The following is a 57247-nucleotide window of genomic DNA, read 5'->3' as shown; positions in this document are numbered from 1 at the left end:
CGCAAGCAGTCGATCCAGTTCGATCAGCTGGTCGTCAATTGCGTTCATCTCAGCGACGATAGTGGTAGATTGGCTGCTGTTGGAGGACCAAGTTCCGCCTCGAACGGCGACGTCGCGTTGCTCCTTCAAGGTTCGCCATCGCGCAACGAGATCTTGTCTTGTTCGGAAGTTATTGGATGATGCGGTCCCGCCCATCGCGCTCGCGCGCGCGACCATTTGCCGGATGGACTGGCTCGCGCGCGAATCTAGAACCCATTGTGCCTTCTCGAATGCTTTGGAAGCCAAAAGGAGCCGCGACGAAGGCTGCTGGTTGCTCAATCGGAAAGCGGCTTCGACATAGCCGTAAAACGCATCGACATTGCCGATCATGCTGACGGATTCTGAGGCAGCGGGCAATTGAGACTGGTATCGTTTGGTTTCTTGTTGGATTGCGACGCTGTCGTTGATCACGGCCTCCCAGAGGTCGGCCGCTGCCGCCCAGTTCTTTCGCATGAAATGAATGCTGGCGAGGCCCTTTCGGGATCGATTGCCGTAGTCGCGGTCGGACGCCTCGATCGCGAGCGCGTCTTTGAAGGCCACCTCGGCCTCGTCCAACCGGCCCTCGCTGAGCATAATCTCGGCATTGTCGAGTCTCATCGGCAGGAATGCGGGGATGCGGCCGCCGCGTAGATCTCCTGCGATTGCTTCGTTGTTCAGCTGCTCAGCCTCGCCAAGTCGACCTTGCGACTTGTAAAATGACGCCAGACTGCCGAGGAGCAACGGCAGATCCCTATGGTGCGGTCCGTAGTTGTTCTTCACCAGTTCGATGGCTCGGCGGTGGAGTGACTCGGCCTCCTTCAGATTACCGATGAGTTGGGCTATTCCGGCTCTGCCCCGCAGTGCGTGTGCTTGCTCCAGAATGGCCGCTTCTCGCTCCGAGTCCGCCAAGCTATCGCCTCGGGCGCTCACGCTCGACAGGCCAATGATCGCGAGCAGCGCCAGCATCTGGGCGGCGCGACCGATCGTTGTTGTGCTAACGGCCAACATCGGCTTGCTGCAACAACTGTTGGGCCTCCTGGAAGCGTTGGTCCATCAGCAAGGCAGTTGCCAAATCCTTCATCGCATCCTTGGTTCGCGAATCGGTCCCGCCGAAGGCTTGTTTGGCGATGTCCAGGCTCCGGCGGAAGGTCTGTTCGGCCATTTGCACATTTTGCCGGACCAGATAGATGGTGCCGAGATCGTGCAGAATGGGAAGCAGGTCGGGGTGCGATGAGCCCCGCGCGGCTTCAGCTTCGGCGAGCTGGGATTTGGCGAGCAACAGAGCCTGACCGAAATCGCCGGCTGCAATCAGGTCGGTGACCTTGCTGCGGCCGCCGAGCCCCGCCCATTCCGGCTGTGCATGGCCTGCAACGGGTAGACAGATCGCAAACGCGACGATCGATAAGCTGAGCTTAGATGATAGTTTTTTGAATCGCTTCATAAGCAGTGCCCCAATTCTGAATGGCCTCACACCAAAGCGGCGCGTATCAATCTGGTTCTCTGGTCCCTCCGGGCGTGCCAGGCCCCGAGCCGTCGGGCCGCCCCTTGCATCGATCGATCGGTCCGCGATAAGGGCCGAAGCAGGACTTCTGCACTTTGCTGGTCAGAACGATGTAACGCAGCTCGTCGTCCTCGTTCAGAACGACCGGCTGGTCGGCGGCGATCCGGTCGCCGGCCTTCAACAATGGATTTGAGCAGAAGATCACCACGATGGTGGTCTCTGCTGCCCTGGACGGTGAGGCGAACAGCGCGATCAGCGCGACTGCCCCCATCAGGATGACGTTCACGACGGCGCTCCTCGTTCGGGAAGATTGTTGGCTTCGGCTGACGGTCGCCGCAGCTGCAGCCAAAGCGAAAGGCGTCGCCCCACGGAAGCGATCGTGACTGCTGCGGCCGCAATGAAGATCAACCCCCCCGTTGGAAACTCGACGTTGGAGGCCGTGTAGGCGATCAAGCCGATGAGGCCGAGGGCTATGGCCGCAGTCTTCGGTACCTTGTGAATGCCCGGCCGGAGACAGACGAATGCGGACAGGAAGAATATTGCCAAGACGAGCCAGTCCGGCAAACTCCTGACGTCGCGATCACCGTCGATCCGTTGAGCAATTGCCTGGGCATGGATCATCAGCCCGGGCATCAGCAAACCGCCGGCCGGGTTCAGCGGCGTTTTGTGACGATCCCGATCGTCCAGGGTTGCGCCCACCAGCACGATCCGCCCTTTGAGCAAGCTCGCCTCTACCTCGGATAAGAGAGGTGATTTGCTGTCCAGGTCGGAAGGAGAATGCCGCCTGACCTGGAGCTCCGCGAACAGTGGCGTCGCTGTGTCGGGCGGGGAGCGCAGCCAGGCGATCCTGGTTGTGCTTGGCTCGTGTGGATGTCCCGCCATTCGCGCGGTCACGGCTGCAAAGCTGTCGCGTGCCGGACTTCCAACCTGGGACTCGCCCACATAGCGGATCGTTGCGCTGTCCTGGACCATCAAGCCGGTCCGGTGCTCCAGCCAGACGTGCCCGGCCTTGCAACCGGCTTGGGCGATGAAATTCTCTTGAGCTTGGATCACCTCCCGCAGCATCCGCGGGCGGGTCGAGCTTGCGACGTAGCGATCGTCGATTGTCCCCCAGACCATCGGTACCGCGGTCGCTCTGGTAGCCGCGACTAGCAGCGCGTCCTCGGGTGACGGCCGATCGACCAGGATGTCGAGGCCGATGACTTTCGGAGAGGCCCGCGCAATCTCCTCGATCAATTTGGCCAGCAGTCGCCGCGGTATCGGCGAAACGTAAGGATAGTCCCTCAGCGTATCCTCGGTGATCGTCACCAGCGCAATATCCGGCCGCTGCCGGGGCGCCCGCGGCGAAAAGGAAGCGATGCGATAGTCGCCCAGGAAGTTTTCGACAGGGTCTTGATTGGCGAAGTCGAGGTCGCCCAACAGCTGGCCGGCAACAGAGAGAATGGCCGCTATGAGTATAGCGCCCGATACTGAAATAGAATTTCGCTTTGCCGGAAATCCGTACATCGAAAATGGAATTGTAACAGTCGGAGCAAAAAGCCTATCAAAGCATAGTGGTGGATTCCGGTCCTGCCAACCGGCTCTTTCCGGCATGACCTGTAACGAAGCTCAGCACTTCGGCTATCGACCGCTCATAGCGCGGCCTACTTGATCGCAGCGTCAAGAAGCAGGCGAACACGCGCCTGAACCGCCGATCGCACCGATGCGACGACTTGCTCTGGAAAATCGGTTGGTAGCGTCGCTAGAACAGCATCGGTTGTTGCGACCGCACGTCCGGCGAGGTCCTCGAATAGACTGCGCATCAGTTGGACGCCAACGCTGGCGAGGCCCGCGGTCTGTATGAAATGACGCGGCACGATCTCCTTGACTAGATAGTGTCGGTTATTTCCGACAGACATTGCGAGCTTGAAGGCCTTTTGCTGGATCTGGCCAGTGTCGAGGCTGGGTTGGGCGGTCAGCACGTCATAGAGTGGGGTGAGACGGAAGCGTCCACCGGGGCTGATGGCGATGCTGAAATTCTTGGCGTGGCCGTCGGTGGCGCCCAGCATCCAGAACAGGATGCAGGCACGCATGAAGGTGGCGATATCCTCGTCCGGTTTATCGCTGCCCTTCAGCAATTCGATGATGTCACGCATGCCGGGACCGCCGTCGGACTGATACTTACGCGTGGGCGGCACGGAGAGTGCCTGGCACATATCCTCCTGCGGCAGCCGCAACATGCGTCCGTCCTTCGTCCAGCGCCGGTCGAACCGCTCGACGACCAGCGTCCGCCGTCCCCCAAAATCAGCGATCTCCGCGTTGGCTGTCGGGACGCCGAGGGCGGCGAGCAGCTTGAGGCAGAGGTATTCGTTCTCGACGCTGTTCGAGAGATCGACGCCATTCGGCAGTTGCCCGATCTGGGGCTTGAGGATGTGCGTGGTGGCGGCAGTGCCGGACGGTTTGAGCCACCGGCCATCGACGCGCAGCAGAGCGGTTTTCTCTTGGGCGCCTGCGATGGAGATGCGAAAATCCTCATCCTCGCCCATGCCCAGCGGTGCGCTGGCCAGATTGTTGATGATCGCCGCGACTTGGTCGTCGCTGACGGGCGTGCCGTCGATGGCGCCGGGCGAGCCTGGGTCGACGCCGTCAGGCAGGAATTGCAGCGCGCCCACACAATCATGGCCTAGCGCGGCAAGCAGGCTGTAGGCATCGATCCCGTCGGCGCCGACGCGCTCGGCGACGCGTTTGCGGATCGCATCGCTGTCAGGAAGTAGATTGTCGAACACATTGATGACCGGCGCACCGATATAGCGGTCTTCACGCAACGGAAGCGACAGCGACACCGGGAACGTGTTTTCCCAATCCAGCCATCCGCGCGCGTATTGGAAGTCGATAGCGCCAGTCGGTTCGCGGCGTAGGACGCCGACGAGCCGACCGTTCAGGAAGACGTTGAGCGGCACATGGGTGCGCTTGCGCGCCATCTCAGAACAAGTCCTCGATGTCTGCGGGCGCTGCCTTGCTCCGGGGCCGGACGACGAGTTCGAGATCGAGTGCCGACAGCGCGGCCATCAGGGTCCGCAGCTGGATCGCGGGTTCTCCGGCTTCGAGGCGGGACACCGTGGCTTGGCGCAAATGGATATGATCGCCGAGCGAGCCTTGGGTCAGGCCGGCCTGCTTTCTGGCACGGCGCAAGATGGCGCCGAGTTGCTTCTCGTTGCGGGCGATCTGGTCGGTCATGAGAGCCTCCCAGATCATAATACGCGCTCGCGTATAATTTGTCAATATACGCGCTGCCGTATATGTTTGCATAATACGCAAACGCGTATATCAGCACAATATACGGCTATGCGTATGCCCAATTGCGCGTTGAAACCGTACCTGAGCTCCTCTCCCCGCAATCGGCCGGACGCTGCCAAGCAGCCGGCCTTATATGGTTAACCGGCCATTAAGCATCGCCACGCGAAAACCACCTCCTGTGGGGCCCCAGTACGGCTCGGACTGGAGAACGCAATGACCAGCTTCAAGCTCGGCGACGAGGTTTGCAGAGACAACGGACGACGCGGCGTCATCCGCGCGATCTTTCTGAACCGGGAAGCGGCGCGAATGTGCGCCGTCGAGACCAACGGCGCGCTGGATTTCATCGAAGCGTCGAGACTGTCGGTGCCGTCACGCGCCGAACTTGCTGCTTGATCACCAATGTCGGCCCCGCCGGCATTGCAGACCACAGGGCGTTCCGGAGCCCCTGCCCCAATCAATACCCTGGATGGCGGCGCCACCGGATCGTCCCGCGGAGACTGTCCAGCTGGTCGTGGCCAGTGCCCTGACCAGCCACTCTCACGGATTGACGCACCGCGATTGTCACATCCCGGGCGTGATCCGTCGGGCCGGGTCGCCCGCCGGCCATCAAGTCGGGACATCCCTAACGGCTGGACGAGTCGACAAGCTAGCAAGTGATCAAGCTGCATCTTAAGCAAGCTGACCTGCTAGCAAGCTCGCAAGATTGCAAGCTCCAGAGCAAGCATGCTTGCGCGCAAGCACGTCCCCAGATCATGCAAGGGTGCGGGCTGGTCCGACCATCAGGCTCCCCACCACAGGCTTTGGAACAGGCGCGCCAGCAAGCAAGTCTGCTCGCGATCAAGCTAGCCTGCATGCTTGCTGGCCTGCGAATTTGCTAGCTTGCTGACCTGCTAGCTTGCAAATTTGTGAGCGACGCATCGGGCTAACCAGCCATCAAGCTAGCAATTCAGCAAGCGAGCATCGCGCGGGCGGTTGCCGCTACCGCGCACGGCGCCTGGACGCTCGGTGAGGCGACGGCGCTACCAGGGAGGACGGCGCCAGATCTCCCGGTATGGACTTCGGGGGGGTGGTTGCCTGGTGGGATGGCGCCTGGCAGGAAGTCGATGAAAAGGTCCTTGCCTTTCGCCACTGTACCCCTAAATGTACCAAGGTTCGTACCAGCGGCGTCGCGCGAAGCGAGAAACGCCCGGAAATTGGGTCGAAGTTAGAAATTGGCGTCGAGTCCCTCCCTCTCCGCCATTAGCCTGACGACAAGTCCCATCTTCCACTACCAGGATGCATAGCTGCATCGGCCGGCTTGGCCGTGCGGGCGGTACCCTTCGTGCATCGCAAGCTCCAAGCGCCGGCTTGCCTGCTCGTCGGCGTTTGCGTCTTTTTAAGGTTAACGAGGCGTTAACCTTTTCCGCGCCAGGAAGGAGATCGGGCTGGATGCGTAACACCGGCTCTTTTCGGAGAGTGTGTGAATGAACCAATTCAAGCTTGGCGACGAAGTCTGCAAGGACAACGGACGGCGCGGCGTCGTCCGCGCGATCTTCGTGAATCGGGATGCCGCCCGGATGTGTGCGGTCGAGATCAATGGCGCGCTGGATTTCGTCGAGGAATCCAAATTGTTGCCGCAGCTGCGGGCCGACCTCGCGGCTTGACGCTCCCACTTGGCCCGCCTCGGTGATGCGTCAGCGAGGCGGCTATTCTGAGCTCCCCCAAGATCGACGTCTGCGAAGTTCGAGCTCGCCCAGCGTGAGTGAGTGATCGTCGGATCACGCGACGAACGCGCTCGGCCAGTTCTGCTGCCGTTGTCACTTCATTGACGGCCCAAACCGTTTCGCTCGATCGTTGGCGCCTGCGCATCCACGCGCGAGGAGCGAGCGCTTTCCCTTTATCGGAGCAAGGCCGTCACGTTCCCGGCTGCGCCGGGCGTCGTGATGGCGACCCCGCCGCGTGGCGATTTGCCGCCGGCTTCCGTTGGCATCCCTGCTCGCACCTGTACGTTGCCTCCAGCGAATCCGCTGAGCGGCGCCCGCCATCGATCGCGCTGGCCGTTTCTGTCGGCGCCGCTCGCAAGACAGTGCTCGCGATCCTGGGGAAGACGCGATGATCGAGCCGTATTGCGGATTGGCGCCGCTGCCTGCGGAGCTGATCGCCCGATGGAATCTTGATCCGGCGCTGATCGCTGCCCTGGTGGTCGGAAGCTCGGCTCATCTCGGGATGGTGACTCGATCGTCGCAGGCTACCGGTCGTAAGGCGTACGTGGCGCCCCTGCTTGGCTGGGCGCTCCTGGCCGTGCTTTTTGTCTCGCCACTATGCGCGCTGACATCGGCGCTGTTTTCGGCGCGCGTCACTCATCACGTTGTCCTGGTCGCCGTGGCGGCCCCGCTGCTCGCGCTGCCGTGGAGGCGGAGCAAGTTGGCGCACCTGCTGGCGCGGGCTTCGGCTGCTGCCTTCATTCTCCATACGGTGTTGCTGTGGCTGTGGCACGCGCCGGCACCCTACGCGGCCGCGTTGGCTGATCCCGTGGTGTTCTGGGTGATGGAGCTGAGCCTGCTCGGCAGCGCTGTGGCGCTATGGCTGGTGATTCTGTCGCCGGTCGCGCCGATCGGACGAACACTCGGGCTGCTGTTGGGATCGGTCGTGCAGATGGGGATGCTGGGCGCGGTCATCACGTTCGCGCGGACGCCGCTGTACGACGCGCATCTCGGCGTCACCACGGCGTGGGGGCTGTCGGCGCTGCAGGATCAGCAGCTCGCCGGTCTGATCATGTGGGTGCCGGCGTCGCTGCCCTATCTTGCGGTCGCGCTGGTTCTACTGGCGCGGCGGCTCGACCGCCCGATCATCGCCCATGAACCGGCCCGATGATCGCGTGGCTGAAAGTCGTTCATGTCCTGGCGCTGATGGTGTGGTGCGCCGGGCTGCTGGCGCTCCCCGGTCTGTTCGTGCACCGCAGCCGGCTTTCGGAGATCGCGGCGGCCGAACTGCACCGGCTGACCCGAACGCTGTTCATCAAGATCACATCGCCGGCGGCATTCGTGGCCGTGGTGGCGGGCACTTGGCTCCTGTTCCTCCGCGAGGCGTTCACGGCCTGGATGATGCTGAAGCTGGTCGTGGTCGGGCTGCTGGTGGTGATCCACATTCGCAGCGGCTACCTGATCCTCAATCTATTCGGCGCACATGGGCACTACGCGGCCTGGCGGCGCTGGATCATGACGACCGCGACGCTGGCTACGATCACCGGCATCCTGACGCTGGTCCTCGCCAAGCCCGAGTTGTCGCCGAACGGCCTGCCAACCTGGCTCACGCAGCCCGGCGGACTTCAGTCGTTGGTCGAGACCATCAGGCCGACGCCGTGATCGAAAACCAACTTGCCGCCGTGCCATCCGGCGAGGCCGACGAACACGGTGCCGAGCGCCGAGATCATCAACCCGACCGGCAGCACCGGGTCCTCGTTCACCAACCGCCATCCCCAATTCGCGCCGGCGATCGACACCAGCGTGACGCCTGCGACTGCATGGGTCCAGCTCGTGGTTCGCTGGCGGATGCCCTTGACCAGCAACAGCTCGGCGGTGCCGGCGATGCTGGCCGCGACGCCGAGCCAGAAAGCGAAGCCGCTCGCCCACAGTCCGGCTCGGGCCCAGAACGGATCGGCGCTCCACCAATAGAAGACGTCGCAGCCCAAGGTGGAGATCACCAGCGCGATCGGAAATGCCACCAGCATCGCGTGGACCGGATGGCCGGCGAACGCCACCACCGAACTGGTGTCGTATTCGCTGATCTCCTCGACAACGGATTTGGGCATCGCTCACCTCTTCGCTCGGTAATGCGGCGAGGACGCGCCGGTTGCATCGTTGCCGCTGCCACGATGCCGCTGGCCGGATGCGGCGGTCCACTGTCGACGCTGGACCCCGCCGGTCCATCGGCGGCGGCGATCGCGCAGTTGTGGTGGCTGATGCTCGCCGGCGCGGTGGTGCTGTTCGGTTTGGTGATGGTGCTGCTGCTGTGGGCGTTTGTTCGGCGCAGCGCTGCGCCGGACAGGCCGAAGCTGTGGCTGGCGGGTGGCGGCCTGGTGCTGCCGGTCATGGTGTTGATGCCGTTGCTCGGCTTCGGATTGTTGACCGGCGAACGGCTGCTGGCGCATCCGCGTGCCGCCGAGGTGACGCGGATCGAGGTCGAAGCGCGGCAGTGGCAGTGGACCTTCCGCTATCCGGCGACAGCCGGCGGAACGCGCGTGTCCGTGAACGAACTGCATCTGCCGGTCGGGCGTCCGGTCGACCTGCATGTTACCAGCCCCGACGTGATCCACGGCTTCTGGATCCCGCGGCTTGGCGGCAAGATCGACGCGATCCCCGGCCACATCAATGTCATCCGGCTGAGCGCCGATCGGCCCGGCAGCTATCACGGTGTCTGCGCCGAGTTCTGTGGCGGCGGCCACACGGCGATGGATTTCCGCGTCACGGCGCATGCCGACGACAGTTACCAAGGCCGCTTGGCCGAACTGCCGCGGGATCGCCGATGACGGACGGCATCGATCATCGGCCCCGGCCTCCGATCGCTGCGATCCGGCTGCACAAGCAGCTCGAAGCGGTGTGGGGTACGCCACCCGGCTGGGCTCGCCTGTCGGCGGTGAACCACAACATCGTCGGCCGGCGATTCATCCTGACGGCCTTCGTGTTCTTCGGCATCGGCGGCGTGCTGGCGATGCTGATCCGGGCGCAGCTGGCGACGCCGCGCAGCGCGTTTCTCGGTCCGGAGGTCTACAATCAAATCTTCACCATGCACGGCACGGTGATGATGTTTCTATTCGCGATCCCGATGTTCGAAGGGTTTGCGATCTACCTGCTGCCGAAGCTGCTCGGTGCCCGCGACATGGCGTTTCCCCGGCTCGGCGCCTACGGCTATTGGTGCTACCTGTTCGGCGGATCGATCCTGGTGATCGCGCTCGCGATCGGGCTGGCGCCGGATGGCGGCTGGTTCATGTACACGCCGCTGACATCGAAGACCTACAGCCCGGGCATCAACGCCGACATCTGGCTGATCGGTGTCACCTTCGTGGAAATCTCGGCAATCTCGGCGGCGATCGAGATCATCGCCACGATACTGAAGCTGCGCGCGCCCGGCATGTCGATCGACAAGATGCCGCTGCTTGCCTGGTATCTGCTGGTCACCGCCTTCATGATGCTGGTCGGGTTTCCGCCGTTGATCCTGGGCTCCGTGCTACTGGAGCTGGAGCGCGCATTCGGTCTGCCGTTTTTCGATCCGACCCGCGGCGGCGACGCGCTGCTCTGGCAGCATCTGTTCTGGCTGTTCGGCCATCCCGAGGTCTACATTATCTTCCTGCCGGCCGCCGGCATGGTGTCGACCATGCTGCCGACCTTCGCCCGACGGGAAATCATCGGCTACGGCTGGATCGTGGTCAGCGTGGTGGCGCTGGCGTTCCTCAGCTTCGGGCTGTGGGTCCACCACATGTTCACGGTCGGGATTCCGCATCTGGCGCTGGCATTCTTCTCCTCGGCCAGCACCGCGGTGGCGGTACCGACCGCGGTTCAGATCTTCGCCTGGCTCGGCACGCTGGCCGCCGGGCGGCCGCAGCTCAAACTGCCGATGCTGTATCTGCTCGGCTTCTTCTCGGTATTCGTGATCGGCGGCCTCACCGGCGTGATGCTGGCGATCGTGCCGTTCAACTGGCAGGCGCACGACACCCATTTCGTGGTCGCGCATCTGCACTACGTGCTGGTCGGCGGCTTCGTGTTTCCGATCCTGGCGGCGACCTATTATTGGCTGCCGCACCTTACCGGGCGTGTGCCGCGCCATAGCCTCGGCGCACCTGCGTTCTGGCTGATCCTGATCGGCTTCAACCTGACCTTTCTGGTGATGCACTGGACTGGCCTGCTCGGCATGCCTCGCCGGATCACCAGCTATGGCGCGGAGACCGGATGGGAGTGGCCGAACCTGCTGTCGTCGATCGGTGGATTCATCATGGCGATCGGCTTTGCGCTGTTCACGGTCGACGTGCTGATGCATTGGCGGCACGGCAAACGCTGCAATCGCAATCCTTGGGGCGCGGGCACCCTGGAATGGGCGACCGCGACTCCGCCGCCGAGCTACAATTTTGCGTCTCTTCCGCTGGTGGCGTCGCGTCTCCCGCTTGCTGAGCAGGCTGAGCTGGGCGCCAGGCTGGCGGCTGGTGCTGGTTATCTCGGCTTCGTCCGTGACCAGGCGCTGGAGACGCTCGGGGTCGACCCGATCTCGGGCCGCATCGAGCAGATTGTCCGCTTGCCGAACCGTAGCTTTCTCCCGTTGGTCAGCGCGGTCGCGACCGGTGTCTTCTTCCTGGCAGTTCTGTTCAAACTCTATCTGGTGGCGGTCGGTGCGCTGGTTGGAGTGATTGCGACGCTGCTGCTTTGGGCGCCCTCGTCCGGCGGGCGCTGCGATCGCGGGCCGCTCCCGGTCGGCAATGGCGAGACTGCGGTGCTGCACAGCGAGGCGGCCTCGCCACCCGCGCTGTGGGCGCTTTGGTTGGCGCTCGCCGCAGACGCCACGGCTTTTGCGTCCCTCGGGTTCGGGTTGCTGTTCTTGTGGGTCGTCGCCCCCAACTGGCCGCCGCCGGAGTTCCTGTCCTGGTCACCATGGGGGACGGCGCTGACCATCGCCGGGCTCGCGGTCGCACTGGCCGCCAGCCATTTGGCGACGACGCGGCGGATCCTTGCGCGCGCCAACCGGCGCGAGGCCGCGCTTGTGTTCGCCGGCCTTGGGCAGATCGCCGGGCTGGTCGGCTGCGCTGTCATTATATCGGCCGCGCCGGATCCGACGCGGCACGCCTATGCGGCCGTCACCCTGGTGATGCTGCTCTATGCCGGCCTGCACGCTGCGGTCGGGCTGATGTTTTCTGGCTTCGGCCTGTGGCGGAGCCGTGCCGGTTTCGTATCGCTGGCCCGCAGCCTCGATCTCAGGCTGGGTGCGATCTGGGCAGGCTTCACCGCCGCCATCGCCGTCACGGTGGTGCTGATGGTGTACGGCTTGCCGCTGCTGATGCGAATAACATCATGAAGCCGCGGCTTGCGCTGCTGTTGCTCCCCGCCGGCTTCGTGATCTGGGCGTCGGCCTTCACGCTGCTGTATGCGGCGCTGTCGCTTGGCTGTGCGTTCGGCTGGCAACACGATGCGATCGGCGGCGTCACGCCGTTGCGGCTGACGTTGCTTGCGATCTGGCTGGTCCATCTGGCGGCACTGGCCGGGCTGCTGATCTATTGCGTGCGACTGCGATCGGACGCGAGCGCTCGGACGTCCAGATTCTTGCGACGGGCCGCCATCGGATCGGCCGCGGCGGCCATCGCCGCAACGGTCTGGACCGGGGCCGTGATTCTTGTGGCGACGCCCTGCCTATAAAGCAAGAGATGCGTCCGACGTCACGGCGCCGGACAACAGTCAGGTTGCTACGGTGTAGGTCACTTCCGGCGTCGGTAATGTGATGGTCGGCTCCTGCGCGTCGGGGGTGAGTGACGGCTGCAGCGGCGCGCCGTCTTTTGGATGGAGCTTCAGCCGCTTGGTGGCGATTGCCACCACCTCGTCCCAGCGCGTCAGGAAGACGTCGACGCAAGCCGGGTCGAAGTGCAGGCCGCGGCCGTTCTCGAGGTGCTGTCGCGCCACCGGCAGCGGCATCGCCTCTTTATATGGGCGGGCGGTGGCCAGCGCGTCGAACACGTCGGCGACCGCGACGATCCGGGCCGCGATCGGAATTTCGTCGCCCTTCAGTTTGTTCGGGTAGCCTTTGCCGTCCCAGCGCTCGTGATGACCGACCGCGATGTCGGCGGCGAGCTGAATCAGTTCGCACCGGCTGCCGGCCAGGATCGATGCGCCGATCGTGGTGTGAGTCTGCATCACGGCGATCTCGTCCGGCGTCAGCTTGCCCGGCTTCAGCAGAATATGGTCGGGGGTGGCGACCTTGCCGACATCGTGCAGCGGCGCGGCCAGATAGATGTCGCGGCACAGCCGTTCCGGTAGTCCCAATCCTTCCGCGATCATCCGGCTGTACTTTGCAACCCTGAGAGTGTGATCACCGGTGTCGTTGTCGCGATACTCGACCGACAGCGCCAGCCGAAGAATGATCTCTTCCTCGCGCTCCTGCAGTGCGTGCGTGGCGCGCGCCACCTCGCTCGCCAGCAGCGCGGCGCGGTCGTTCAGCTTTCGGACCGCAGAGCCCAGCCGGATCATGTTGCGCAGCCGGACCTGGGTCTCCAGGCTCTTCGGCCGCTTCGGCAGGAAATCGGTCGCGCCGGCGTCCAGTGCCTGCAGCCGCACCTCGTCGCTCTCGATCGAGGTGATCATCACGATCGGAATGTCGGAGAATTTGGGGAGCGAGCGCAGCCGCCAGATCAGGCTGATGCCGTCCATATTCGGCATCTCATAGTCGGCGAAGACGATGTCGATGTCGAGATTGCGGGCGGAGGCCAGAGCCAGCACCGGATCGGTGAAGCCGATCACCTGAACCTGGCCGTCGGCTTCGATCGTCCGCTTCAAGTAGTCCAACGCGGACCGACTGTCGTCAACAACCAGTGCTTGAATGAGCATATTGTGCAACTCACAGTACGTGCGTCGAAATTCAACCTAACAGTTATCCGTTAAGTCCGAACTAAGCGTCCGTAACCTGCGTATCTTTTGATCTAATACTAAAATCGGGAATTGCCTCGTAGTTCATCGTGTCTCCAGGCCGAAGCTATGCGTCGGTCGCCATGAGGTTTGCACGAATGCAGTTTAGCGGTGCGTAGTACACTATCTTAATAATTAGACGTCACGCTTTCCTGTATCGACAAAGTAATCGCAGAGACGATGAGTCGTCTCGCGGCTGGGGATAGCAATGACGTTCAATCCCACCGAAGCGGGAGCCGCGCTTCGGCTTCCTTCCGACTGTAGTATCTCTTCCATCCGAAGTATCCACGAGACGATCCAGGAAGCGCTCGGCCGCGAAGGTCCGCTCGAGATCGACTGTTCAAAAGTGAACAGGGCCGATCTCACCTCGATCCAGCTTCTGCTGTCGACCGCCAAGACCGGAGAGGCCCAGGGCCGCCCGGTGGTGCTGACTGAGCTCTCCGAGGTCCTCCTCAACACCATTCAGCGTGCCGGCTTCGCCGGCGACGAAATAATCGACAAGCATTTCCCGCAAAAGAAAGGTGGCTCGTAATGGCCACGATCCTGACCGTCGACGATTCCCCCAGCATCCGCCAGATGATCAAGGTGACGCTCGAGCCGGCCGGCCACAGCGTCGTCGAAGCCGGCGACGGCGCCCAGGGCCTGTCGAAGGCGCAGGCCACCAAGGTCGACCTCGTCATCACCGACCTCAACATGCCGGTGATGAATGGCCTCGAACTGATCAAGGCGCTTCGCAAGCAACCCAACCTGGTCGGCCTGCCGATCGTGTTTCTCACCACCGAATCCAATGACGCGGTCAAGCAAGAGGCCAAGAGCTGCGGTGCCACCGGCTGGATCACCAAGCCGTTCAAGCCGGAGCAACTGCTCTCCGTAGTGAGCAAGCTGGTGCGGTCATGACCACGATCGATCCGGCAGCTGTCTTCCGCCAAGAGGCGGCCGAGCTGTTCGAGGTGCTGGAAGCAGCGCTGCTCGATCTCGGCCAGAATCCCGACGACCGCGAGCTGGTCGACTCCGCGTTTCGCGCCCTGCACACCATCAAGGGCTCGGGCGCGATGTTCGGGTTCGACAAGGTCGCCACCTTCACCCACGAATTCGAGACCGCGTTCGAGCGCGTCCGTAAGGGCGAGATCAAGCCGACCCAGGATCTGGTCTCGGTCGCGCTGGCCGCCAAGGATTTCATCCGCGCGCTGATCGAAACGCCGGACGAGACCGATGCGATCATCGGCGATGCGATCCTCGCCGATCTCAGCCGGTTCGTTTCGCCGACTGAGGCCGTCGAAGCACCGGTGTCGCCGGCCGTATCGGCGCCTGCGCCGACTCCGGCGGCGGAGCGCCGCCAGGTCGGCTGGCATCTCCGCTTTGAATTCGACTCCCAGATTCTGCGTAACGGGTCCAACCCGCTCGATCTGCTCGACGACCTCAGCAAGCTCGGCTCCTGCTTTGCGATGCCGCTGACCGACGGCATTCCGTTCCTCGACGAGCTGGTGCCCGAGGATTGCTATCTGAAGTGGGACGTCTCGCTGCATTCGGATTGCGACAAGGCCGCGATCGACGACGTCTTCATGTTCGTCCAGGACGAGATGCAGCTGTCGCTTGAGCCGTTGTTCGAAGGCGAAGCGCCGCAGCCAGTGCCGATGCTCGAGCTGCCGGACGTTTCCATTCTGCCGCCAGAGCCGCCGCAAGATGTGGAGGAGGCGAAGCCCGCGCCGCAGGCCGCAACGGCTCCCTCAGCCGCGCCGGCTGTGGAGCGCCGCAGCGGCGAACCCCGCCGCGCCGACGATCGCGGCATTGCCACCGTCCGGGTTCAGGCCGAACGGCTGGACGAGCTGATGGATCGGGTTGGCGAGCTGGTGATCGCTCAGGCGCGCCTGACCCAACTCGCAGCTTCCGGCAACGATATCTCGATCAAGCTGATCGCCGAAGAGATCGAACGCCTCGCCTCGAGCCTGCGCGACACCACGATGGGCGCCCGCATGGTCCCGATCGGATCGCTGTTCGGCCGCTTCCGGCGCTTGGTGCACGATCTGTCGCGCGATCTCGGCAAGCCGGTCGAGTTCATCACCTCGGGCGAGGACACCGAACTCGACAAGACGATGATCGAGTGCCTGGCTGATCCGCTCGTCCATCTGATCCGCAACGCGATCGATCACGGCATTGAAGCGCCGGCCGCGCGGGTTGCCGCCGGAAAACCGGAGCAGGGCCGGATCGAACTCGCCGCCGTGCATGCCGGCGCGCAGGTCCTCGTGACCGTGAAGGACAATGGCGGCGGGCTGAACACCGCGCGCATCCGCGCCAAGGCTGAGGAGCAGGGACTGATCGCGCCGGGCGCTACCGCCTCCGACCAGGAAATCCATCAGTTCCTATTCCACCCCGGCTTCTCGACGGCGCAGACCGTTTCGGCGCTGTCGGGGCGCGGCGTCGGCATGGATGTGGTCAAGCGCACCATCGAGAACATGCGCGGATCGATCGACCTGTCGACGGTCCCGGGTGACGGCACCACCGTCACGCTGCGCCTGCCGCTGACGCTGGCGATCATCGAAGGTCTGCTGATCCGCGTCGGCAGCGGCCGCTACATCATTCCGCTGTCCGCGGTGGAAGAGTGCGTCGAACTCACCGCCGAGGACGAGCGCTCGCGCAGCCGCAACTTCCTCAACGTCCGCGGCAATCTCGTGCCGTTCCTGCGCCTCCGCCAAATCTTCGACGCGGACGGCGAACCGGACCAGCACCAGAAGACGATCATCATTTCGACCGGCGAGACCCGCGTCGGTCTGGTGGCCGATCAGATCATCGGCAACCACCAGACCGTCATCAAATCACTGTCGAAGCTGCACTCCGACGTCACGATGTTCTCCGGCGCCACCATCCTGGGTGACGGAACGGCAGCGCTGATCCTCGACGTCGTGCAACTCGTCGGCCTCGCCCAAGCCCAGTCCGAAAAGCAGATCAGCGAGGCCGCCTGATGAGTAACGATTGGGTTCAAAGCGCAACCGACGGCGATGCCGACGCGATGCAGGTGGTGATGATCGGACTCGGCGACGAGAAGTTCGCGATCGACGCCGGCCTCGTCCGCGAGATCATCGATCCGATCCCGGCCACCAAGGTCGCCGGCGCAAAGGCGTTCGTGCCGGGGGTGATCAACGTCCGCGGCAATGTCATTCCGTTCGCCGACCTACGCATCCGCTTCGGCATGCCGGTGCAGACCCACACGCCCGACAGCCGCATCGTGGTGCTCGAAGTCCGCCTCGACAACGAGGCGGTGCTGGTCGGCGTCAGTGCCGACCGCGTCTACGAAGTCACCGAGATCTCGCGCACCGACGTACAGCAGACCCCGCGTGTCGGCATGCATTGGAAGCCGGAATACATCCGCTTCATCACCAAATGGCGCGAGGAATTCGTCGTCGTGCCGAACATGGAACGGATCCTGAATTGAGCGCCCTCGGTCAGACATCCGGCAGTACGTGCCGCCAACAAGCGTTGAAGTGAGGAAGACATGGCCGAAACCGCGCAATATCTGACGCTCGGACTCGCCGGAGAAACGTTCGGAATGGCGATCCGCAACGTTCGCGAAATCCTCGATATGCGGCCGATCTCCCGGCTGCCGCACGCGCCGGAGTTCATGCTCGGCATGATCGACGTGCGCGGGACCGGCTATCCGATTCTTGATCTTCGGCTGAAGCTCGATCTGCCGGCGGTGCCGCCGACCGAGGCGACCCGCATCATCATTCTCGACGTGCCCGTCGCCGGCCGCGTCGTCGGCGTCGGCTTCGTCGCCGACTGTGTCTACGAAGTCACCGACATCGAGGAGAGCTCGCTGGAGCAGGTCCCCGACGTCGGCGGCAAGTGGAAGTCGGACTACATCGCCGGCATCGGTCGCAAAGGCGATCGCTTCGTCATCATCTTCGATCTGGCGCGCCTGATGGCCGGCACCGACGTGTCGGCCGGCGCAGCCGTGGCCCCGTCTAACGATCTGGCAGCCTAGGCCGCCGGTTCGGATCTGTTGTTGCGTGAGTTTGATTCAAAAAACGTCGACCCGAAGGAACGTCGAAAATGAGACTGACTGTGAAACTAAAGCTGGCCAGCGCTTTCGGCGTTGTGATCCTGCTGTCCGCGATCGCTGGTGCGCTCGCATATTCGAAGCTTAGTGAAATGGCCGCGACGACGACGGTTCTGTCGGCGGCAGCGGAGCGCATGGACAAAGCAAGTCATCTCAAGGAATTGCTGCTGCAGCAGGTTCGTGCCGAAAAGAACGCCATTCTCTCGAGCGCGGAGAGCGAGGTTGATCGTTACGTTGCGGAAATCGCCAGCATTCGCGCAAAGCTGATGCAGACGCGGGATGAAGTCCACGCTGGCGCTACTGAGAATGGCAAGAGGATTCTCGATAAGTTCGCTGGATTATATCCGCGACTTAACAGCAGTCAGGATCAGACACTCCGCGCCGCTAAATCCGACAAGGCGAAAGCAACCGAACTGTCGACGACAGAGGTTCGAAAGGCAGTCGTCGACGCGACCGCCGTTCTCGACGAGTACATCACCTACGTCCGGAAGGTCATGTCCGATCGGTCGGAGCAGGCCAAGGAGGACGGTGCGCGAGCCCAGCTCATGCTGATCAGCCTTGTCGTTGCCTCGCTGGTAATTGCACTGATTGCCGCAACTTGGATCGCGCTCAACATCAGCCGCGGTCTGTCGCGGGCGGTGGAACTCGCCAACGCGGTGGCGATCGGCGATCTCAGCCAGAAGATCGACGTCTCCAGCGACGACGAAGTCGGCGATCTGGTGAAGTCGCTGAACGCGATGACCGCCAACCTGAATGCCACCGCCGCTGTCGCCAACGAGATCGCCGAGGGCAACCTCACCGCCGACGCCAAGCGCCTGTCCGACAAGGACACCCTCGGCATCGCGTTGGAGCAGATGATCCACAAGCTGCGCCAGATCGTGTCGGAAGCGCTCACTGCGGCTCAGAACGTGTCCGCCGGCAGCCAGGAACTGTCGGCCAGCGCCGAGCAGCTGTCGCAGGGCGCCACCGAGCAGGCGTCGTCGGCTGAAGAAGCCTCCTCGTCGATGGAAGAGATGGCGGCGAACATCAAGCAGAACGCCGAGAATGCCAACCAGACCGAAAAGATCGCCGCGCAGTCCGCCAGGGATGCCGAAGCCAGCGGCGCCGCCGTCGGCCGAGCCGTTCAGGCGATGCAGACGATCGCCGAGAAGATCACCATCGTGCAGGAGATCGCTCGCCAGACCGACCTTCTGGCGCTCAACGCCGCGGTCGAAGCCGCCCGCGCCGGCGAACACGGCAAGGGCTTCGCGGTGGTCGCTTCGGAAGTCCGCAAGCTCGCCGAGCGCAGCCAAGCCTCGGCGACCGAAATCGGCGAACTGTCCGGCGAGACCGTGAAGGTCGCGCAGGAAGCCGGCGAAATGCTCGCCAAGCTGGTGCCGGACATCAAGAAGACCTCGGAGCTGGTGCAGGAGATCTCCTCGGCCTGCCGCGAACAGGATGTCGGTTCGTCGCAGATCAACCAGGCGATCCAGCAGCTCGACAAGGTCGGCCAGCAGAACGCCAGCGCCTCCGAGCAAGTCTCTTCGACCTCGGAAGAACTCGCGTCGCAGGCCGAACAGCTGCAGTCGACCATCGCGTTCTTCCGCATCGACCAGGACAAGTCGAAGGCGCATGGCGGGACGATCGACAAGGCCGTCAACCAGCTCCGTGCCAAGGCGGCCCATATGGCTTCGGTCGACCGTGGCACCAAGAAGCCGGCTGCCAAGCCGCAGCGTCAGCTCAAGGCCGCGGGCGGGGGTGGCTTCGCCTTCGCGCTCGGTGACGGCGAAGACGATCGCGACGCTGACTTCCAGCGCTAAGGGAGAGGCGGGGCCAGGGTCCCGCACTCCCGGGCGAAACAACGGTGAACGCCCGGGTCGGGCGTTCACCTTCGAGGAACGCCGGCAGGCCGTCGTGCCACGACGGAGCCGGTGTTGAATGCGAGACGAACGGTCGCTGGACCGAATTGACGAGTAGCTTGATGGTCCACGCCAAACGCCAGCTTTCCGACAGGCAGTTCCGTTCCCTTGCCGAGCTGATCGAAGACCAGGTCGGCATCAAGATGCCGAACGCCAAGCGTCTGATGCTCGAGGGACGGTTGCACAAACGGGTGCGGGCACTGAACTATTCGGGCGTCAGCGAGTATGTCGACAACCTGTTCGACAAGTCGGTGTTGGACGATGAGCTGACGCATCTGATCGATGTCGTCACGACCAACAAGACCGACTTCTTCCGCGAGCCGCAGCATTTCGACTTCCTGAGAACCGTCGCGGTGCCGGACCTCTTGAAGCTGCCGAACCGCAAGTCCAACGATCTGAAGGTCTGGAGTGCGGCCTGTTCGACCGGCATGGAAGCCTATACCACCGCGATGGTGCTGGACGACATGGTGCGAGCCGGGTCGCGGTTTCAGTTCCGGATCCTCGGCACGGATATTTCGACCGCCGTGCTGCGCGTCGCCACCGCGGCGATCTACAATCGCGAAGTCACAGCGCCGGTTCCGCCGCAGTTCGTCGAGCGTTATTTCCTGAGTTCGCGCGACCGCAGCCGCGACGAAGTGCGAGTGGTGCCCGAACTGCGCCGGCTGACTAATTTCACGCGGATGAACCTGATGGACACGTCCTACCCGGTAGACCGGGACGTCGACGTCATCTTCTGCCGCAACGTACTGATCTATTTCGACCGCGCGACGCAGCGCAAAGTCGTCGAGCAGCTGTGCTCGCATCTGCGGCCGGGCGGCTATCTGCTGGTCGGCCATTCCGAGTCGATGATTCACAGCGCCCTGCCGAAGTTAAGGCAGGTTCAACCAACCGTCTTTAAACTGTAGGGATGATTGGAGCGCATCAGATGGCGAAGCAGAAGATCCGGGTCCTGATCGTCGACGACTCCGCCTCGGTGCGACAGGTCCTCGGCACCATCCTGGCCGAAGACCCCGAAATCGAAGTGATCGGGACCGCGTCCGATCCGTTCGTGGCGGCCAAGCGGCTGCAGAACGAACTCCCCGACGTCATCCTGCTCGATATCGAAATGCCGCGGATGGACGGCATGACGTTCCTCCGCAAGATCATGGCGCAGCATCCGATCCCGGTGGTGATCTGCTCGTCGCTGACGCCCGAAGGTTCGGACTTGATGTTCGAGGCGCTCGAGGCTGGCGCCGTCGATATCGTGCCCAAGCCAAGGATCGATACCCGCCAGGCGCTGATGGAGAGCTCCGGCCGCCTGCGCGAAGCGATCAAGTCTGCGGCCCGCGCCCGCGTCCGCCCCCGCGCGGCTCGCAAAGTCATCGAACAGAAGCTGACGGCGGATGCGATCATCCCGCCGCCGGTCGCCGGGCGGTCGCGCCCGACCACCGAACGCATCGTCTGCATCGGCGTCTCCACCGGCGGCACCGAGGCGCTGTACGACGTGCTCGAAGTGCTGCCGCCGAACTGCCCCGGCATTCTGATCGTGCAGCACATGCCGCAGGGCTTCACCGCGGCGTTCGCCAAGCGCCTCAACGCCGGTTGCCAGATCAACGTCAAGGAAGCCGAGGACGGCGATCCGGTGCTGCCGGGCTGGGCCTATATCGCCCCCGGCGCCCGGCACATGCTGCTGGTCCGCAGCGGGCTGCGTTATCAGATCGCTATCAAGGACGGCCCGCCGGTGTCACGGCATCGTCCCTCGGCGGACGTGTTGTTTCGATCGGCCGCCCAATATGCCGGCGCCAACGCGCTCGGCATCATCATGACCGGCATGGGTGACGACGGTGCCCGCGGCCTGCTCGAGATGCGCAAACTGGGCGCCTACACCTGCGCGCAGGACGAAGAGAGCTGCGTGGTGTTCGGCATGCCGAAGGAAGCGATTGCCTGCGGCGCTGTCGAGAAGGTGGTGTCGCTGAACCAGATCCCGCGCGAGATCATGGCCTGGCAGCAAGCCAAGCAGCCTGCCTCAGCGGATTGAAGTTGTGTCCCGATTGAAACATCCGATTGCCGACGCCGTTGCGTCGATTGAGCTCGTTGCATCCCGAATTGAGACTACCTTCGCCCAGGTCGGCGGGCAGCTCGGCGAAGGCCATGGCATCTTTCAAGGGCTCAATGAGGCCCTGACCGACCTCGCGCGCGAACTGTCGTCGGCGCAGATCGAAGGCGCGTCCGGCGCGCTGCGCGATATCGCGGGCCGCCTGAAGAGCCTCGCCGATACGCTGCCGGCGGAAAGTGCGCTGCTCGATCAGCTGCGTCGCAGCGTGGCCGAGGCAGGCTCGCTGCTGAAGCAATTGCTCAAGCACGTCGAGATGATCACCACGATCGCGCGCAGCGCCAAGATCGAGTCGGCCTCGCTCGAGGGCGATCGCGAAGGCTTCATTGCGTTCACCCGCGAGGCGTACGATCTCGGCAAGGCCGTGCAGTCGTCGATCGAGGCCTGCGTCAAGGATCAGCAACTGCTGGCGGCGGCGGTGGAAACCACCTGGGGCCGGCAAAGCGAATTCGAGCGGCGCTACCGGCCGCAGCTCGGTGCCTCCGGCGGCGAATTGATGTCGGCGTTTTCCGATCTCGGCCGCCAGCGCAACGACAGCGTCGGCGTCGCCGAGCTGGCGGGCAGCAGTGCGCGCACCATCAGCGAGGTGGTTGGGCGCTCGATCATCTCGCTGCAGGCAGGCGATAGTACGCGTCAGCGCCTGGAGCATGTCTGCGAAGGCCTGCGGCGCGCTGCCGAACCGGAGCCGACCTTGGTGCCGGACATGACCGAGGTTCAGCCGCTGCCCCGGCTGCTGGTCAATCTCGAAGCGGTGCAGCTCCACGACACCCAACAGGAATTCGACGCCGGAATCGGCGACATCGTCCGGGCGCTGTCGACGATTCTCACCGAAGTCGCGACGCTGGTCGAAAAGGGCCGGTCGCTGCATGGCGGCCGGGAGGGCGGTTCGGCCTCGTTCTTGTCGCGGGTGCGGCAGACTCTCGCCCAGGCCTCCAGCCTGATCGCGATGTGCGAAGACGGCGGGCGCTCGATCGACGAGGCGCTCAGCGTAGTCGAAAACACGCTGGAGAAGTTTCGCGAGGCGATCGCCAATCTGTCGGACTCGGTGGTCGACATCTCGCTGATCGGCATGAATGCCGGGCTTCGCGCCGGCCATCTCGGCGCCAAAGGTCGCGCCTTCGTGGTGATCGCGCATGAGATGAAGTTGACCGCCGACCAGATGACCGGGGCGGCGGCCCGGCTGAGGCCTCTGCTGAGCGAGATCGCCAAGGTCGGCGACGACCTTCGCAAGTCCCGCGTGAGCAGCGATCAGACCAAGCTGACCAGCATGGAGAATGCCATTCTCCAAACCCTGCACGACGTCGAGGCCGGCAACGACCGTCTCGGCGGACTGATCGGCCGGCTGATCGAGGAAGGTGCCAAGTTCGACGCGGTGATGAACGGCGCCCGCGAACAGATGACATCGCTTGCCTCCAGCGCCTCGACGCTGCCGGCGGTAGCAAAATGCCTTGAAGAAGCCGGGGGCGATCTGGGCCGGGCTTCCTTCAGCCATCAGGACGAAGCCGTGCTCGATGAGCTCTACGTTCGCTACACGATGGAGCGCGAGCGCGACGTCCATCGTCAGTTCCTGCTGCCGTTCGGAATCGCCACCAAGCAGGCGGCGCCCGCCGCAACCGATTGCGATTTCGAGTTGTTTTAGCGTTTAGCGCTTCTTCTTTGCTCCGCCCGACGGCCCCGCCTTGCTAATATGACACTCTGTCCCGTCTCCCGTCGGGCCGGACTGGTTATTTCTGATCTGTGTCATCACGGTTTCAGCGCAAATCAGCTTTGATTAGCTGATCGATGCGGGCGGTACCCTGGGGCGGGGTCGGGATGACGCAGGTAGTTTACGGGGTCTGGGACGGTGTAGCCTACGACGCACGAGCCGGCGCGGCCGAGGCGCGGGCGGCGGACTACGCGCTGGCGAACTTCGATGAGTTCGACGAGGGTAACGCGATCCGCGCCTTTATCGCCGACCGCGGATTCTTCGTATTCGATCCCACGGTTTCGCTGGTCGATGCGTTATTCCATTACCTGAAAGCCGCCGCCGAACAATCCTGCGGTGCCTGCACACCCTGCCGGATCGGCACGGTGCTGATCCGCGATGGGCTCGATCAGATGCGTCGCGGGCTGGATGCCGCGCTGACGCTCGACGACATCGTGATGCTCGGCGAGCAGATCCGGCAGACCTCGCTGTGCGGGCTGGGGCAGACCTGCGCGGTCGCGCTGCTGGCGGCGCTGCGGGATTTTCGCGAACGGATCGAACAGGAGCTGGCACAGCACCGGCCGATCCCGGCGCAGCACGGCATGGCCTATGTGACGGCGCCGTGTATCGAGGCCTGTCCCTCCAAGGTCAACGTGCCGCGCTACATCGACTACATCCGCGACGGCAAGCCGGAGAACTCGCTCGGCGTGCTGCTGCAGAAATACCCGATGGCGGCGACCTGCGGCCGGGTCTGCGTCCGCTATTGCGAGCAGGCGTGCCGGCGCAAATTCGTCGACGAAGCCGTCGGCATCAAGACGCTGAAGCGCTACGTCGCCGACCAGCAGAGCGGCCCGCACGCGCTGAAATTTACCCGCGACATGATCCGCAAGCCGCTCGCCGACGGCATGCGGGTGGCGGTGGTCGGCGCCGGCCCGGCCGGCATCTCCTGTGCCTATCACCTGCTGCTGCGCGGCTATCACGTCGACGTCTTCGACAAGGCCAGCCAGGCCGGCGGCATGGCGCAGATAGGCATCCCGAGCTACCGGCTGCCCAAGGATACGCTGGCGCTTGAGACCGACATCATTGTCGACCTCGGCGGCCGGTTCCTGTTCGATCAGCGCCTCGGCCGTGACTTCTCGATCGACGACCTGTTTGCGCGCGGCTACCGCGCGGTGTTTCTGGGTCTCGGCTGTCAGCAGGGCGCCCGGCTCGGCGTTACGGGCGAAGACAATGCCCACGCCGGGTACTTCAGCGGCATCGACTTCCTGCTCAAGGTTCACGACCACGTCGACGGCATCGCGCCATTGGCGCTGAGCGGCGAAGTGGTGGTGGTCGGCGGCGGCAATGTCGCGATGGACTGCGTGCGGTCGGCGATCCGCCTCGGGGCCGAGAAGGTCCACGTCGTCTATCGCCGCACCGTCGCCGACATGCCGGCCGATCCGGCCGAGATCGAAGCCGCCCGCGCCGAAGGCGTCGAGTTTCACGTCCTCAGCGCGCCGGCCGAGATCGTCATCGAGCACGGCAAGGTCACCGGCGTGGTGCTGACCAAAATGCAGGCGAGCGAGCCCGATGCCGGCGGGCGGCGGTCGGTGAAGCCGATCCCGGGCAGCGAGACGGCGATGCGCTGCGACGTGCTGATCGCCGCGATCGGCCAGCAGGTCGAAGACGGTCCGCTGATCGAGAGCGACGGCATCGCGTTCGACCGCTGGCGCTGCGTCGCGACCGATCGGGTGTTGGCCACCTCGCGGCCGGGCGTGTTCGCCGGCGGAGATTGCGTCACCGGTCCGTCGACGCTGGTCTATGCGATGGCCGCCGGCCTGAAGGCGGCGCGCAACATCGATGACTGGATCCAGCGCGGCTCGGTACGGTTCTTCAAGCGGTCGCGGATGCGCAAGCTGATCGCCGACAACCATATGCTGGCCAACGAGATCGTCGAAGCGCCGGTTCGCAACGCCTACCGGGTGCACAATCCCGAAATCGATCCCGAGCTGCGCAAGCACATGTTTGGCGAGGTTGAACAGACCATCGACGCCCGCGCCGCCTACGCGGAGACCCAGCGCTGCATGCGCTGCTATCGCGTCTATTCCGTCGTCACCAAGCATCCGATCCCGGAAGGAGCGGCTTGAAGCGATGTGCACGCCCGATCAGGCCAGCCAGTCCGCCCGCGATCCCGCCGAAGCGACAATCACGCTCTCGATTAACGGCGTCGCCTGCGCCGGCTTTGCCAACGAGACCATCCTGTCCTGCGCGCGGCGCTATGACGTCTACATCCCGACGCTGTGCGAATTGGAAGACATCGATCATGCCCCCGGTGCCTGCCGGGTGTGCCTGGTCGAGATCCTGCAGGCCGGCAAGGACACGCCGCAGATCGTCACCGCCTGCAATACGCCGGTGCGTGACGGCATGGAGGTGCAGACCCGCTCCAAGAAGGCGCGCGACATGCAGCGCCTGCAGGTCGAATTGCTGATGGCCGATCATCTGCAGGATTGCGCCACTTGCATCCGCCACGGCAGCTGCGAGCTGCAAGATCTGGCGCAGTTCGTCGGGCTGCAGCAGAACCGGTTCTTCGATCGCGAGCGGACCGAGGCGCGCCCGGTCGATCAAAGCTCGCCCGCGATGGTGCGCGATATGCGGCGCTGCGTCCGCTGCCAGCGCTGCGTCGCGATCTGCCGCTATCACCAGAAGATCGACGCGCTGGCGATCGAAGGCAGCGGGCTGGAGCGGATGGTGGCGCTGCGCGACGCCGACGGCTACCCGAATTCGGTGTGCGTTTCCTGCGGCCAATGCGTGCTGGTGTGTCCGACCGGTGCGCTCGGCGAGCGCGACGAGACCGACCGGGCGCTCGACTACATCTGCGATCCGAACGTCGTCACCGTGGTGCAGTTTGCCCCCGCCGTGCGGGTGGCGTTCGGCGAAGAATTCGGCCTGCCGGCCGGCACCAACGTCGAAGGCCAGATCATCGCCGCCTGCCGCAAGCTCGGCGTCGACGTCGTGCTCGATACCAACTTCGCTGCCGACGTGGTGATCATGGAGGAGGGCGCCGAGCTGCTGACGCGGCTGAAGCAGGGGCGGCGGCCCACCTTCACCTCATGCTGTCCGGCCTGGATCAACTTCGCCGAGATCCACTATCCGGACGTGCTGCCGCTACTGTCTTCGACCAAGTCGCCGCAGCAGGTGCTGTCGACGATCGCCAAGAGCTATCTGCCCGAACAGCTCGGCGTGCCGGCCGAGCGCATCCGGGTGATCTCGATCATGCCGTGCATCGCCAAGAAGGACGAGGCGGTGCGGCCGCAGATGGTTCACGACGGGCAACCCGAGACCGACCTGGTGCTGACCACCCGCGAATTCGCCCGTCTGCTACGCCGCGAGGGCATCGACCTGAAGGACCTGCCGTCGTCGCAGTTCGACCGTCCGTTCCTCAGCGCCTATTCGGGCGCCGGTGCGATCTTCGGCACCACCGGAGGTGTGATGGAAGCGGCGGTGCGGACTATCTACGCGCTGGTCAACGGCCGCGAACTGGACCGGATCGAGCTGACGCAGCTTCGCGGCTTTGAAGGCCTGCGCGAGGCCGTTGTCGATCTCGGCGGCCCGGTCGGCGAGGTCAAGGTCGCGATGGTTCACGGCCTCGGCGATACGCGCCGCCTAGTGGAGTCGGTGCTGAGCGGCGAGGCGAACTACGATTTCATCGAGGTGATGGCGTGTCCGGGCGGCTGCGTCGACGGCGGCGGATCGCTGCGTTCGAAGAAGCAGTATCTGCCGCTCGCGCTGAAACGGCGCGAGACCATCTACAATGTCGACCGCGCTGCCAAGGTCCGGCAGTCGCACAACAATCCCCAGGTGCAGGCGCTGTATCGCGAATTGCTGCAGGCGCCGAATTCGGAGATCGCGCACCGGCTGCTGCACACCCACTACGCCTCGCGCAAACGCGAGCTGCAGCACACCGTCAAGGAGATCTGGGACGATCTCACCATGAGCACGATCCTGTACTAACGGAGAGCGCAAAGGATGTCGCCGCCACAGCATCTGGTCCCCAATCGGCGCGATGTGGTGCGCGGTCTTGCGGCACTGCCAGCGCTGGGACTGACGCGGACGTTCGCCGCGGAGCCGCTGACGCTGTGGGGAATTCCGGCGACGCCGTCGGCGCTGTTCGTCCGCGCGGTCGCGTCGGAGCGGCTGCAGCAGATTGCGCCCGGGATTCGCTTTCAGCTCTGGAAGAGCACCGACCAGATGCGCGCCGGGATTGCGTCGGGACAGTTCCGGCTGTTCGCGACCTCGACCTACGCGGCGGCCAATTTCTTCAACCGCGGCGCCGGGACGCGGATGCTGAACGTCGTCACCTGGGGCGTGCTCTACGTGATGGCCCGCGATCCGGCGATCAAGTCGGTCGCCGATCTCGCCGGCCGCAGCATTCTGCTGTCGAACAAGAATGAAGCGCCCGATCTGTTGTTTCGGCTGGTGCTGCGCTGGGCCGGACTCAATCCAGACCGCGACGTCCGCTGCGAATATGTCGGCTCGCCCGGCGAGGCGGTGCCGCTGTTTCTCGCCGGCCGCGGCGACGTCGCCGTGTTGCACGAGCCTGCCGCCACCACTGCGCTGCTCCGCGCCAGGCAGGACGGCAAGCCGCTCTATCGGGTGTTGGATATCGCTGAACTTTATGGCCGCCACACCGGGCGCGGGCCCCGGATTCCGCAAGTCGGACTCGCGGTCAGCGCCGAGCTGCTGCACTCTCAGCCCGAGGTCGTCGCTGCGGTGCAGGCCGCCTGCGTCGAAGCGAGTAGCTGGATTGCGGCACATCCGCGCGAGGCCGCCGAGCTGGCCGCGCCGGCGCTCGGCCTGCCGGCCGCAGTGATCGCCGCGTCATTGCCCCATGTCGGCCTCGATGTCGTTCCGGCGCGCCAGGCGCGTGACGACATCGAAGTGTACTTCAAGAATTTGATGGAGCTTGATCCCGGCGTCGTCGGCGGCCGGCTGCCGGACGCGGCGTTCTATGCGGAGTAGCGCGCGGATTTCGTGGGCTTGGAGCCTCGTCGGCATCGCGCTGCTGCTGGCGCTGTGGGAGATTGGCCATCGGGCGTATGGGCCGCTGGTCCTGCCGGGGCTCGGCGACACGGCGCTGACGCTGTGGCGGATGATCCGGGCTGGGCAGGTCGGGCCGGCGCTGCTCGAGACCGCCGGCAATGCCGGGCTTGGCTGGATCATCGGCGTTTTGCTTGGCTCGTGTGCCGGGATGCTTGCCGGCCTGCGCGAAGAAGCGCAGCGCGCGCTGCAGCCGGTCGCGATCATCCTGCTCGGGGTCCCGGCGATCGCCTGGGTGGTGATGGCGCTGCTCTGGTTCGGCGGCCGCTGGGCGGTGGTGGTGACGGTCGCGGCCGCGACCGGTCCGATGCTGTTCGCCGCGGCGCTGGAGGGCGTCCGCAGCCTGGACGGCATGCTGGCCCGGATGGCGCGGGTGTACCAGGTGCCGCTATCGGCGCGGCTGACCGAAGTGTATGGGCCGCAGCTGCTGAGCCATCTGTTCCCCGCGCTGGTGACGACGCTGGCGATGTCCTGGAAGGTCGCGGTGATGGCCGAGCTGCTCGCCGGCGCCGGCGGGATCGGCGATGGTCTGGCCACCGCGCGCGCTCATGTCGACACCGCCGAAACCATGGCCTGGGTGGTGGTCGTGGTTGGCGTGCTGATCGTGGTCGATGCCGGCGTGTTGCAGCCGCTGCAGCGCCGGTTGTGGCTATGGCGCGACGACGAGCGGAGCGGCGGTCGATGAGCGAGCCGCTGCTGCAGTTCCGCGGTGTGCGGTTCGGCTATCAGGCGCCGGTGCTGCGCGGCATCGATCTCGACGTCGAGGCAGGTTCGATCACCGCGGTGATGGGGCCGTCCGGGAGCGGCAAGAGCACGCTGCTGGCGCTCGCCGCCGGGCTCTTGAGGCCGGACGACGGGGCCGTGCACCGCCGCAGCACGCGGCTAGGCATGGTGTTTCAGGATCCCGCGTTGCTGCCGTGGCGCACCGCGCTCGACAACGTGGCGTTTCCGCTGATCGCGCTTGGCCCACCCAAGCGCGAGCGCCGCGAACGCGCACGGGCGATGCTCGCGAACGTGGGCCTGTCCGGCGACGATGCCGACAAATATCCGCGCCAGCTCTCCGGCGGGATGCGGCAGCGGGTGGCGCTGGCGCGCGCGTTGGTGATCGAGCCGGATCTGCTCCTCTGCGACGAGCCGTTCAGCGCACTCGACGCGCTGGTGCGCGCCGAGCTGTGGCGGATCGTGCGGGACATCCATGCGCGCCGCGGACTGACGATGCTGATCGTTACCCATGATGGCCCGGAGGCGATGCAATGCGATCGCCTCGCCATCCTGTCGGAAGGCCGCCTCGAACAAGTCGGTGCGCCAGCCGAGATCCTGCGTCATCCGGCCAGCGACGTCGTGCGAACTTTCGTGGCGGCCGCCACCGGCAACTGACCGCCTCACTCGCGCGGCGGTGAGTGCGCGCCGTTGGCAAGGAAGAACAGTTCGACCAGACGCCCCTTTTTGCCGGACAGCGCGAAGATGCACTCCGGCGACTCGGCGTCGAGTTCGGCGATCGGCACCTTGGCGATACGGTCGACCCGGCTGGAGCCGTGCTCCCACATGAAGCCGACGCCGAGATGGTTGGCGACCGCCTCCAGCATGCCCTCGCGGGTGTTGACCACGATCGACGGGACCGGCCGCAGGCCGGCGGCGCGGAATGCGCGATCGACGGCGCGCTGTGTTGAAGAATCGCGGGTGCGGAACACCAGCGGATAGCGCATCAGCTCGGCGATCGAGACCTGCGGCTTCTTCTTCAGCGGATGGGTCGGATGACACAGCGCCACGACGCGCTGCTCCAGGCAGATCTCGCGGCGGAAGCGCCGGTCGGCCGGCACGTCCGGCAGTACACCGATGTCGACGCGCTGATCGACCACGGCGGCGACGATCGCCGACCAGCTTCCGATTTCGATCGCGATCTGCACCTTGGGGTACATCTGCTTGAAGGTTGCGATCAGCGCCATGCCGGGCATCGAGTTGCCGAGCCCGACGCGCAGTTCGCCGCCGGCCAGCTCCTCGCGTTGCGACAGGATCGACAGCGCATCGGTCTCGACCGCCTGCATCCGGCTGGTGGCACCGTAGAGTTGCCGGCACAGCGAGGTCGGAATCAGATTGGCGCCATGGCGCTCGAACAGCGTCACGCCGAACTCACCTTCGAGCTCGCGCACCGATTGTGCCACCGCCGATTGCGTCACGCCGATCCGCCGCGCCGCGGCTGCAAAGCTGCCGGCATCGAAAACGGCGTTGACGGCGCGCACCCGCGCCGACGTCAGAGCCATCCTGCTCACGTCTCCGCATCACCAGGAAACCTGGTGAGGGTCATAAGCCAAGCTGCTGACCGTTATGTGACTGTCAGACGCTGCCCTTAACCCTGTGCCGCATCGCAACGAGGCCAGGGGACAGGTGATGGCGAAGATCGAGCTCAGCGCGATCCGCAAATCGTTCGGCGACACCGAAGTCCTCAAGGGCGTCGATCTGTCGATCCACGACGGTGAGTTCGTGTCGCTGGTCGGCCCGAGCGGATGCGGCAAGTCGACGCTGCTGCGGGTGATCGCCGGCTTGGAGCCGCAGAGCTCCGGCGAGGTGAAGATCGGCGGCGTTGCGGTCGATCACGTCCGGCCGAGCGCGCGCAACCTCGCGATGGTGTTTCAATCCTACGCGCTGTATCCGCATCTATCGGTGTTCGACAACATCGCGGTGCCGCTGCGGATGAAGCGGTTGTCGGCGCTGGAGCGGGCCCCGCTGCTCGGCCGGCTGATCCCGAACCGCTACCGAGTCGAGCGTAGCATCCGCTCCGATGTCGAGCGCGTCGCGTCGCAGCTCGAAATCTCGCCGCTGCTGACGCGCAAGCCCGGGCAGCTGTCAGGCGGCCAGCGCCAGCGGGTTGCGGTCGGCCGCGCTTTGGTGCGCGAGCCGGTCGGCTTCCTGTTCGACGAGCCGCTCTCCAATCTCGACGCCAAACTCCGCGTGCATATGCGCGCCGAAATCGCGCAGCTGCATCGCCGGCTCAAAGCGACTTTTGTCTACGTCACGCACGATCAGGCCGAGGCGATGACGATGTCCGGCCGGATCGCCGTGATGATCGGCGGCGAGCTGGTGCAGGTCGGCACGCCGAGCGACGTCTACGACAATCCGCGCGATATCCGCGTCGCCGAATTCATCGGCAGCCCCAAGATCAACGTGCTGCCGGGTGCGGTCCAGGCCGACGGCCGCATCGTGATGCTCGATCGCGTGCTGGCGGCCCGCGCCGCGGCGAGCGCCGGTCCCTGCCGTGTTGCGATCCGGCCGGAGCGTCTGAGCCTCGGCGGCGGGGATTTGTCCGGCGTCGTGGCGCACGTCGAGAACATGGGGGCCGAAGCGTTCGTGCATCTCGGCTGTGACGGACTGACCGATCCGGTGGTGATCCGGCTCGACGATCCGCTGCGGCTGCCGGCGATCGGCAGCACCCAGCGGTTCGGCTTTGCGCCCGAGGCGATCCGGCTATTCGATGCCGCCGGCAAGCGGATTGCGATCCGCACCGAAGCCTCGGTCGAGATGATCCGGGAGGTGGCTCATGTCTGAGGTCACCATGTCCGATGCCGCCGTCGCGCTGCGCGATCTCGACGCGCCTGTCACTGCGCGCGCTTCGGCCAAGCCGCGTCGCCGTGGTCGCGGCGCCGTCGCCTACGGTTTGGTCGCACCGGCGTTCACGCTGATGCTGTTGATGCTGCTGGGGCCGCTCGCCGGCGTCATCGCGCTGTCGTTCACCGATTATCAGCTCGGCGCGCCATCGTTCGCCTGGATCGGTCTTGCCAATTATCAGCAGCTGTTCGCCGATCGGGTGTTCTGGATCTCGCTGACCAATACGCTGACCTATGCGGTGATCGTGGTGCCGGGCTCGGTCGCCCTCGGCCTCGGCGTGGCGATGCTGATCGAGAGCGGCACGCATCTCCGTGCCTTCTATCGCACCATCTACTTCCTGCCGGTGATGGCGACCCTGATCGCGATGGCGATCGTGTGGGAGTTCATGCTGCATCCGCAGTTCGGTCTGGTGAACGGGCTGATCAAGATGGTCGGCCTCGCGCCGCATCCGTGGCTGCAGGATCGCGGCACTGCGCTGTACGCGCTCTGTGTGATCGGGATCTGGCAGGCGGTCGGCTTCAACATGGTGTTGTTCCTCGCCGGGCTGATGTCGATCCCGAAGCATCTCTATGACGCCGCCGAGGTCGACGGCGCGGCGAGTGCGTGGTCGCGGTTCCGGCTGGTGACGTGGCCGATGCTCGGGCCGGTGACGTTGTTCGTGGTGGTGATCACCGGCATCCGGTCGTTTCAGGTGTTCGACACTGTGCACGTCCTTACCAAGGGCGGCCCGTCGAAGTCCACCGAGGTGCTGATCCACACCATGTACATGGAAGGCTTCGAGTTTTTCCGCTCCGGCTATGCCGCCGCGGTGACCGTGGTGTTCCTCGGCCTGGTGCTGCTGCTGACCCTGGTGAAGTCGCGGCTCGCCGCCAAGCAGGTGCATTACGCATGAGCGCCGCGCGACGAAGCCTGATCCGCTCGAGCTTTCGCCACGCCGCTCTGATGTGTGGCGCCGTGCTGATGCTGGCGCCGTTCGTCTGGATGCTGTCGACCGCGTCGAAGCCGCCGGACGAAATCTACTCCAGCGATCTGCATCTGATCCCGCGCCATTTCGCGCTATGGGACAATCTCCGCACCGCGTTCGGCAAGGCCGATCTCGGCCGCTTCCTGCTCAACGGCGTGATCGTCACGGTGGCGATCTTCACCTGCCAGGTGCTGATCGCGCTGCCGGCCGCCTATGCGCTGGCTAAGCTACGCTTCCTCGGGCGCAAGGCGCTGTTCGCGCTGGTGCTGTTCGGCATCCTGATTCCGCCGCAGGCGACCGCGATCCCGGTGTTTCTGCTGCTGCATCAGCTCGGCGCGCTCGACAGCTACGCGGCGCTGGTGCTGCCGTTCACCATCTCGGTGTTCGGCATCTTCCTGATGCGGCAATTCTTCATGACCGTGCCGGACGATCTGCTCGACGCCGCGCGGATGGACGGGATGTCGGAATTCGCGATCGTCTGGCGGGTGATGCTGCCGACCGCGATCCCGGCCGTCACGGCGTTCGGCATCTTCTCGGTGGTGGCGCACTGGAACGATTATTTCTGGCCGCTGATCGTGCTCAACAGCCAGCAATATTACACGCCGCCGCTCGCGGTCGCGCATTTCCGCAATGCCGAAGCGGGCACCTCTTACGGCCCGCTGATGGCCGCGGCGCTGGTGATCATCACGCCGCTGGTGATCGCATTCCTGCTGGTGCAGCGCCGCTTCATCGAAGGCATCACGCTGACCGGACTGAAATAACCCGCATCGACCCGAACAGGAGAATTCGCATGATGAAGAGATGGATCGCCGCAGCCGCGCTGTCGCTGGTTGCCGGCTTCGCCCACGCCCAGCAGCAGACCGAAGTGGTGCTGCAGTTCCCGTATCCGGAGCTGTTCACCGAGACCCATAAGCGGATCGCCGAAGAGTTCGCCAAGGTGCATCCGGAGATCAAGGTGACGTTCCGGGCGCCTTACGAGTCGTATGAAGAAGCCACCCAGAAGGTGCTACGCGAGGCGGTGACCAATCAGCTGCCCGACGTCACCTTTCAGGGCCTGAACCGCATCCGCGTTCTGGTCGACAAGAATATCCCGGCGCCGCTCGACGGCTACATCGCGGCCGAGAAGGATTTCGACAAGCAGGGCTTCCATCAGGCGATGTACGACATCGGCGCCGCCAGCGGCAAAGTCTATGCGCTGCCGTTCGCGATCTCGCTGCCGATCGTCTACGTCAATCTCGATCTGGTGAAGCAGGCCGGCGGCGACGTGAACAACCTGCCGACCACCTGGGACGGCCTGTTGGATCTGGCCAAGAAGGTCAAGGCGCTCGGCCCCGACACCAACGGCATCACCTATGCCTGGGACATCACCGGCAACTGGCTGTGGCAGGCGCCGGTGTTCGCCCGCGGCGGCTCGATGCTGAATGCGGATGAAACCAAGGTGGCGTTCGACGGCCCCGAAGGCCAGTTCGCGATGCGCACCATCGCCCGCCTGGTCACCGAAGGCGGCATGCCGAATCTCGACCAGCCGTCGATGCGCGCCACCTTCGCGGCCGGCAAGACCGGCATCCACATCACCTCGACGTCGGACCTGAAGAAGACCACCGACATGATCGGCGGCAAGTTCGCGTTGAAGACCATCGCGTTCCCGGACGTGGTCAAGCCGAACGGCCGTCTGCCAGCCGGCGGCAACGTCGTGCTGATCACCGCCAAGGACAAGGCCAAGCGCGACGCCGCCTGGGAAGTGGTGAAGTTCTGGACCGGCCCGAAGGGCGCGGCGATCATGGCCGAGACCACCGGCTACATGCCGCCCAACAAGGTCGCCAACGACGTCTATCTGAAGGACTTCTACGAGAAGAACCCGAACAACTACACCGCGGTCGGCCAGCTCGGCCTGTTGACCAAATGGTACGCCTTCCCCGGCGACAACGGCCTGAAGATCACCGACGTGATCAAGGACCACCTCAACTCGATCGTCTCCGGCGCGCGCGCCAAGGAGCCGGACGCGGTGCTGGCGGACATGAGCCGCGACGTTCAGGCCCTGCTGCCGAAGACCGTCGGCGCCGCCAAGTAACACGCGGACAAACTCGTGACGGAGTGCATCCTGCGCTCCGTCGCGTCTCGTTTTGGAGCGGGCCATGAAACTGATCCATCTCAGCGACATCCACCTCACCACGCCGGGCGCGACGATCGGCGGACGCAATCCACGGCTGAATTTCGAGAAGGCGCTGACCCATATCCTGCGCGACCATCAAGAAGCCGAGCTGATGGTGATCACCGGCGACCTGTCCGACTGGGGCGACGCCGACGACTATCGCTGGCTGAAAGCGCAGATCGACGCGTTTCCGATTCCGGTGCGGCTGTGCATCGGCAATCACGATTCCCGCGAGACGTTCCTGAGCGTGTTTCCGGACTATGCCGACGAGCACGGCCTGGCGCAGGGCGTGGTCGACACGCCGGCCGGTCGCTGCCTGCTGCTCGATACGGTCGAGGCCGGCACCCATGCTGGGCGCTATTGCGAGACGCGCAGGGCGTGGCTGACCCGGCAGCTCGCCGAGCATCCCGGGCCGTTCCTGCTGTTCATGCATCACAATCCGATGCCGACGCATCTCGGCCCGATGGATCAGATCCGGCTGCTCGACGATGGCGCATTCCGCCAGATCGTCGGCCGGCATCGCGACCGCATCCGCCATATCTTCTTCGGCCATTGCCATCTGCCGCTGGCCGGCTCGGTGGCCGGCGTACCGGTCAGCTCGCTGCGCGGCACCAACCACGCCAGCTATCCGCTGTTCTCCGAGCGCCGGATGCTGAGCGCGTCCGATCTGCCGGAATCCTACGGCGTGGTGTTCTTCGGCGACGACTACGTCACCGTGCACATGGTCGAGTTCGGCTACACCGGCGAGGTCCGGGTCGAGGGCTCGCCCGACTACAACGCCTGGAACAGGGAGACCATGCTGCGATGAAGTTCGTCGTTCTCACTGATACGCATTTCGTCGCCCGCGGCCGCCGCATCTACGGGCTCGATCCGGCCGAACGGCTCAGTGCCGCGGTGGCGCGGATCAACCGCGAGCATCCCGACATCGCCTTCGTGATCGTGACTGGCGATCTGGCGCATTGGGGCGAAGAACCTGCCTACGACAATCTGGCTTCGGTGCTGGCGGGATTGCGCGCGCCGACGATGCTGATGATGGGCAATCACGACAAGCGCGAGGCCTTCGCCAAATTCTTCCCCGGCGTGCCGCGTGCCGCGGGCGGCTTCGTGCAGACCATGCAGGTGTTCGAGGCGGCGACGATCGTCACGCTGGATACGCTGAACGAGGCCGCGCCCGATCATTCCGGGCTGTTGTGCGACGCGCGGCTGGCGTTTCTCGAACACGCGCTGGCGGAGGCGCCCGCCGACCGGCCGCTGCTGCTGTTCCAGCATCACCCGCCGTTCGACACCGGGCTGCGCTACATGGATACGATCCGGCTCGCCAATCCGGATGCGGAGTGGGAGGTGATCGCCCGCACCCGCAAGCCGGACTATCTGTTCATGGGGCATCTGCACCGGCCGATTTCCGGGGCGTGGCGCGGCATCCCGTATCACATCCAGCGCGGGCTGGCGCATCAGGTCGCGTTCGATCTGGTGGCCGAGGGCCACATTCCCGGTTCGCACGAGCCGCCGGACTACGCCCATGTCAGCGTTGAGGCGGATCGCATCGTCATCCACCAGTGCTCGTTCATGTATGACGGGCCGCTGTTCTCGCTGCACGACAGCGTCGCGCTGCACCGCGTCTCGTTCTGACGCGCCTCAGCGGGCTCCGAGCCGCCGCTGCTGTGATGCACCGGCGGCTGCGGAGCCGACGCACAGCAGCGTGTCGCCGGGCTGCAGCACGACGTCGTCTGCGGGCGTCTCGATTGTGCTGTCGCCTCGGATCAGCCGCAGCACGATCGCCCGCCGCCGCAGCGGGTGCGCGGCGTCGTGGTGCTCCGGATCGACGCACAGTCCGGCCACCGTCAGCGGCTGTCTTGGCGCGCCGTGGCTGCCCACGAAGTTCGGTGCATGGTCGGCGTCGAGGTCCGTGCTCCAGAACTGCGGCGTCTCGTTGCCGAGCGCGGCGCGCAGCCGCTCCGACAGCGTGAACGCCCAGAACGCATCCTGGTGACGTGCGGCTTCGAGAAAGTCCGCCAAGAGCGGCGTGCGCAGCGCGGCCAGACACTGATTGGCGATGATCTCGCTCGGCACCATGGTGATGTCGGCGCCGAGCTTGGCGAACAGCATCCGGCTGGAGCGCTGGTTCTGCCGGGCGATCACGAAGATCTCGGGCTTGAGCCGCCGCGCTGCCAGCGCGATGGCCAGATTCTCGGCATCGTCGTCGGTGCCGGCCACGATGCCCGACGCATGGCCGATGCCGGCTTCGTGCAGCGCCGCGACGTCGGCGCCGCGGCCGTGGACGGCGTGATGACCATCGACCCGTGAGCCGACTGGATCGATCACCGCCGCGGTGAAGCCGCCGCGCTGCACGGCGGCCACGACTTCGCGGCCGAACCGGCCGTAGCCGCAGACTATCCAATGGCCCGGCGCTGCCGGCATCCGCGCCGGCGCGCTCGGAAACAGATAGGCGCCGGGTGCGCTGGTCAGCCAAGCGATCAGCCGATAGACGTCCGGCGCCCGCATCGCCAGCGTCAGGTGGTCGGCAAACTCGCGGAACGGATTGATCACCCGGTGGGTGCCGAGCGAACTCATCGACGCCGCGGTCGCTTGTGTGTCGGCGCGGCCGATCACCGGCAGGCCCGGCCGCAGAATCGACGCCGCGATCGCGACCGCGAGGTTGACCTCGTCGTCGTTGCACAGCGTCAGCACGCCGCTACATTCGGGCTTCATCAGGCCGGCGGCGGTCAGGATTTCGGGCGAACGGGCATCGGCGACTAGGGCCGGGGCTTTGCCGTTCAGCCCCTCAATCTCGAGCTGCTGCACCGAGCGTTCGTCCTTGTCGATCGCGATCAGCCGGCAGCCGAGCTGGCGCAGCGCGTGCACCACCGTCATGCCGGTGTCGCCGAGCCCGCACACCAGATAGAACGGCTGATCGAGCTTCTCGACCGCGCGGCGAAACCTGCGGTCGACCAACGCCTGCTGAAACGCCTTCTCCTGAACCAGGCTGAGCAGCGAACCCAGTAGCCACGCCCAGCCGATCACCGACAGATAGATGATGATGGTGACGAAGACGCGCTGCTTGTCGGTGAACGGATGCGGCAGTTCGCCGAAGCCGATCGTCGTTGCCGTGTAGGTGACGAAGTAGAACGCCTCGAACAGCGTCATCCGCCACGGGCGTCCATCGGCATCGATCCCCGGGATCAGCATTAGGCCGAGCGTCGACAGGGTAAACACCAGCGCCAGCAGGATCAGCGGCGGGCGCAGCCGCGACAGCCCGAGGCGGACGATGCTACGCATCGCCGTGCTCCGCCTCGGGGGCGAGGGTGAAGTAGAACGTCGAGCCTTCGCCGGGGCGGGACTGCACCCAGATCCGCCCGCCGTGATGCGCCACGATCCGGCGCGTCATCGCGAGGCCAGCGCCAGCGCCGTCGGACCGTTGCTCAGGCTGATCGACGCGGTGAAACATCTGGAAGATCAATTGCTGGTCGGCGTCGGCGATCCCGACGCCGTTGTCGCGCACATAGTAGCGCGGCGGCGGGCCGGCCTCGACGCCGATTTCGATCCAGCGTTCCGACTTGTTGTTGTAGCGGATCGCATTGCCGATCAGATTGGTGAACACTTCACCGATCCATTCGCGGTGGCCCTGCGCCGTCCCGAGCCGCATCGGCCGACGCACGTCGATGCGGTCTTCGGCGATCCGGCGTGCGAACGGCGCCAGGGCGTCATCAAGCACGGCGTCGAGGTCGACCGTCTCGGAGGCTGCTTCGCTGCCGCCTCGGCTGCGGTCGAGCAGCGCATCGACCAGCGAGTCCATCCGCTGCGTCAGTTTCAGGATGGTGGCGACCTGCTGGCGCCCTTCCTCATCCAGCACCTCGCCCTGGCGACGGCGCAGCGAGGTGGTGAGATGGTGGATGCCGCGCAGATGCTCCTTGAGTTCGGCGGAGGCGACATCGGTGTAGCGGCTGAGCTCAGAATGCGATGCATCCAGCGCCCGATTGATCCGCTCGATCCGTCCCTTGCGGGTCGCGACGATCTCGGCGATGGCGGTGGCGAGCCGTGTGGCGGCATCCTTGTCGTCGTCGCGCCACGGCACCGCGCGGCCCTGCACGCTCTCCTTCCACAGCGCAAAGGAGTTGCGCGGCCGCAGCCGCTGCATCCCGTCCGCCTCGCTGATCTCGACCGGCTTGCGCGGGTCGCCGGCCCATTGCACGTCCTCGATCTGCTCGGGCCGCAGCCAGGCGATCAGCATCGGCTGATCGGGCAGCGGTCGCACTGCCAGCACACCGCTCGCCTGGTTGGCGACGGCTTGCGCGGCGGAATCGATGCCCGGCAGGCGATCAGTGGCGAACACCGGCGCGGCGTGATCGAGCAGCCAGTTTGTCAGTTCGCGCAGCGGCCCGGGGGCTGGCGTGTCGCCGCGGGTTGCTAAGTCGCCGCCGGACAGCACCACAACGCCGCCGGCATCGACCATCGCATTCAGCAAATCGAGCGAGCCCGAGGTGCGTAACGCAGCACCGACGTCGGCCTCGTTGGTCAGCAGGCGGGTGAGTTCATCCGCGGCTGCCTTGCGGGCGCTGATCCGTTCGAACTGCTCGGCATCTTCCTTGGCCGACATCAGCAGCGACAGCGTGTGGGCGAGAAATTCCGCCGCCATCCGCATCTGGTGCGAGATGTGGCGGGGAGCCGCATGATGCATCGCCGAGATCAGGCCCCAAAGCCGGCCTTCCTTCACCAGCGGCATCACCAGCGTCGATTGCACGCCCATGTTCTTCAGATAGCCGGTGTACATCACCGAGACGCTGCGCAGGCTCGCAAAGCTCATGTCGACCGGTCCGGTGACCAGCGGTGAGTTGGCGGCGAGCAGCGGCACCGGCGTGTAGCCGACATCCGGCAGGTGCCGCACCCAGCTCAGTGCGAACAGCCGCCGCGCCGGTGCCGGGATGTCGGTCGCCGGATAATGCAGCCCGAGATATGGTTCGAGATCCTCGCGTCTCGCTTCGGCGATCACCTGGCCGCTGCCGTCTTCGGCAAAGCGATAGGCCATCACCCGGTCGTAGCCGGTGAAGGCGCGAATCCGCTCGACGGCGAGATCGAAGAACGGTTGCACGCCTTCGGTGGCCTGCAGTGCCGCGAGGTCGGCGCGGACTTCGGAATACAGGTTCGAAGCGGTGCCGGCGGCTTCCGGTTCGGCTTTCTCGAATTCGAGGATGATCAGCCCGCCGCAGCGATGGGCGAACAGATGCCAGCCCTGGTCCGAGCCGAGGAAGGACTCCCGCGCGATGTTGACCGGTCCGCTGTCGAGCGGCATCCGGTGCAGCGAGCCGATCAGCTCGCGCCAGCCCGGCCCGAGCACGGAAACGATCGGGGCGCCGATCACCGCTTCCGGCGGCTTGCCGATGAACGCCGCGCAATTGGCGCTGGCATGCAGCACGCGATCGGACTGCTCGTCGACCGTGAGCATTGCGCCGTGCGGCTGGATCGCTTCCGGATATTGCACCAGTTCGCGGTCGCAGCTCGACAGATCGACGTTCCTGGCGGTGACGATGCCGCCGCTGTCGGCCTCACCCATCACGTCCTCGCTCGGCCTCCCGCCATCCGCTCAAGCATCGCTCGACGACACAGCTTGTGATGGTGCCGTGGCGGATGCTTTGACCCGGATCAGCGAGGCGGCAGGTTTCGCGCAGCTTCCAGATGCGGCGTCAGCAGGTCAACCACCACCCGGCGCTTGTCGCGCATGATCTCCGGCTCGCCCATCTGGCCGACTTCGTGCAGCCAGGTGCCGCACCATTGAAACGGCCCGTCATAGGTGGCGAGACCTTCCCGGTACGGCACGAAGCGCGACGGCGATTGCTGCAGCTTGGCGAGGTTGAGCTTGCTGTACAGCGGCCCCCAATTGCCGCCGCCGGTATCGAGGCCGAGGAACCAGTCCTGGCCGAAGTCGAGCGGCAGGTCGCGCACCGCGGAGAACCGCATCATGGTGAAGCCGGCCCACAGAAACCATCGCTCGCTCGGCGGCTCGGTGGTGCGGACGTAGCCATAGACGTCCTGGGTGGCGAGCGGCGCGAACGGATCGTCCGGGGCGGTCGGAAACAGATCGTGGTCGAGCAGGCCGAACAGCTCAGGCGCGCCCGGCCGGATGATGTTGTGCCAGATCCAGTTCAGCACGATGCCATGCGAGCGACTGCTCTTCTGCCACGGATTATCGGGCGCGCGCAGATAGGGGACGCCGTGAGTCTTAGCAATCCGTTCGATCTCGGCGGCGCGGTCGTCGTCGGGCGAATTGTCGACCACGATGTAGATGGCATCGGGCACGAACAGCCGGATCAGCGGTATCTGCAGGTCGATCGCCTGCGGGTCCTGATACGCCACCGTGAACAGCGCGCGCCGGCCGGTGATCATCTTCGCCACCGCGGCGGGATCTCCCACCTTGGCGGGTTGCTGCCGATACCGCCGGTCGATCCGATTATACCGCGCGGTCTTCAGGCCCTGCGACAGCGGGCGCAGCCGCTTCCAGTCGGCGAGGGTGTAGTCGGAGAGCTTCTTCGGCACGGCTAAGTCTCTGTTCTGGCGGGGGTGGCGCGCCCGCTGTCCTCAGCAGCTTCGCTCCGCCGAGGCAAGTCCGGATACGCGGCTTGCGCCGCTCACGGGTTCGCCGCCAGCTTGAGCAGGTAGCCGCCGTAATTGCTCTTGGCGAGCGGCTGCGCCAGACGTTCGAGCTGGCGCGTATCGATCCATCCGAACCGGAAGGCGATCTCCTCGGGGCAGCAGATCTTGAAGCCCTGGCGCTTCTCGAGCACGCGCACGAACTCGCTGGCGTCGAGCAGGCTATCGGGCGTGCCGGTGTCGAGCCAGGCGAACCCCCGGCCCATCTTCTCGACCCGCAGCTTGCCGCGTTCCAAGTAGGCACGATTGACGTCGGTGATCTCGAGCTCGCCGCGTGCGGAGGGCTTCAGGTTCGCTGCGATATCGACGACGTCCTGGTCGTAGAAATAAAGCCCCGTGACTGCCCAGTTCGAGCGCGGCCGTGTCGGTTTCTCCTCGATCGAACGCGCGACCTGATCGGAATCGAATTCGACGACGCCATAACGCTCCGGATCGCTGACCTGATAGGCGAACACCGTGGCGCCCTCCGGATGCTGGGCGGCGTTCTGCAGCAGAGGGATCAGGTCGTGGCCGTAGAACAAATTGTCGCCGAGCACCAAGGCGGAGGGCTGGCCGGCCACGAAATCGGCGCCGATGACGAACGCCTGCGCCAGCCCTTCGGGCTTCGGCTGTTCGGCATAGCTGAACGACATGCCCCACGAGGCGCCGTCGCCGAGCAGTTGCTGGAATCGCGGCAGATCGGCCGGCGTCGAGATTACCAGGATGTCGCGGATGCCGGCCATCATCAGCGTGGCCAGCGGATAATAGATCAGCGGCTTGTCGTAGATCGACATCAGTTGCTTCGACACCGCGGCCGTCATCGGATGCAGCCTTGTTCCGCTGCCACCGGCCAGAATGATACCTTTGGTGATCATGTCAGTTCGCGTCCCGCGCTAGCAGCCGCTCGATACACGGCTGCAGCGATTGCCGCCAGTGCGGCAGGCGAATGCCGTGAGCGGCGGCGAGCGCCGAGCCGTCGAGCCTGGAATTCGCCGGCCGCCTGGCGGGGGTCGGATACTCCGTGGTCGGAATCGGGATCACTTTCGCGGACGGTCCGCCGGCTGCTCGTGATGCGGCGAAAATCGCTTCGGCGAACTCGGCCCAGGTGGCGGTCCCGTCCGCAGTCATGTGGAAGATGCCGCGCAAATCGGAACGGGTTGGCTCCGCCAGCAGATTCCGGACGACGCCCAGCACCCCGTCGGCGATATCGAGCGCGCTGGTCGGGGAGCCGACCTGATCGCAGACCACCCGCACCTCATCGCGCTGCCGGGCCAGGGCCAGCATGGTGCGGACGAAATTCTTACCGAACGGGCCATATACCCAGGAGGTCCGCAACACCGCGTAATCAGCAGCTGCTTCTGCCACGGCACGCTCGCCGGCGAGCTTGCTGGCGCCATAGACGCTGAGCGGGTTGGTCGGATCGGTTTCGCGATACGGTCGCTCGCCGGTGCCGTCGAACACGTAGTCGGTCGATAGCTGCACAATTGGCACACGGAGTTTTGCGGCCGCGCGAGCGACGGCGCCTGCGCCCTCGGCGTTGATCGCATAAGCGAGGTCGGGCTCGCTTTCGGCCTGATCAACGGCCGTGTAGGCAGCGGCGTTGACCACCGCCTCCGGCTCGAGTGCGATCAATGCTGTTTCGATCTCGCTCGGGCGCGTCAGGTCAATCTCCGGCCGGGCCAGCAGGATGATCTCGGCATTTGTGCCTGCAGCGCGCTTGTGGAGCGCCTGCGCGACCTGACCGTGACGACCGGTGACGACGATCCGCATCGCGCTACTCGAAGTAGTTTGGCAGTGATGCGAAAGGTGGCAATTTCAGATCCTTGTCCGACAGCACGGCCTGATCGGCAGAGACAGGCCAACGCACGGCGAGATCGGGATCGTTCCAGGCGATGCCGAGATCATGCGGCGGCGAATAGTAGTTGGTCACCTTGTAGGCTACCACCGTGTCGGGCTCGAGCGTGCAGAAGCCGTGGGCGAAGCCGATCGGAATCAGCAACTGCTTGCCGTCCTCGGCGGACAATTCCTCGGCGACCCACCGGCCATAGGTCGGCGATGAACGGCGCAAATCGACTGCAACGTCCAGGATGCGGCCCTTCGCAACGCGCACCAGTTTGTCCTGCGCAAACGGCGCGCTCTGGAAATGCAGCCCGCGAACGGTGCCGACTGCCGCCGAAATCGATTGGTTGTCCTGGACGAATTCGAGCGCAATGCCGTGATCGACGAAGCGCTGCCTGTTGTAGGTTTCGGAAAACGTACCCCGCGAATCCGCGAATGCTCTCGGCGTGATAATCTTCACCGCCTCGATCGCGGTGGACGTCACTTTCAGCATGACCCTGTTGTTGCTCCGTTCGCCGTTAGACCGCCACGCCGAGGCGCTCGCCGCGGTACACGCCTGAACGGACCCGCTCCCACCACGTCCGATTGTCGAGATACCACTGCACGGTCTGACGCAGGCCGTCGTCGAATGTGTAGCGCGCACGCCATCCGAGCTCGCGCTCGACCTTGCTGGCATCGATCGCGTAGCGGGCGTCGTGACCGGGGCGGTCGGTGACGAAGCTGATCAGCTTTGCCCGTGATCCGATCGCCGCATCGGGTGCGAGTTCATCGAGCAGGCCGCAGATCGCCTGCACGACTTCGAGGTTGGTGCGCTCGTTGCGTCCGCCGATATTGTAGCTTTCGCCGATCTCGCCCCGCTCGGCGGCGAGCAGCAGCGCATCGGCGTGATCCTCGACGTGCAGCCAGTCGCGAATGTTGGCGCCCGTGCCGTACACCGGGATCGCTTCGCCGTGCAGCGCCTTGATGATCGCCAGCGGGATCAGCTTTTCGGGGAAGTGATAGGGGCCGTAATTGTTGGAACAGTTGGTGATCACCACCGGCAGGCCGTAGGTGTGGTGCCAGGCCCGCACCAGATGGTCCGACCCCGCCTTCGAGGCGGAGTAGGGCGATTTCGGCTGATACGGCGTGTCTTCCCGGAACAGCCCTTCGGCACCAAGCGAGCCGAACACCTCGTCGGTGGAGATGTGGTGAAAGCGGAAGCCGGACTTGCGGGCCGGCGGCAGGGAACGCCAATGCGCTAGCGCCGCCTGCAGCAGCGAATAGGTGCCGACGATGTTGGTCTGGATGAAGTCGCCAGGACCGTCGATCGAGCGGTCGACATGGCTCTCCGCGGCAAGATGCATCACCACATCGGGCGAAAATTCCTCGAACAGCAGCCGCATGGTGCCCTGTTCGACGATGTCTGCACGGACGAACCGGAAGCGCGGATCGTCCGACACCGGCACCAGCGAGTCGAGATTGCCCGCATAGGTCAGCTTGTCGACCACCAGCACCTCGTGCGGGGTGGTCCCGATCAGCCGCCGGACCACCGCAGAGCCGATGAAGCCGGCTCCGCCGGTGACGAGAAAACGCTTTGTCATCAATATCCTGGAGCGTCGTTGCGGGCGCAATCTAGCCTTGGACCAGATCCTTGTCATTGGCCGGTTTGGTCAGCAGATCCGCCTGAGGCGGCTTCCGATCCCTACCGCCCGGGTTTCTGTTCACACCTTCACCGCGAGCTGGTCACCGACGCCCGTTCCCTACCCAGGAGCTTCTGTCTGTTGCGGCACGGTATGTTCACGGAAAAGTTGCCGATTTCATGGTTCCGACCGCCTATCTGATGCAAATCCGTCGCATTCGTGATTGACAATTTCTGCATTGCGATAGACTAAAGTTTGTAGTGCCACGCCCCTCGCTGCGGGGCCGCCGCGGGAGCCGCGAATGTTCCCGTTCAGATGGCAGCGGTCCAGGCAGAGGAGCAGCGCCTTGAGTTTCCTGAAGAAAGCCTTCTACCAAATCCCCGTCATCGGCTGGCTGGTGAAGGATGCCGCGCACGGCAGCCCGGAGGCGCCGTACTTCTTCCTGTTCAATGCCGTCGTGGTCGGCGCCGCGTTGATCTACACCTTCGGCTATCCGCTGGTGATCACCGTCGCTGTGGCCGGTGCGTTCGCCGGGATCGCCGGCCTGGTGGTGCTGACCGCTGGCGATGCTTTCGACAAGCGCGCCAAGCAGCCCGCAACCGACGTCCGCCGCGCCAAGACGGCGACGGTTCGGCCGCTCAAGAAGGCTGCCTGATCGGCATATTGTCTCACCGGCGGCTTTCGTCGGAGCAGCTTCCGAAATTCAAAAAACCCGGCAGGTCCAACCTGCCGGGTTTTTTCATGGTCGCATCTGTCGGTTCAGGTCTGCCCTTGCGAGGTTTACGCGGCCTCGTCGCGGTAGTGATACCAGCGATACAGCATGCGCTGGCCGATCCGGCGGAACGGCGAGAAGGTGTGGGTCGGCAGCGGCGAGGTGAAGATCGGCAGATCCTGGCCCTTGAAGCGCTGTCCGGCGATCATCTGCGCCATCCGGCGCCCGGCCTGGGCCGAATACGACACGCCGTTGCCGCCATAGCCGAGTGCGTAGACCAGCTTCTGCGCCGGATCGGGCTGGAAGATACGCGGCATCATGTCGTGGCTGACGTCGACCCAGCCCCACCACGAGTAATCAATCTCGATGCCTTGCAGCGTCGGGAATTTGCGATGCAGGCCGTCGATCAGGAGCTGCAGGTGCTTGGGATGATCGGCGTCGGCGCCGGTGATCGACGAGCGGCTGCCGATCTGGATGCGGTTGTCCGGCAGCAGCCGGTAGTAATAACGCAGCGTGCGGGTATCGGTCAGCACCAGCTTGGTCTTGAAGCCGGTGGCTTCGAGCTCGGCCGGAGTCAGCGGTCGGGTGACAATCGAGTTCGACAGGATCGGCATGCAGCGGCCGCGCAGCAGCGGCGTCAGCCCTGGCGCCGTGTAGGCGCCGGTGGCGATGCCGACCGCGCGCGCTTTCACGGTGCCGCCCGGAGTGCGGAGATAGAACGCGCCGCCGCGGTGTTCGATCTCGATCACCGGACTGCCCGGATGCACGGTGGCGCCGAGGTCGCGGGCCATCTGCTGATAGCCGAAGGCGAGCTTGGCCGGATGCACACCGGTGCCGCGGGGCTCCAGCGTCGCGCCGACCGCCTCGGCCTCGTTGACGTAGTCGCGGCGCAGTTCCTCGGCGGAGATCACCTTGGTGGGCTCACCGAACACCTCACTCAGCACCTTGGCTTCAGCCGCGATCTTCTCGAAGTTGCGGGGACGATGCGCAATGTAGAGATGGCCGCCGCGCTGCGGTTCGCTGTCGATCGGGCTCTGGCGGATCAGCTCTTCGAACGTCTCGAAGCCGTCGCTGACTTCGGCGTGCAGCTTCAGAGCGATATCGCGGCCCCAACGCTCGATCCATTGCGAGCGCGTTAATCGGCCGGCGGCATTCTGGCCCTGGCCACCGTTGCGCGTGCTGCAGCCCCAGGCGACGCGATTGGCTTCGAGCACCGCGGCCTTGATGCCATGTTCACGTGCGAGGAATACGGCGGACGCCAGGCCGGTGAAGCCGGAACCGACGATCGCCACATCGACATCGGTGTCACGGCTGATCGGGCCGTCGTCTTCCGGCAGCGGACCGCAGGTCGCGGTCCAGTAGGTCGGCGCGTAGTCGCGGTTGCGGCCGGGGCCTTCACTCACCAGCGGGTCGTAATGCGGATCGTAGGCGGCGAGCGGCGGAGTCTTCACGGGCTTGTTCATGCCGATGCCCCCGCGGCCGGCAGCACTGGGCGATCCTTGCGGAAAGCGCTCTTGCTGAAGATCTTGTCGCCGCGGAAGCCGAACAGATCGACGCCCTCGGCCTCGATCTTGCCGCCCTCCTTGGTGGTGGCGCGGAAGATCCACTCGGAGATGCCGCGATCGCCGAACACGGTGTGGCGGGTGCACTCCCAGCTCACATCCGGAAACGTCGTGAAGGTCGTCTCAAACGCAGCGCGGACATCGGCGGTGCCGACGATGCGGCGACCGCAAGCCTCGGGTCCGGCCGCGGCATCGAACACGATGTCGTCGGTCATCGCGGTCATCACCGCAGCGCCGTCGTGGCGGTTGAACGCGTCGAAGAGCTGATGCAGCGTCTGCAATCGCTGAGTATCGAGATCGGACATGTCGATTCCATCGTGGTGGGCGCGCGAGCGTTTCCATGATTGATGCGGACCCGCCGGCAGCTTCGTGCAAAGCGTGTCACGAGCCGCCGCAGGTGCCTTAGAACCAGATGGCGCGGTCTCGGCGGACCAGACGCGAAGCGCTGGCGTCTGGCCCAATGGCTTGGAGCGCGCTGGACCTTCGCGGCGGACGGCGGATCGCCAAGGTGATGCGATGATCAACATCGCCACCCGCATCAATCCCGCCATCGCCCCCGCCGTGACGGAGGTGATCTCACAACTTCAAGCCCGTCACCTGATCGGCAACACGCTGGTGCCGTCCGTCAGCGGTGCCACGCTCGACGTCATCGATCCTGCAACCGGGCAAGTGATCGGCAAGGCGCCGGCCGCGACCGGCGCCGATGTCGCGCGCGCGGTGGAAGCGGCATCGGCAGCATTTCCGGGATGGGCAGCGACGCCGGCGCGGCAGCGCGGCAAGCTGATAGCGGCTGCGGCGAGCGCAATCGCTGAGCGGAGCGAGGTGATCGCCACCGTGCTGGCGCTGGAAACCGGCAAGGCGATCCGCACCGAGTGCCGCGGCGAGGTTGCGACCGCGATCGATATCACCACGATGTATGCAGGCCTCGCGTCGGAGCTGAAGGGCGAGACGCTGCCGTTCGATCCGCAGATCCTCACTTACACCAGCCGCGAGCCGCTCGGCGTCGTCGCCGCGATCCTGCCGTGGAACGTGCCGCTGGTGCTGATGATGTTGAAGATTGCCCCGGCGCTGGTGGCGGGCAACACTGTGGTGGTGAAAGCCTCCGAAGAAGCGCCCTATGCGACCATCGAAATGGCCCGGCTAATGGCGAAGTTGCTGCCGGACGGCGTGCTCAACGTGATCTGCGGCACCGGCCGCGACTGCGGCGCGGCGCTGGTCGAGCATCCGGCCGTCGCCAAGGTGACGTTCACCGGCTCGCAGGCCGTCGGCGAGCTGATCTATCAGATGGCGGCGAAGAAGATCATTCCGGTTAGCCTGGAACTCGGCGGCAAGAGCCCGATGATCGTCTATCCCGACGCCGACATGGCGCGGGTCGTCGCCGGCGCGATCGCCGGGATGCGGTTCACCCGCCAGGGCCAGAGCTGCACCGCAGCGAGCCGGATCTACGTCCACGCCTCGCTGATCGACGCTTTCGTGGCGGCGTTGCGCGAGGCGGTCAGCAAGCTGAAGATCGGCGATCCGCTGGATGAAGCGACCGACATTGGCACCGTGATCTCGCAGCGGCAGAAGGCCAAGGTCGAATCCTATATCGATCTCGGCGCGCGCACCGCCGGCGCCAAGGTCGACCGCTGCGGCGAGCTGCCCGGTGCGGCACATCTGAAGGACGGTCTGTTCCTGCAGCCGACCATCATCACCGGCGTGCCGGAGGATTCGCCGCTGATGCGCGAGGAGATCTTCGGGCCGGTGGTCTGCGTGCAGCCTTGGGACGACGAGGACGATGTCATCGCGCGCGCCAACGACAGCGACTTCGGCCTCGCCGCGACGGTGTGGACCAATGATCTGCGCAGTGCGCTGCGCACCGTGCAGCGGCTCGATGCCGGCTACGTTCAGGTCAACCAGAACCTCACCATCCAGCCGAACCTGAGCTACGGGGGCTTCCGCAAGTCGGGCCTCGGCAAGGAAGCATCGCTGGAGGCGATGCTCGAGCACTTCACCAAGAAGAAGACCGTCGTCATCGATATGCGGTGACGACGGCGATGCACGAGCTGATCGCCGAGGCATCCGCGAGCTTCCTGTCGACGCTACCATCGCCGATGGCAATCGCCGGCGTGCTGAGCGCAGTGCTGGCGGCGGCTCTGTTGCGCGGCTTCACCGGGTTCGGCTTTGCCCTCGCGGCGGTGCCGCTGATGGGCATGTTCATGGCACCGGCCAAAGCCGTGCCGGTGGCCGTGTTGCTACAACTACTCGGCGGCCTGAACGATCTTCGCCGCAATCATCGTGATGCCCACTGGGCGTCGCTGCGCTGGCTGATCGTCGGCGCGGTGATTGGTTCACCGCTCGGGGCGCTGGCGCTCAGCGTCGCTCCCGCACCAGTGGCGCGGATCGTGATCGCCACTATCACGGCCGCGGCGGTGGTCGTGCTTGGCCGCGGCTTCGCCATTGAGGCGATCCCATCGCGGCCGGTCACGACCGGCGTCGGCGTGCTGTGCGGCCTGTTCAACGGCCTTGCCGCGATGCCGAGTCCGCCGGCGATCGTCTACTACATGTCGGGGCCGTTTCCCGCTGTGGTGGTGCGCGCGTCGCTATTGGTGTTCTTCCTCGCCACGTCGATCGCCGGTTTCACCAGCATCGCGCTGGTGGGTCTGGCAACCGTGAATGTGCTGTGGTTGGCCGCGATGGCGTTGCCGGTGATGATGCTCGGCACCTGGATCGGCGAGCAGGGCTTCCGCCGCGGCAGTGAGAGGCTGCACCGCCACGTCTCGATCGCCAGCCTCGGCGGCGTCGCGCTGCTCAGCGCCGCGAAGGGAATCTCCGAGCTGATGTGAGGGCGCCGCTTCCCCGTCATTGCGAGGAGCGTAGCGACGAAGCAATCCAGCTCTTTGCTTGGACCTCTGGATTGCTTCGCTTCGCTCGCAATGACGGCGGTGTCCTTAGCCCTCGAGCTGCTTCGCCAGCACCTTGCCGAGCCGCTCGATGCCGACCTCGATGCGGTCGGTGCGGATCGAGGAGAAACCTAGCCGGAAGCAGTGCCGGCTCGCGGTCTCGTCCATCGAGAACACGGCGCCGGGTTCGATCACGACGCCCTGTTCGAGCGCAGCTTCGGCCAGCGCGGTGGCGTCGATCGAGGTCGGGCAGGTCACCCAGAAATTGGTCGAGCCGGGACCGCGCGAGAAGCTGCAGCTTGGCAGATGCTTCGGCAGCAGCTGGTCGAGCAGCTTGGCGCGTTCCAGCAGCACACGACCGACCTGGGCGAGATGCGCCCGGTAGTGGCCGAGGCCGATGAACAGCGCGGCGACGCGCTGATTGTTGAGCGGCGGATGCCGCAGCATCAGCCGGCGCAGCGCGCGCAGTTCGCGGATCACCGGGGCGGGCGCGACGACGTAGCCCAGCCGCAAACCGGGGGCCAGCGCCTTCGACAGGCTGCCGACATAGAGCACGTTGCTGGCGCGATCGAGGCTCTTCAGCGGCGGCAGCGTCGCCGTCTCCGGCATCAGCTCGCCTTCGTAATCGTCTTCTACCACTACCACGTCGCCGGCCGCGGCGGCTTTCAAAAGCTCGACGCGGCGGGGCAGCGGCATCGTCACGGCGGTGGGGCACTGATGACTGGCGGTGACATAGGCCAGCGCGCAGCTCTGGAAAGCCGCGTCTGGCACAAGCCCCTCGCCATCGACGGAAAGCGGCACCACGTTAGGCGTCAGCATCCGGAAGATATTGCGGGCGTCTGGATAGCCCGGCTCTTCGATGCCGACCTTGGTCTGGCCGTTGATGAACAGCGTCGCGATCAGATACAGTGCGTGCTGAGCGCCGATCGTCATCATGATCTCGTCGGCGCGGGCGTGGATGCCGCGGCGCGGCAGCACCTGTAGCTGCAACTGCTCGATCAGTGCCGGATCGTCACCGTCGATCAGGTCGCGGGCCCAGTTGTTGATTTCCGGAACGCTCAGTGCCGCCCGGGCGCTTTCGCGCCAGTCGTTGGTCGGAAAAAGGCTTGGATCGAACTGACCGAAGATGAACGGGTAGGGATGCGTCTGCCAGTCGAGCGGCTTGACGATGTTGCGATGCGCCGACGGCCTCACCGCGAACCGATCGGCCCAGTGTTCGTCGCCGCGGCTGGTGACCTCGGCGAGGCCGGGCGTTTCGGTGGCGAATTTCTTCGGCAGGCCGGCGACGAAGTAACCGCTGCGCTGCCGTGAAACCAGAAAGTTCTGATCGACGAGCTGCTCGTAAGCGATCACCACGGTGTTACGTGACACCTTGAGCACGGTGGCGAGATCGCGGCTGGACGGCATCTTCATGCCGAGCGGCAGCCGGCCATCCTCGATCGCCGTCACGATGATCTGGCGAATCTGCAATTGCAGAAAAGAGCCGCCACGGTTGAGGCCGCGAAACAACGCGCCCCAGAATAACTCGTCTTTGCCTAATGCGGCGGCATCTGAAGAGGCAATTGCACCGCCGTTAGGCGTGCGTGCCACAGTGGACTCCCGGAATGTGAGCTGTGCTAGCTTTCCCAAGACGCGATACCCTGACTGACACGACGACGCGAAACGGCTGTCATTGCGAGAATGAAGCTTTTACAAACCGTCTGCAAGAAGCGAGCCATGGGAGGCGGCAGCTGGCGCATAGCCCTGGCTCCATTCGTGCTCGGCATCTGGCGCTAGTGCCACGGGGACGATCGCTTCACGCTCGCAATCGCAAGCCTGGAGACTAAGCGTGCCGTCTGACACCGTGGTTTATTCCGCCCGCAAGATTATCACCATGAACCCGTCGCGGCCGAGCGCGACGCATGTTGCGGTGCGAGACGGGCGGATCGTTGCGACCGGTAGTGCCGACGAGCTGATGGTAAGCGGTGCGCGGCTCGATATCCGCTTCGCCGACAAGGTGCTGATGCCCGGCTTCGTCGAAGGCCACAGCCACATCATGGAAGGCCTGATGTGGAAGCAGCCTTATGTGGGCGCGTTCGACCGCCGTTCGCCGGAAGGCAAAGTAGTGGCCGGTGTGCCGGACATCGAGGCGATCGTGACGCGGCTGCAGCAGGCCGAAGCTGCGCTGCCCGACGATGGTTCGCCGCTCTACGCCTGGGGCTTCGATCCGCTGCATATCGGCGGCAAGATGCTGAGCCGGCAGGATCTCGACCGGGTGTCGACCAAGCGTCCGGTCCTCGTCGTCCACGCCTCGTTCCATATCAACAACGTCAACACGCTGACGCTCGAGCGCGCCGAGCTGCTGCATGCCACCAACATATCGGGCGTCGTCGCCGGCGCCGACGGCCTGGCGAGCGGCGAGCTGCAGGGCATTCCGGCGCGGATGCGGCTGTTCCGGGCGCTCGGCCACAATCCGCTCGCTGGTGCCATCACCGAGGCGGACGTGCGGCGCTATGCGGCGTCGTGCTGCGTGCAGGGCGTCACCACGATTACCGACCTGCATAACGATCTCGCCGATCCGACCATCGAGGTCTATCGCGCCGCGACCAGTCAGGCCGATTTCGGCGTTCGCTTGGTGCCGGCACTGGCCGCGGTCTCGCACACGCCCGAACAGGCGATCGCCAAGTTGGAAACGCTGCGCGGCCACGCCAGCGACAAGCTGCATTACGGCATCGTCAAGCTGGTGGTCGATGGCTCGATCCAGGGCTTCACCGCGCGGCTGCGCTGGCCCGGCTATCACAACGGTGCTGCCAACGGCCTGTGGTACATCGCGCCCGAAGAGCTGCCGCGGCTGGTCGAAGCGTATCACCGCGCCGGCGTGCAGCTTCACATCCACACCAACGGCGACGAGGCCACCGAAGTGGCGCTCGATGCGATCGAGGCCGCGCAGACCGTCGCGCCTCGTCCCGATCATCGCCACACCTTGCAGCACTGCCAGATGGCCAGCGCCGCGCAGTTCCGGCGGATGAAGAATCTCGGCGTTTGCGCCAATCTGTTCGCCAACCACCTGTACTACTGGGGCGACGCGCACTATGAGCTGACGATGGGGCCGGAGCGGGCGGCGCGGCTCGACGCGACCGGGACCGCGCAGCGGATCGGGGTGCCGTTCGCGATCCACTCCGACGCACCGGTGACGCCGCTGGCGCCGCTGTTCACCGCATGGTGTGCGGTCAATCGCGTGTCGTCGAGCGGGCGTGTGCTGGGCAGGAATACCGAAGCACTCACCACCGAGCAGGCGCTTGCTGCAATCACCATCGGCGCAGCCTATACTTTGAAGATGGATCATCTGGTCGGCAGCATCGAAACCGGCAAATATGCCGACTTCGTCGTGCTCGATGAGGATCCGCTGGCCGTTCCGCCGGAGCGGCTGAAGGAGATCGCGGTCTGGGGCACCGTGGTCGGCGGCATGATCAAGGAGGCGCCCCGCGCATGACGGCAGCATCCGCGACCATTTCAGTCACGGTGATCGGCGGCTTTCTCGGCGCGGGCAAAACCACCTTCGTCAACCATCTGCTACGCAGCGGCGGCCCTCGGACGGCCGTGCTGGTCAATGATTTCGGCGAGGTCAATGTCGACGCGACGCTGATTCAGAGCCACGACGGCACCACGATGACGCTGACCAACGGCTGCATCTGCTGCAGCATCGGCACCAGCTTCATCGACACGATGTGCCAGGTCCTCGATGCCGCGGTGCCGTTCGAGCGGATCGTGATCGAGGCTTCCGGTGTCGGCGATCCGTGGAAGATCGCCGAGATCGCGCTGATCGAACCGTCGTTGCGGCTCGATCGGGTGATCGTGCTGGCCGACGCCAGCCGGATTGCGCAGCTGATCGACGATTCCAAGGTCGGCGACACCGTGCGCGGCCAGTTTGAGCGCTGCGACATTGTCCTCATGAACAAGACCGATCTGGTGAATGCGGATGCTCTGGCTGCCGCGCGCGCCGCGGTGCGCAGCCTGCGTCCGGACGTGCGCATCGTCGACACCGCGCAAGGCGCGATGCCGACGCTGGCGGAGCTAGAGACGGCGGCGGCGAGCGGTTTCCGCGCCGATGCGGTGGATGCCGCGGCGATCGATCACGGCGCCACCTTCAAGAGCTGGGCGTATCGCCGCGCCGGCCGGTTCGATCGCGCCCGGCTCGCCTGTGCGGTCGATAAGCTGCCGCCGCAGCTGTTGCGGCTGAAGGGCTCGTGCCGCCTCGCCGGCGAAGACGACGTCAAAGTTTTTCAGATGGTCGAGAGCGTTTGGAGCCTGTCGCCGGCCGATGCCGGACCGGCCGAGCCCGGCATCGTGCTGGTCGGCGTCGGCACCGCCGATCTGCCGCCGCCGGCCGAACTCGACGCGATCCTCGACCGCGCTTTGGCTCCGGCCGGAGCGCTGTCGTGATGCCCGCCCTGCCAGTTTCTCCCCGCGAAAGCCACCCGGCTTTCCACGTCCTGCCTCGCCCATCCTTTCTTGCAGCGGAGTTCTGACCGATGATGTTGACGAAGCGATCCTTTGTAGTCGGAGCCCTCGGCGGCATTGCGCTGATGGGCCTGCCGCTCGAAACCAAAGCGGAAGGTGCGGCGAGCGGCGGAACGCTGGTGATCGGTTCGACCCAGGTGCCGCGGCACTTCAACGGTGCCGTCCAGTCCGGTATCGCCACTGCGCTGCCGAGCACGCAGATTTTCGCCAGCCCGCTGCGCTACGACGACAAGTGGAATCCGCAGCCGTATCTCGCCGAGTCCTGGGACGTGTCGAAGGACGGTCTCACGGTGACGCTGAAGCTGGTCAAGAACGCCACCTTCCACGACGGCAAGCCGGTGACCTCCGAGGACGTCGCGTTCTCGATCATGACCATCAAGGCCAACCATCCGTTCAAGACGATGCTGGCGGCAGTCGAGAGCGTCGATACGCCGGATCCGCACACGGCGGTGATCAAGCTGACGCATCCGCATCCGGCGCTGCTGCTGGCGATGTCGCCGGCGCTGATGCCGATCCTGCCGAAGCACGTCTATGGCGACGGTCAGGACGTCAAATCGCATCCGGCCAACCTGAAACCGATCGGCTCCGGCCCCTACAAGCTCACCGAATACAAGCAGGGCGATTACTACACGCTGGAGAAGTTCGACAAGTTCTTCATTCCCGGCCGGCCGAAGCTCGACAAGATCGTGGTGCGGCTGATTTCGGATCCGAACGCCCTGATGGTGTCGGCCGAGCGCGGCGACGTTCATATGGTGCCCTATTTCACCGGCGTGCGCGACATCGAGCGGCTGGAGAAGGCGCCGAACGTCGTCGTCACCGACAAGGGCTTTGCCGGCATCGGTGCGCTCAACTGGCTCGCCTTCAACACCAAGAAGAAGCCGCTCGACGACGTGCGGGTCCGTCAGGCGATCGGCTATGCGGCCAACCGCGAGTTCATCGTCAAGAAACTAATGGGCGGCAAGGCCTTGCCGTCGACCGGACCGATCGCGCCGGGCTCGCCGCTGGAAGAGAAGAATGTCGAGCAGTACAAATTCGATATCGCCAAGGCCAACAAGCTGCTCGACGAGGCCGGACTCAAGCCGGATGGCTCCGGCGTCCGCACCACGCTGACGATCGACTACATCCCCGGCAATGACGAGCAGCAGCGCAACGTCGCCGAATATCTGCGTTCGGCGCTGAAGCGGGTCGGGATCAATCTCGAAGTCCGTGCCGCGCCCGACTTCCCGACCTGGGCCCAGCGCGTCGCCAATTTCGACTTCGATATGACGATGGATACGGTGTTCAACTGGGGCGACCCGGTGATCGGCGTCGATCGGACCTATCTCAGCTCGAACATCCGCAAGGGCATCATCTGGTCGAACACCCAGCAATACGCCAATCCGAAGGTCGACGAGATCCTCGGCCAGGCCGCCCAGGAAAGCTCGCCGGACAAGCGGAAGGCGCTGTATTCGGAGTTCCAGAAGATCGTCGTTGAAGACGCGCCGATCTTCTACATCAACGCCACTCCGTACCACACCTCGTTCGCCAAGGGACTCGGCAACCTGCCGACCACGGTGTGGGGCGTCGCCTCGCCGCTCGATGAGCTGTACTGGGCGACTCCGCCGAAGAACTGATCCGCAATCTCGACCGACGAAGCATCAATGGCTCTCCTCACCCATCTGTTCGGAAAACTCGCCAACGCCGTCGCGCTGCTGCTGGCGGTGCTGGTGATGAATTTCTGCCTGATCCATCTTGCACCGGGAGATCCGGTGCAGGTGATCGCCGGCGAGATGGGTGGGGCGTCGCCCGAGGTGATCGCGGCGCTGCGGGCAAAATACGGCCTCGACCACAGCCTGCTCGAACAGATGTTCACCTATCTGGGCAAGGTGGCGCATGGCGACTTCGGCTATTCCTACTACTTCAACCAGCCGGTGCTCGGCCTGATTCTGCAGCGGCTGCCCGCCACGCTGTATCTGGCGGCGGCCTCGCTGCTGGTGGCGGTGCTGATCGGCACGGTGCTCGGCGTGATCAGCGCCCGGCGCCCGAACGGCCTGCTCAGCCACGGCGTCACCGTGCTGTCGCTCGCCGGCCACGCGGCGCCGATCTTCTGGACCGGCCTGCTGCTTCTGCTGCTGTTCGGCTCGGTGTGGCCGATCCTGCCGGTCAACGGCATGACCGACGTGGTCAATCCGAAAACCGGCTTTGCCTACGCGGCCGACGTTGCCAAGCATCTGGTGCTGCCATCGATCACGCTGGGGTTGGTGTTCGTCGCGCAATATTCCCGGCTCGCCCGCGTCAACATGATCGACGTGCTGTCGGCGGACTACATCCGCACCGCGCGCGCCAAGGGGCTGCCGGAGCGGGTGATGCTGGTCAAGCACGCGCTGCGCAACACGCTGATCCCGATCGTCACGGTGATTGGCCTGCAGTTCGGCAATCTGTTCGCCGGCGCGGTGTTGGTGGAGACGGTGTATTCCTGGCCGGGCATGGGGCGGCTGGTGTTCGACTCGATCCTGCGCCGCGACTACCCGACGTTGATGGGCGTACTGTTCTTCTCCGCCGTGATGGTGATCGCGGCC

General features: G+C 65.0%; 53 protein-coding genes (2 of these 53 cut by a window edge). 34 read left to right on the top strand and 19 right to left on the bottom strand.

Annotated elements, in window-relative coordinates:
- From VRZ08_RS14930 to VRZ08_RS14905, 6 genes are all read right to left on the bottom strand, one after another.
- A protein-coding gene (locus tag VRZ08_RS14930; protein ID WP_414533045.1) for a CHAT domain-containing protein crosses the window boundary here: on the bottom strand, positions 1–1026 show its beginning. It extends 1410 nt beyond the left edge of the window; the window shows 1026 of its 2436 coding nt (coding positions 1–1026); the start codon lies at positions 1024–1026; its stop codon lies off the left edge, out of view.
- Positions 1013–1459 carry a tetratricopeptide repeat protein gene (locus tag VRZ08_RS14925; RefSeq protein WP_414533044.1) on the bottom strand — a complete coding sequence of 149 codons (447 nt, stop codon included), beginning with the start codon at positions 1457–1459 and terminating at the stop codon, positions 1013–1015. The genes VRZ08_RS14930 and VRZ08_RS14925 overlap by 14 nt, the downstream gene beginning before the upstream one ends.
- A gap of 46 nt (positions 1460–1505) precedes the next feature.
- Complete coding sequence (locus VRZ08_RS14920) at positions 1506–1805, bottom strand: hypothetical protein (RefSeq protein WP_414533043.1); 300 nt, start codon at positions 1803–1805, stop codon at positions 1506–1508.
- On the bottom strand, positions 1802–2938 hold the full coding sequence (locus tag VRZ08_RS14915; protein WP_414533042.1) for a CHASE2 domain-containing protein: 1137 nt from the start codon (positions 2936–2938) through the stop codon (positions 1802–1804). Before VRZ08_RS14915 ends, VRZ08_RS14920 begins: the two co-directional genes overlap by 4 nt.
- A 224-nt stretch (positions 2939–3162) precedes the next feature.
- The gene (locus tag VRZ08_RS14910) at positions 3163–4479 is read right to left on the bottom strand and encodes a type II toxin-antitoxin system HipA family toxin (RefSeq protein ID WP_414533041.1); all 1317 of its coding nucleotides are present in this window, start codon (positions 4477–4479) and stop codon (positions 3163–3165) included.
- A 1-nt stretch (position 4480) separates the two neighbouring features.
- Positions 4481–4735, bottom strand: coding sequence for a helix-turn-helix domain-containing protein (locus tag VRZ08_RS14905; protein WP_414533040.1), 255 nt, complete (start codon positions 4733–4735; stop codon positions 4481–4483).
- Positions 4736–5008: 273 nt separating this feature from the next.
- Between VRZ08_RS14905 and VRZ08_RS14900 the strand changes: the two genes are divergently transcribed.
- From VRZ08_RS14900 to VRZ08_RS14885, 4 genes are all read left to right on the top strand, one after another.
- Entirely contained in the window at positions 5009–5188 is a 180-nt protein-coding gene (locus VRZ08_RS14900) for a hypothetical protein (RefSeq protein ID WP_414533039.1), read from the top strand.
- Positions 5189–6258: 1070 nt separating this feature from the next.
- A complete protein-coding gene (locus tag VRZ08_RS14895) occupies positions 6259–6438 on the top strand; it encodes a hypothetical protein (RefSeq protein WP_107342404.1) in 180 nt (59 codons plus the stop codon).
- A gap of 448 nt (positions 6439–6886) precedes the next feature.
- The gene (locus VRZ08_RS14890) at positions 6887–7648 is read left to right on the top strand and encodes a cytochrome c oxidase assembly protein (RefSeq protein WP_414533038.1); all 762 of its coding nucleotides are present in this window, start codon (positions 6887–6889) and stop codon (positions 7646–7648) included.
- Positions 7645–8139 carry a CopD family protein gene (locus VRZ08_RS14885; RefSeq protein ID WP_414533037.1) on the top strand — a complete coding sequence of 165 codons (495 nt, stop codon included), beginning with the start codon at positions 7645–7647 and terminating at the stop codon, positions 8137–8139. Before VRZ08_RS14890 ends, VRZ08_RS14885 begins: the two co-directional genes overlap by 4 nt.
- Here the strand turns inward: VRZ08_RS14885 and VRZ08_RS14880 are convergent.
- Positions 8103–8585, bottom strand: coding sequence for a DUF2231 domain-containing protein (locus VRZ08_RS14880; RefSeq protein WP_164571432.1), 483 nt, complete (start codon positions 8583–8585; stop codon positions 8103–8105). The two genes, VRZ08_RS14885 and VRZ08_RS14880, sit on opposite strands and share 37 nt — an antisense overlap.
- 63 nt (positions 8586–8648) lie before the next feature.
- Between VRZ08_RS14880 and coxB the strand changes: the two genes are divergently transcribed.
- The 3 genes from coxB to VRZ08_RS14865 are packed head-to-tail and all read left to right on the top strand — an operon-like array spanning position 8649 to position 12171.
- Positions 8649–9302, top strand: a complete 654-nt coding sequence (gene coxB, locus VRZ08_RS14875; protein ID WP_414533036.1) for a cytochrome c oxidase subunit II — start codon at positions 8649–8651, stop codon at positions 9300–9302.
- A complete protein-coding gene (gene ctaD, locus VRZ08_RS14870; protein ID WP_414533035.1) occupies positions 9299–11833 on the top strand; it encodes a cytochrome c oxidase subunit I in 2535 nt (844 codons plus the stop codon). Before coxB ends, ctaD begins: the two co-directional genes overlap by 4 nt.
- Positions 11830–12171, top strand: coding sequence for a hypothetical protein (locus VRZ08_RS14865; RefSeq protein ID WP_414533034.1), 342 nt, complete (start codon positions 11830–11832; stop codon positions 12169–12171). The genes ctaD and VRZ08_RS14865 overlap by 4 nt, the downstream gene beginning before the upstream one ends.
- A gap of 39 nt (positions 12172–12210) precedes the next feature.
- Here VRZ08_RS14865 and VRZ08_RS14860 read toward each other — a convergent pair whose 3' ends face one another.
- On the bottom strand, positions 12211–13353 hold the full coding sequence (locus VRZ08_RS14860; protein ID WP_414533033.1) for an HD domain-containing phosphohydrolase: 1143 nt from the start codon (positions 13351–13353) through the stop codon (positions 12211–12213).
- 286 nt (positions 13354–13639) lie between these two features.
- Between VRZ08_RS14860 and VRZ08_RS14855 the strand changes: the two genes are divergently transcribed.
- The 14 genes from VRZ08_RS14855 to VRZ08_RS14790 all read left to right on the top strand — a co-directional run bounded on the left by VRZ08_RS14855 (position 13640) and on the right by VRZ08_RS14790 (position 29612).
- On the top strand, positions 13640–13963 hold the full coding sequence (locus VRZ08_RS14855; protein ID WP_414533032.1) for a lipid asymmetry maintenance protein MlaB: 324 nt from the start codon (positions 13640–13642) through the stop codon (positions 13961–13963).
- On the top strand, positions 13963–14328 hold the full coding sequence (locus tag VRZ08_RS14850) for a response regulator (protein WP_011155711.1): 366 nt from the start codon (positions 13963–13965) through the stop codon (positions 14326–14328). Before VRZ08_RS14855 ends, VRZ08_RS14850 begins: the two co-directional genes overlap by 1 nt.
- A complete protein-coding gene (locus tag VRZ08_RS14845; protein ID WP_414533031.1) occupies positions 14325–16391 on the top strand; it encodes a chemotaxis protein CheA in 2067 nt (688 codons plus the stop codon). Before VRZ08_RS14850 ends, VRZ08_RS14845 begins: the two co-directional genes overlap by 4 nt.
- Positions 16391–16861 carry a chemotaxis protein CheW gene (locus VRZ08_RS14840; protein ID WP_414533030.1) on the top strand — a complete coding sequence of 157 codons (471 nt, stop codon included), beginning with the start codon at positions 16391–16393 and terminating at the stop codon, positions 16859–16861. Before VRZ08_RS14845 ends, VRZ08_RS14840 begins: the two co-directional genes overlap by 1 nt.
- Before the next feature lie 60 nt (positions 16862–16921).
- Positions 16922–17410: a chemotaxis protein CheW gene (locus VRZ08_RS14835; RefSeq protein ID WP_263990125.1), complete on the top strand. Its 489-nt coding sequence runs from the start codon at positions 16922–16924 to the stop codon at positions 17408–17410.
- Between the two features lie 68 nt (positions 17411–17478).
- Positions 17479–19284 carry a methyl-accepting chemotaxis protein gene (locus VRZ08_RS14830; RefSeq protein ID WP_414533029.1) on the top strand — a complete coding sequence of 602 codons (1806 nt, stop codon included), beginning with the start codon at positions 17479–17481 and terminating at the stop codon, positions 19282–19284.
- 161 nt (positions 19285–19445) lie between these two features.
- Positions 19446–20288 (top strand): CheR family methyltransferase, encoded by an 843-nt coding sequence (locus VRZ08_RS14825; protein ID WP_107353758.1) that lies wholly within the window; start codon positions 19446–19448, stop codon positions 20286–20288.
- Between the two features lie 20 nt (positions 20289–20308).
- On the top strand, positions 20309–21400 hold the full coding sequence (locus tag VRZ08_RS14820) for a protein-glutamate methylesterase/protein-glutamine glutaminase (protein ID WP_263990122.1): 1092 nt from the start codon (positions 20309–20311) through the stop codon (positions 21398–21400).
- Between the two features lie 4 nt (positions 21401–21404).
- Positions 21405–23114 carry a chemotaxis protein gene (locus VRZ08_RS14815; RefSeq protein ID WP_414533028.1) on the top strand — a complete coding sequence of 570 codons (1710 nt, stop codon included), beginning with the start codon at positions 21405–21407 and terminating at the stop codon, positions 23112–23114.
- Between the two features lie 173 nt (positions 23115–23287).
- Positions 23288–25285: an FAD-dependent oxidoreductase gene (locus VRZ08_RS14810; protein ID WP_414533027.1), complete on the top strand. Its 1998-nt coding sequence runs from the start codon at positions 23288–23290 to the stop codon at positions 25283–25285.
- Positions 25286–25289: 4 nt separating this feature from the next.
- On the top strand, positions 25290–27149 hold the full coding sequence (locus tag VRZ08_RS14805) for a [FeFe] hydrogenase, group A (protein WP_414533026.1): 1860 nt from the start codon (positions 25290–25292) through the stop codon (positions 27147–27149).
- Between the two features lie 15 nt (positions 27150–27164).
- Complete coding sequence (locus VRZ08_RS14800; protein WP_414533025.1) at positions 27165–28157, top strand: ABC transporter substrate-binding protein; 993 nt, start codon at positions 27165–27167, stop codon at positions 28155–28157.
- Complete coding sequence (locus VRZ08_RS14795) at positions 28147–28920, top strand: ABC transporter permease (RefSeq protein ID WP_414533024.1); 774 nt, start codon at positions 28147–28149, stop codon at positions 28918–28920. The genes VRZ08_RS14800 and VRZ08_RS14795 overlap by 11 nt, the downstream gene beginning before the upstream one ends.
- Entirely contained in the window at positions 28917–29612 is a 696-nt protein-coding gene (locus VRZ08_RS14790; protein ID WP_414533023.1) for an ABC transporter ATP-binding protein, read from the top strand. Before VRZ08_RS14795 ends, VRZ08_RS14790 begins: the two co-directional genes overlap by 4 nt.
- A 5-nt stretch (positions 29613–29617) precedes the next feature.
- On the opposite strand, the gene VRZ08_RS14785 is transcribed toward VRZ08_RS14790, so the two are convergent.
- Positions 29618–30496 carry a LysR family transcriptional regulator gene (locus VRZ08_RS14785; protein WP_414533022.1) on the bottom strand — a complete coding sequence of 293 codons (879 nt, stop codon included), beginning with the start codon at positions 30494–30496 and terminating at the stop codon, positions 29618–29620.
- Between the two features lie 127 nt (positions 30497–30623).
- On the opposite strand from VRZ08_RS14785, the gene VRZ08_RS14780 reads away from it, so the two are divergent.
- From VRZ08_RS14780 to VRZ08_RS14755, 6 genes are all read left to right on the top strand, one after another.
- A complete protein-coding gene (locus VRZ08_RS14780) occupies positions 30624–31778 on the top strand; it encodes an ABC transporter ATP-binding protein (RefSeq protein ID WP_414533021.1) in 1155 nt (384 codons plus the stop codon).
- The gene (locus VRZ08_RS14775) at positions 31771–32730 is read left to right on the top strand and encodes a carbohydrate ABC transporter permease (RefSeq protein ID WP_414533020.1); all 960 of its coding nucleotides are present in this window, start codon (positions 31771–31773) and stop codon (positions 32728–32730) included. The genes VRZ08_RS14780 and VRZ08_RS14775 overlap by 8 nt, the downstream gene beginning before the upstream one ends.
- Positions 32727–33563 (top strand): carbohydrate ABC transporter permease, encoded by an 837-nt coding sequence (locus tag VRZ08_RS14770; RefSeq protein ID WP_414533019.1) that lies wholly within the window; start codon positions 32727–32729, stop codon positions 33561–33563. Before VRZ08_RS14775 ends, VRZ08_RS14770 begins: the two co-directional genes overlap by 4 nt.
- 29 nt (positions 33564–33592) lie before the next feature.
- Positions 33593–34873 (top strand): ABC transporter substrate-binding protein, encoded by a 1281-nt coding sequence (locus VRZ08_RS14765; protein WP_414533018.1) that lies wholly within the window; start codon positions 33593–33595, stop codon positions 34871–34873.
- 64 nt (positions 34874–34937) lie between these two features.
- The gene (locus VRZ08_RS14760) at positions 34938–35762 is read left to right on the top strand and encodes a phosphodiesterase (protein WP_414533017.1); all 825 of its coding nucleotides are present in this window, start codon (positions 34938–34940) and stop codon (positions 35760–35762) included.
- Positions 35759–36583: a phosphodiesterase gene (locus VRZ08_RS14755; RefSeq protein WP_414533016.1), complete on the top strand. Its 825-nt coding sequence runs from the start codon at positions 35759–35761 to the stop codon at positions 36581–36583. The genes VRZ08_RS14760 and VRZ08_RS14755 overlap by 4 nt, the downstream gene beginning before the upstream one ends.
- A gap of 6 nt (positions 36584–36589) precedes the next feature.
- Here the strand turns inward: VRZ08_RS14755 and VRZ08_RS14750 are convergent, their stop codons facing one another.
- The 7 genes from VRZ08_RS14750 to rfbB form a co-directional block, all read right to left on the bottom strand.
- On the bottom strand, positions 36590–38230 hold the full coding sequence (locus VRZ08_RS14750) for a potassium channel family protein (protein ID WP_414533015.1): 1641 nt from the start codon (positions 38228–38230) through the stop codon (positions 36590–36592).
- Positions 38223–40502, bottom strand: coding sequence for an ATP-binding protein (locus VRZ08_RS14745; protein ID WP_414533014.1), 2280 nt, complete (start codon positions 40500–40502; stop codon positions 38223–38225). The genes VRZ08_RS14750 and VRZ08_RS14745 overlap by 8 nt, the downstream gene beginning before the upstream one ends.
- 89 nt (positions 40503–40591) lie before the next feature.
- Positions 40592–41482, bottom strand: a complete 891-nt coding sequence (locus tag VRZ08_RS14740; protein ID WP_414533013.1) for a hypothetical protein — start codon at positions 41480–41482, stop codon at positions 40592–40594.
- A 92-nt stretch (positions 41483–41574) separates the two neighbouring features.
- The gene (rfbA, locus tag VRZ08_RS14735) at positions 41575–42450 is read right to left on the bottom strand and encodes a glucose-1-phosphate thymidylyltransferase RfbA (RefSeq protein WP_414533012.1); all 876 of its coding nucleotides are present in this window, start codon (positions 42448–42450) and stop codon (positions 41575–41577) included.
- A 1-nt stretch (position 42451) separates the two neighbouring features.
- Entirely contained in the window at positions 42452–43345 is an 894-nt protein-coding gene (gene rfbD, locus VRZ08_RS14730) for a dTDP-4-dehydrorhamnose reductase (RefSeq protein ID WP_414533011.1), read from the bottom strand.
- A 4-nt stretch (positions 43346–43349) separates the two neighbouring features.
- Entirely contained in the window at positions 43350–43907 is a 558-nt protein-coding gene (gene rfbC / locus VRZ08_RS14725) for a dTDP-4-dehydrorhamnose 3,5-epimerase (RefSeq protein ID WP_414533010.1), read from the bottom strand.
- A gap of 25 nt (positions 43908–43932) precedes the next feature.
- On the bottom strand, positions 43933–44994 hold the full coding sequence (gene rfbB / locus VRZ08_RS14720) for a dTDP-glucose 4,6-dehydratase (RefSeq protein ID WP_414533009.1): 1062 nt from the start codon (positions 44992–44994) through the stop codon (positions 43933–43935).
- Between the two features lie 385 nt (positions 44995–45379).
- On the opposite strand from rfbB, the gene VRZ08_RS14715 reads away from it, so the two are divergent.
- On the top strand, positions 45380–45688 hold the full coding sequence (locus tag VRZ08_RS14715) for a hypothetical protein (RefSeq protein WP_179906238.1): 309 nt from the start codon (positions 45380–45382) through the stop codon (positions 45686–45688).
- 125 nt (positions 45689–45813) lie between these two features.
- On the opposite strand, the gene VRZ08_RS14710 is transcribed toward VRZ08_RS14715, so the two are convergent.
- Positions 45814–47208, bottom strand: a complete 1395-nt coding sequence (locus tag VRZ08_RS14710) for an NAD(P)/FAD-dependent oxidoreductase (RefSeq protein WP_414533008.1) — start codon at positions 47206–47208, stop codon at positions 45814–45816.
- Complete coding sequence (locus VRZ08_RS14705; RefSeq protein ID WP_414533007.1) at positions 47205–47612, bottom strand: nuclear transport factor 2 family protein; 408 nt, start codon at positions 47610–47612, stop codon at positions 47205–47207. The genes VRZ08_RS14710 and VRZ08_RS14705 overlap by 4 nt, the downstream gene beginning before the upstream one ends.
- A gap of 211 nt (positions 47613–47823) precedes the next feature.
- Here VRZ08_RS14705 and VRZ08_RS14700 point away from each other — a divergent pair, with 211 nt between their 5' ends.
- Together VRZ08_RS14700 and VRZ08_RS14695 are read left to right on the top strand one after the other, a co-directional pair.
- Positions 47824–49335 carry an aldehyde dehydrogenase family protein gene (locus VRZ08_RS14700; RefSeq protein ID WP_414533006.1) on the top strand — a complete coding sequence of 504 codons (1512 nt, stop codon included), beginning with the start codon at positions 47824–47826 and terminating at the stop codon, positions 49333–49335.
- Entirely contained in the window at positions 49332–50132 is an 801-nt protein-coding gene (locus VRZ08_RS14695; protein WP_414533005.1) for a sulfite exporter TauE/SafE family protein, read from the top strand. The genes VRZ08_RS14700 and VRZ08_RS14695 overlap by 4 nt, the downstream gene beginning before the upstream one ends.
- A gap of 105 nt (positions 50133–50237) precedes the next feature.
- Here the strand turns inward: VRZ08_RS14695 and VRZ08_RS14690 are convergent, their stop codons facing one another.
- Positions 50238–51779: a PLP-dependent aminotransferase family protein gene (locus tag VRZ08_RS14690; protein WP_414533004.1), complete on the bottom strand. Its 1542-nt coding sequence runs from the start codon at positions 51777–51779 to the stop codon at positions 50238–50240.
- Between the two features lie 238 nt (positions 51780–52017).
- Here VRZ08_RS14690 and VRZ08_RS14685 point away from each other — a divergent pair, with 238 nt between their 5' ends.
- The 4 genes from VRZ08_RS14685 to VRZ08_RS14670 form a co-directional block, all read left to right on the top strand.
- On the top strand, positions 52018–53661 hold the full coding sequence (locus tag VRZ08_RS14685) for an amidohydrolase (protein ID WP_414533003.1): 1644 nt from the start codon (positions 52018–52020) through the stop codon (positions 53659–53661).
- Entirely contained in the window at positions 53658–54611 is a 954-nt protein-coding gene (locus VRZ08_RS14680; RefSeq protein WP_414533002.1) for a CobW family GTP-binding protein, read from the top strand. Before VRZ08_RS14685 ends, VRZ08_RS14680 begins: the two co-directional genes overlap by 4 nt.
- An 89-nt stretch (positions 54612–54700) precedes the next feature.
- Entirely contained in the window at positions 54701–56302 is a 1602-nt protein-coding gene (locus VRZ08_RS14675; protein WP_414533001.1) for an ABC transporter substrate-binding protein, read from the top strand.
- Between the two features lie 27 nt (positions 56303–56329).
- Positions 56330–57247, top strand: the 5' portion of a protein-coding gene (locus VRZ08_RS14670) for an ABC transporter permease (RefSeq protein ID WP_414533000.1). The gene runs 63 nt beyond the window's last position; 918 of the gene's 981 nt are visible here — the first part of the coding sequence; the start codon lies at positions 56330–56332; its stop codon lies beyond the right edge, outside the window.

This window comes from Rhodopseudomonas sp. G2_2311 (assembly GCF_047501505.1).
In the GTDB taxonomy this organism is placed as follows: Bacteria; Pseudomonadota; Alphaproteobacteria; order Rhizobiales; family Xanthobacteraceae; genus Rhodopseudomonas; species Rhodopseudomonas palustris_H.
This window is presented reverse-complemented; position numbering and strand designations above follow the sequence as displayed.

Bases quoted from the DNA above. Each gene is read 5' to 3' on its own strand.
- VRZ08_RS14710 (WP_414533008.1), bottom strand. From the start codon at position 47,208: ATGAACAAGCCCGTGAAGACTCCGCCGCTCGCCGCCTACGATCCGCAT.
- VRZ08_RS14865 (WP_414533034.1), top strand. From the start codon at position 11,830: ATGAAGCCGCGGCTTGCGCTGCTGTTGCTCCCCGCCGGCTTCGTGATC.
- VRZ08_RS14780 (WP_414533021.1), top strand. From the start codon at position 30,624: ATGGCGAAGATCGAGCTCAGCGCGATCCGCAAATCGTTCGGCGACACC.
- VRZ08_RS14795 (WP_414533024.1), top strand. From the start codon at position 28,147: ATGCGGAGTAGCGCGCGGATTTCGTGGGCTTGGAGCCTCGTCGGCATC.
- VRZ08_RS14820 (WP_263990122.1), top strand. From the start codon at position 20,309: ATGGCGAAGCAGAAGATCCGGGTCCTGATCGTCGACGACTCCGCCTCG.
- VRZ08_RS14675 (WP_414533001.1), top strand. From the start codon at position 54,701: ATGATGTTGACGAAGCGATCCTTTGTAGTCGGAGCCCTCGGCGGCATT.
- VRZ08_RS14890 (WP_414533038.1), top strand. From the start codon at position 6,887: ATGATCGAGCCGTATTGCGGATTGGCGCCGCTGCCTGCGGAGCTGATC.
- rfbB (WP_414533009.1), bottom strand. From the start codon at position 44,994: ATGACAAAGCGTTTTCTCGTCACCGGCGGAGCCGGCTTCATCGGCTCT.
- VRZ08_RS14760 (WP_414533017.1), top strand. From the start codon at position 34,938: ATGAAACTGATCCATCTCAGCGACATCCACCTCACCACGCCGGGCGCG.
- VRZ08_RS14810 (WP_414533027.1), top strand. From the start codon at position 23,288: ATGACGCAGGTAGTTTACGGGGTCTGGGACGGTGTAGCCTACGACGCA.
- VRZ08_RS14745 (WP_414533014.1), bottom strand. From the start codon at position 40,502: ATGGGTGAGGCCGACAGCGGCGGCATCGTCACCGCCAGGAACGTCGAT.
- rfbC (WP_414533010.1), bottom strand. From the start codon at position 43,907: ATGCTGAAAGTGACGTCCACCGCGATCGAGGCGGTGAAGATTATCACG.
- VRZ08_RS14680 (WP_414533002.1), top strand. From the start codon at position 53,658: ATGACGGCAGCATCCGCGACCATTTCAGTCACGGTGATCGGCGGCTTT.
- VRZ08_RS14885 (WP_414533037.1), top strand. From the start codon at position 7,645: ATGATCGCGTGGCTGAAAGTCGTTCATGTCCTGGCGCTGATGGTGTGG.
- VRZ08_RS14705 (WP_414533007.1), bottom strand. From the start codon at position 47,612: ATGTCCGATCTCGATACTCAGCGATTGCAGACGCTGCATCAGCTCTTC.
- rfbA (WP_414533012.1), bottom strand. From the start codon at position 42,450: ATGATCACCAAAGGTATCATTCTGGCCGGTGGCAGCGGAACAAGGCTG.
- VRZ08_RS14785 (WP_414533022.1), bottom strand. From the start codon at position 30,496: ATGGCTCTGACGTCGGCGCGGGTGCGCGCCGTCAACGCCGTTTTCGAT.
- ctaD (WP_414533035.1), top strand. From the start codon at position 9,299: ATGACGGACGGCATCGATCATCGGCCCCGGCCTCCGATCGCTGCGATC.
- VRZ08_RS14905 (WP_414533040.1), bottom strand. From the start codon at position 4,735: ATGACCGACCAGATCGCCCGCAACGAGAAGCAACTCGGCGCCATCTTG.
- rfbD (WP_414533011.1), bottom strand. From the start codon at position 43,345: ATGCGGATCGTCGTCACCGGTCGTCACGGTCAGGTCGCGCAGGCGCTC.
- VRZ08_RS14755 (WP_414533016.1), top strand. From the start codon at position 35,759: ATGAAGTTCGTCGTTCTCACTGATACGCATTTCGTCGCCCGCGGCCGC.
- VRZ08_RS14845 (WP_414533031.1), top strand. From the start codon at position 14,325: ATGACCACGATCGATCCGGCAGCTGTCTTCCGCCAAGAGGCGGCCGAG.
- VRZ08_RS14860 (WP_414533033.1), bottom strand. From the start codon at position 13,353: ATGCTCATTCAAGCACTGGTTGTTGACGACAGTCGGTCCGCGTTGGAC.
- VRZ08_RS14835 (WP_263990125.1), top strand. From the start codon at position 16,922: ATGGCCGAAACCGCGCAATATCTGACGCTCGGACTCGCCGGAGAAACG.
- VRZ08_RS14775 (WP_414533020.1), top strand. From the start codon at position 31,771: ATGTCTGAGGTCACCATGTCCGATGCCGCCGTCGCGCTGCGCGATCTC.
- VRZ08_RS14750 (WP_414533015.1), bottom strand. From the start codon at position 38,230: ATGCGTAGCATCGTCCGCCTCGGGCTGTCGCGGCTGCGCCCGCCGCTG.
- VRZ08_RS14880 (WP_164571432.1), bottom strand. From the start codon at position 8,585: ATGCCCAAATCCGTTGTCGAGGAGATCAGCGAATACGACACCAGTTCG.
- VRZ08_RS14925 (WP_414533044.1), bottom strand. From the start codon at position 1,459: ATGAAGCGATTCAAAAAACTATCATCTAAGCTCAGCTTATCGATCGTC.
- VRZ08_RS14850 (WP_011155711.1), top strand. From the start codon at position 13,963: ATGGCCACGATCCTGACCGTCGACGATTCCCCCAGCATCCGCCAGATG.
- VRZ08_RS14895 (WP_107342404.1), top strand. From the start codon at position 6,259: ATGAACCAATTCAAGCTTGGCGACGAAGTCTGCAAGGACAACGGACGG.
- VRZ08_RS14805 (WP_414533026.1), top strand. From the start codon at position 25,290: ATGTGCACGCCCGATCAGGCCAGCCAGTCCGCCCGCGATCCCGCCGAA.
- VRZ08_RS14765 (WP_414533018.1), top strand. From the start codon at position 33,593: ATGATGAAGAGATGGATCGCCGCAGCCGCGCTGTCGCTGGTTGCCGGC.
- VRZ08_RS14800 (WP_414533025.1), top strand. From the start codon at position 27,165: ATGTCGCCGCCACAGCATCTGGTCCCCAATCGGCGCGATGTGGTGCGC.
- VRZ08_RS14900 (WP_414533039.1), top strand. From the start codon at position 5,009: ATGACCAGCTTCAAGCTCGGCGACGAGGTTTGCAGAGACAACGGACGA.
- VRZ08_RS14825 (WP_107353758.1), top strand. From the start codon at position 19,446: ATGGTCCACGCCAAACGCCAGCTTTCCGACAGGCAGTTCCGTTCCCTT.
- VRZ08_RS14855 (WP_414533032.1), top strand. From the start codon at position 13,640: ATGACGTTCAATCCCACCGAAGCGGGAGCCGCGCTTCGGCTTCCTTCC.
- coxB (WP_414533036.1), top strand. From the start codon at position 8,649: ATGCCGCTGGCCGGATGCGGCGGTCCACTGTCGACGCTGGACCCCGCC.
- VRZ08_RS14840 (WP_414533030.1), top strand. From the start codon at position 16,391: ATGAGTAACGATTGGGTTCAAAGCGCAACCGACGGCGATGCCGACGCG.
- VRZ08_RS14700 (WP_414533006.1), top strand. From the start codon at position 47,824: ATGATCAACATCGCCACCCGCATCAATCCCGCCATCGCCCCCGCCGTG.
- VRZ08_RS14770 (WP_414533019.1), top strand. From the start codon at position 32,727: ATGAGCGCCGCGCGACGAAGCCTGATCCGCTCGAGCTTTCGCCACGCC.
- VRZ08_RS14910 (WP_414533041.1), bottom strand. From the start codon at position 4,479: ATGGCGCGCAAGCGCACCCATGTGCCGCTCAACGTCTTCCTGAACGGT.
- VRZ08_RS14790 (WP_414533023.1), top strand. From the start codon at position 28,917: ATGAGCGAGCCGCTGCTGCAGTTCCGCGGTGTGCGGTTCGGCTATCAG.
- VRZ08_RS14830 (WP_414533029.1), top strand. From the start codon at position 17,479: ATGAGACTGACTGTGAAACTAAAGCTGGCCAGCGCTTTCGGCGTTGTG.